Source organism: Streptomyces flavovariabilis (assembly GCF_000725785.1).
Taxonomy (GTDB): domain Bacteria; phylum Actinomycetota; class Actinomycetes; order Streptomycetales; family Streptomycetaceae; genus Streptomyces; species Streptomyces hawaiiensis.
In genome coordinates this window covers 286,483-344,153 of the sequence record NZ_JNXD01000005.1, presented here as the reverse complement: position 1 = coordinate 344,153, position 57,671 = coordinate 286,483, and the positions used below count along the sequence as shown (strand labels likewise).

Here is a 57,671-nt window from a genome sequence, read left to right as displayed (position 1 = left end):
ATGCAGGGCAGAGAATACGCAGTAGTAACTGGTACGCCGAGCGTGGTACCCGAGCACAGCAGTGACGGTCGACCCCTGCGGGAGGGACACAGTGGAGTCTGGCGCAGCGACGCGTGGCAAGAAAACGCGCGCGAAAGGCGGACAGTCCCCGATCAACCAGGGCAAGGTGCGCGGTGGCACGACCGAGGTGGACACGGCGGCCCTGAACCGGCTGATGGCGGCCCTGGTGTCGATGCGGGACGGGAATTTCCGCAAGCGGCTCACGGTGTCCGGGGACGGCGTGATGGCCGAGATCGCGGCGGTCTTCAACGAGGTGGCCGACCGCAATCTGCATCTGACGGGTGAGCTGTCGCGGGTGCGGAGGATGGTGGGCCGCGAGGGCAAGCTCACCGAGCGGCTGGAGACGGGTGCCTGTGAGGGCTCCTGGGCGACGGCGATCGACAACTCGAATGCCCTGGTGGACGACCTGGTGCGGCCGGTTTCCGAGGTCGGCCGGGTGCTGTCCGCGGTGGCGGAGGGTGATCTGTCGCCGCGGATGGAGCTGCGGACGCAGGTGCCGGACGGCAACAGCCAGCCGTTGCGGGGCGAGTTCCTGAAGGTCGGGCGGACCGTCAACAACCTGGTCGACCAGCTGTCGACGTTCACCGACGAGGTCACGCGTGTGGCCAGTGAGGTGGGCACCGAGGGCAAGCTGGGCGGGCAGGCCCGGGTGCGGGGCATGTCGGGTTCGTGGCGCGATCTGACGGACTCGGTCAACACGATGGCGTACCGGCTGACGGCCCAGGTGAGGGACATCGCGCTGGTGACGACGGCGGTCGCCAAGGGTGATCTGTCCCGCAAGGTCACGGTGCAGGTGGCCGGCGAGATGCTGGAGCTGAAGAACACCGTCAACACGATGGTGGACCAGCTGTCCGCGTTCTCCTCCGAGGTGACCCGGGTGGCCCGTGAGGTGGGCACCGAAGGCGCGCTGGGCGGTCAGGCGCAGGTGCCCGGGGTCGACGGCGTGTGGAAGGAACTCACCGATTCGGTGAACACCATGGCCGGGAACCTCACGGCCCAGGTGCGCGGGATCGCGGAGGTGACGACCGCGGTCGCCAACGGTGACCTGTCGCGGAAGGTGACGGTTCCGGCGCGGGGCGAGGTCGCGCAACTCGCTGAGACGATCAACCAGATGACCGAGACGCTGCGGATCTTCGCGGACGAGGTCACGCGGGTGGCCAACGAGGTCGGGGCCGAGGGACGTCTGGGCGGTCAGGCGAACGTGCCGGGTGCGGCGGGGACGTGGAAGGACCTCACCGATTCGGTGAACACGGTCTTCCGGAACCTGACCACTCAAGTGAGGGACATCGCCGCGGTGACGACGGCGGTGGCCAATGGTGATCTGTCGCAGAAGGTCACGGTGGACGTGGCCGGCGAGATGCTGGAGCTGAAGAACACCGTCAACACGATGGTGGACCAGCTGTCAGCCTTTGGTGCCGAAGTGACCCGTGTGGCGCGGGAGATCGGTGTCGAGGGTGAGCTGGGCGGCCAGGCACAGGTGCCGGGCGCGGCGGGGACGTGGAAGGACCTGACGGACTCCGTCAACACGGCGTTCCGGAACCTCACCGGACAGGTGAGGAACATCGCCCAGGTGACGACGGCGGTGGCCAACGGCGACCTCTCGCAGAAGGTCACCGTCGACGTCTCCGGCGAGATGCTGAAGCTGAAGAACACCGTGAACACGATGGTGGACCAGCTGTCGAGCTTCGCCGACCAGGTGACGCGGATGGCCCGGGACGTGGGCACGGAGGGCCGCCTCGGCGGTCAGGCGCGCGTCGACGGTGTGTCGGGCACGTGGAAGGAGCTCACCGACTCCGTCAACTCGATGGCCGGGAACCTCACTTCCCAGGTGCGCAACATCGCGCAGGTGACGACGGCCGTGGCCCGGGGCGACCTGTCGCAGAAGATCGACGTGGACGCGCGCGGGGAGATCCTCGAGCTGAAGAACACCATCAACACGATGGTCGACCAGCTCTCGGCCTTCGCCGACCAGGTGACCCGGGTCGCGCGTGAGGTGGGCACGGACGGCCGGCTGGGCGGTCAGGCACAGGTGCCCGGCGTGGCCGGTGTGTGGCGTGACCTGACGGACTCCGTGAACGGCATGGCGTCCAACCTGACCGGCCAGGTGCGCAATATCGCCCAGGTGGCCACGGCCGTGGCCCGGGGTGACCTGTCCCAGAAGATCACCGTGGACGCGCGCGGGGAGATCCTGGAGCTGAAGAACACCCTGAACACGATGGTGGACCAGCTGTCGTCCTTCGCCGAGGAGGTCACACGTGTGGCCCGTGAGGTGGGGACCGAGGGCATCCTGGGCGGCCAGGCCGAGGTGCAAGGTGTCTCCGGCACCTGGAAGGACCTCACGCAGTCCGTGAACGGCATGGCCAACAACCTGACCATCCAGGTGCGCAACATCGCCGAGGTCACGACGGCGGTGGCCCGGGGTGATCTGTCGAAGAAGATCACCGTCGATGCCAAGGGCGAGATCCTCGAACTGGTCACGACCGTCAACACGATGGTGGACCAGCTGTCGTCCTTCGCCGAGCAGGTGACCCGCGTGGCCCGTGAGGTGGGCACCGAGGGCATCCTGGGCGGCCAGGCGCACGTGCCGGGTGTCACGGGCATCTGGAAGGACCTGAGCGACAACGTCAACCTGATGGCGAAGAACCTCACCACTCAGGTGCGGAACATCTCCCAGGTCTCGGCGGCGGTCGCCAACGGTGACCTGACGCGGCAGGTCACCATCGAGGCGCGCGGAGAGGTCGCGCAGCTCGCCGACACCATCAACACGATGGTCAAGACGCTGAGTTCGTTCGCCGAGCAGGTCACCAAGGTGGCCCGTGAGGTGGGCACGGACGGCATCCTGGGCGGGCAGGCGCACGTACCCGGTGTGGCCGGCACGTGGAAGGACCTCACCGAGTCCGTGAACCAGATGGCGTCCAACCTGACCGGTCAGGTGCGCAACATCGCCATGGTGACCACGGCCATCGCCAAGGGTGACCTGACGAAGAAGATCGACATCGATGCGCGCGGCGAGATCCTGGAGCTGAAGACGACCATCAACACGATGGTCGACCAGCTGTCGTCCTTCGCGGAGGAGGTCACCCGGGTCGCCCGCGAGGTGGGCACGGAAGGGCAGCTCGGCGGCCAGGCACGCGTGCGTGACGTCGACGGCACCTGGCGGGACCTGACCGAGTCGGTGAACGAGATGGCCGGGAACCTGACCCGGCAGGTGCGTGCCATCGCGCGCGTGGCGACCGCGGTGACCCGCGGCGATCTGAACCTGAAGATCGACGTGGACGCGTCCGGGGAGATCCAGGAGCTCCAGGACTACATCAACAAGATGATCGCCAACCTGCGCGACACCACGATCGCCAACAAGGAGCAGGACTGGCTCAAGGGCAACCTGGCCCGGATCTCCGCGCTGATGCAGGGACGCCGCGACCTGGAGGACGTGGCCTCGCTGATCATGAGCGAGCTCACCCCGGTGGTCTCCGCGCAGCACGGCGCGTTCTTCGTGGCGATGCCGCTGGTCGACGGCGAGGACATGAACGCCGCTGACGACGACCAGTACGAGCTGCGCATGCTCGGCTCGTACGGCTACTCGATGGGCTCCATGCCGACGTCGTTCCAGCCGGGCGAGGCACTGGTCGGGACGGCCGCCGAGGAGAAGCGCACGATCCTGGTGGAGAACGCGCCGAGCGGCTATCTGAGGATCTCCTCGGGGCTCGGTGAGGCGCCGCCCGCGCAGGTGATCGTGCTGCCGGTGCTGTTCGAGGGCAGTGTGCTCGGGGTGATCGAGCTGGCGTCGTTCACGCCGTTCACGCAGATCCAGAAGGACTTCCTCAACCAGATCGCGGAGATGATCGCGACGAGCGTCAACACCATCTCCGTCAACACCAAGACCGAGTTGCTGCTGGCGCAGTCGCAGGAGCTGACCGAGCAGCTGCGTGAGCGGTCGGCGGAGTTGGAGCAGCGGCAGAAGGCCCTCCAGGCGTCCAACGCCGAACTGGAGGAGAAGGCCGAGCTGCTGGCCCAGCAGAACCGCGACATCGAGGTGAAGAACACCGAGATCGAGGAGGCGCGGCAGGTCCTGGAGGAGCGCGCCGAGCAGCTCGCGGTGTCGATGCGCTACAAGAGCGAGTTCCTGGCGAACATGTCGCACGAGCTGCGTACGCCGCTCAACTCGCTGTTGATCCTCGCGAAGCTGCTGGCCGACAACGCCGAGGGGAACCTCTCCCCGAAGCAGGTCGAGTTCGCCGAGACGATCCACGGGGCCGGTTCCGACCTGCTCCAGCTCATCAACGACATCCTCGACCTGTCGAAGGTCGAGGCGGGCAAGATGGACGTCTCCCCGACGCGGATCGCGCTCGTCCAGCTCGTGGACTACGTGGAGGCCACCTTCCGCCCGCTGACCGCGGAGAAGGGCCTGGATCTGTCGGTGCGGGTCTCGCCGGAGCTGCCCGCGACGCTGCACACCGACGAGCAGCGGCTGCTCCAGGTGCTGCGCAACCTGCTGTCGAACGCGGTGAAGTTCACCGACTCCGGGTCGGTGGAGCTGGTCATCAGGCCGGCACGGGACGACGTGCCGCAGAAGATCCGGGAGCAGTTGCTGGAGACCGGGTCGCTGACCGATCCGGACGCCGAGCTGATCGCGTTCTCCGTGACCGACACCGGGATCGGCATCGCGTCCAGCAAGATGCGGGTGATCTTCGAGGCGTTCAAGCAGGCCGACGGCACCACCAGCCGCAAGTACGGCGGTACGGGCCTCGGGCTGTCCATCTCGCGCGAGATCGCTCAGCTGCTCGGCGGTGAGATTTACGCGCAGAGCGAGCCGGGCCGTGGCTCGACGTTCACGCTGTATCTGCCGCTGCACCCCAGTGAACTGCCGCCGCAGGGCTACCAGCAGCAGCTGCCCGCCCTGGAGGCCGGCGACCTGGTGGCGTCGACGTCCGGCCCGTCCGAGCTGTCGGACGTGGAGGCCGAGCCGCCGGCCGAGGTGTCGTCGTACCGCGAGGCGCAGAACGGGCCGGCCGCCCTGTTCCGGCGGCGCCGCAGGATGCCCGAGCTGCCGCCGCGCTCCGCGCAGCTGGAGCGGTGGACCCCGTCCGAGCAGGAGCCGGCGCCGAGGCCGAACCGCGGCATCCGGTTCGGCGGCCAGAAGGTCCTGATCGTCGACGACGACATCCGTAACGTCTTCGCCCTGACCAGCGTCCTGGAGCAGCACGGCCTGTCCGTGCTGTACGCGGAGAACGGCCGTGAGGGCATCGAGGTCCTGGAACAGCACGACGACGTGGCGGTCGTGCTGATGGACATCATGATGCCCGAGATGGACGGTTATGCGACGACCACGGCGATCCGCAGGATGCCGCAGTTCGCCGGGCTGCCGATCATCGCGCTGACCGCGAAGGCGATGAAGGGCGACCGCGAGAAGGCGATCGAGTCGGGTGCTTCGGACTACGTGACGAAGCCGGTCGACCCCGATCACCTGCTGGCGGTGATGGATCAGTGGATGCGAGGGGAATGAGGGGAACGTCGGGCAGTTGCGCGACCATGACGGGAAGGTTCGGTGTTCACGCGCTGTCGCCGACTCGGTGTGCGCATAGTCGTGTAGAAGTACAAGATCTGGGGAACCTTCTGGTCTCCCGCTGCGTTTCTGCTACGTGCACAGTGACATCACGGTGACTGGGTGTGGTGACGGGCGGGGTGCGGCTACGATGACCGGCACAAGGACGGGCGACGCAAGGGAGTCGCCCCCTGGGGCGGCACCCACCGGTGCTGCCGCAGGTCCTGCGGACAGGGGAGGCCCCACGCCGGGGCGAGGAGGGCGGGCCATGGTGCAGAAGGCCAAGATCCTCCTGGTCGATGACCGGCCGGAGAATCTGCTGGCGCTGGAGGCGATCCTCTCTGCGCTCGATCAGACGCTGGTGCGGGCATCGTCCGGGGAGGAAGCGCTCAAAGCGCTGCTCACGGACGACTTCGCGGTCATCCTGCTGGACGTCCAGATGCCTGGCATGGACGGCTTCGAGACGGCCGCGCACATCAAGCGCCGCGAGCGGACCCGGGACATCCCGATCATCTTCCTCACGGCGATCAACCACGGGCCGCACCACACCTTCCGGGGCTACGCGGCGGGCGCGGTGGACTACATCTCCAAGCCGTTCGACCCGTGGGTGCTGCGCGCGAAGGTCTCCGTTTTCGTCGAGCTGTACATGAAGAACTGCCAGCTGCGGGAGCAGGCGTCGCTGCTGCGGCTCCAGTTGGAGGGCAACGGCAAGGACGCGGGCGGCGAGACCAAGGAGTCGGCCGGCCTGCTCGCGGAGCTCTCCGCGCGGCTCGCGGCCGTCGAGGAGCAGGCCGAAGCGCTGACCAAGCAGCTCAACGACGAGTCGACGGACGCGGCCGCGGTGGCCACGGCGGCTCATCTGGAGCGCAAGCTCACGGGGTTGCGGCGGGCGCTGGACGCGCTGGAGCCGGGCACCGGGAGCGCCTCCTCGGTGTCCTCACAGAACTGACGCGTGCGCAGGCCGGATTGGTCCGCCCGTGACCGCGCGTCAGTTTGGTGCCTCTCCCGGAGCGACACGAACGGGTGAAGCCGTAGACACACGTGTCCCTTGTCGTCTCCCCCGGTAACCTCACACCCATGGCCTCACGTCCCTCCGCAGCCAAGAAGCCGCCGCCCGCGAAGAAGGCGGCCTCGAAGGCTCCGGCGAAGAAGGCCGCCGCCAAGAAGGCTCCCGCGAAAAAGGTGCCCGCCAGGAAGGCCGCGGCCAAGAAGGTCGCGCCCAGACCGGCCCCCAGCCCCACCGGCGGCATCTACCGGCTCGTGCGCGCCGTGTGGCTCGGTGTGGCGCACGCCGTCGGCGCCGTGTTCCGCGGCCTAGGGCAGGGTGCCAAGAACCTCGACCCGGCCCACCGCAAGGACGGCGTCGCCCTGCTGCTGCTCGGCATCGCGCTGATCGTCGCCGCGGGTACCTGGGCCGATCTCAAGGGCCCCGTGGGCGATCTCGTCGAGATTTTGGTGACCGGCGCCTTCGGCCGGCTCGACCTGCTCGTGCCGATACTCCTCGCCGTCATCGCCGTGCGGTTCATCCGCCACCCGGAGAAGCCCGAGGCCAACGGACGCATCGTCATCGGCCTGTCCGCGCTCGTCATCGGCGTCCTCGGCCAGGTCCACATCGCGTGCGGCTCGCCCGCGCGCGGCGACGGCATGCAGGCCATAAGGGACGCCGGCGGTCTCATCGGCTGGGCCATGGCGACCCCGCTGTCGTACGCCATGGGTGACGTGCTCGCCGTGCCGCTGCTGGTGCTGCTGACCGTGTTCGGGCTGCTGGTCGTCACCGCCACCCCGGTCAACGCCATTCCGCAGCGGCTGCGGCTGCTCGGGGTGCGTCTCGGGATCGTCCGCGACCCGGCCGAGGACGAGTTCGGATTCGACGAGGACGACGAGCGCTACGAGGAACAGTGGCGCGAGGCGCTGCCCGCGCGCCCGCGCGGCCGGCGTGCGCCGGCGCCCGCGGCGTACGACCCGGACGGTGCCGAGCAGGAGGCCCTCACGCGGCGCCGGGGCCGTCCCCGCCGCTCGGCGGTGCCGCAGCCCGACATGGACCGGCCCAGGGACGCCGTGGACGTCGCCGCGGCGGCCGCCGCCGCGCTCGACGGTGCCGTGCTGCACGGTATGCCGCCCTCGCCGATCGTCGCCGACCTCACCCAGGGCGTGCGGGTGGGGGACCAGGAGGCGACCACGCCGACGCCCGTCCCGGCCGCACGCCCCCAGCAGGAGAAGCTCAAGCAGGACAAGCCCGAACAGGAAGAGCCCGAGCCGCAGAAGCCGAAGGCGGGCGTCCGCGACCTCACCAAGTCCCCGCCCGCCAAGCCTCGCGACCTGCCCCCGCGCGCCGAGCAGCTCCAGCTCTCCGGCGACATCACGTACTCCCTGCCGTCCCTCGACCTGCTGGAGCGTGGCGGCCCGGGCAAGGCCCGCAGCGCCGCCAACGACCTCATCGTCGAGTCACTGACCACTGTCTTCACCGAGTTCAAGGTGGACGCCAGTGTCACCGGCTTCACCCGCGGGCCGACGGTCACGCGCTACGAGGTCGAGCTCGGCCCCGCCGTGAAGGTCGAGCGGATCACCGCGCTGACCAAGAACATCGCCTACGCCGTCGCCTCCCCGGACGTGCGGATCATCAGCCCGATCCCCGGCAAGTCCGCGGTCGGCATCGAGATCCCCAACACCGACCGGGAGATGGTCAACCTCGGAGACGTCCTGAGGCTGGCGGAGTCCGCCGAGGACGACGACCCGATGCTGGTGGCGTTCGGCAAGGACGTCGAAGGCGGCTACGTCATGCACTCGCTGGCGAAGATGCCGCACATGCTGGTCGCGGGGGCCACCGGCTCCGGCAAGTCGTCCTGCATCAACTGCCTGATCACCTCGATCATGATGCGGGCGACCCCCGAGGACGTGCGGATGATTCTCGTCGACCCCAAGCGGGTCGAGCTGACCGCCTACGAGGGCATCCCGCACCTGATCACCCCGATCATCACCAATCCCAAGCGGGCCGCCGAGGCGCTCCAGTGGGTAGTGCGCGAGATGGACCTGCGCTACGACGACCTGGCGGCCTACGGCTACCGGCACATCGACGACTTCAACCGGGCCGTGCGCGAGGGCAAGGCCAAGCCGCCCGAGGGCAGCGAGCGCGAGCTCCAGCCGTATCCGTACCTGCTGGTCATCGTCGACGAGCTCGCCGACCTGATGATGGTGGCGCCGCGGGACGTCGAGGACGCGATCGTGCGCATCACGCAGCTCGCGCGCGCGGCCGGCATCCACCTGGTGCTCGCCACGCAGCGGCCGTCGGTGGACGTCGTCACCGGTCTGATCAAGGCGAACGTGCCGTCGCGGCTGGCGTTCGCCACGTCCTCGCTGGCCGACTCACGGGTCATCCTCGACCAGCCCGGCGCCGAGAAGCTCATCGGCAAGGGCGACGGGCTGTTCCTGCCGATGGGGGCCAACAAGCCCACCCGTATGCAGGGCGCCTTCGTCACCGAGGAGGAGATCGCGGGCGTCGTCCAGCACTGCAAGGACCAGATGACGCCGGTCTTCCGGGACGACGTCGTCGTGGGCACCAAGCAGAAGAAGGAGATCGACGAGGACATCGGCGACGACCTCGACCTGCTGTGCCAGGCGGCCGAACTGGTCGTCTCCACGCAGTTCGGGTCGACGTCCATGCTCCAGCGCAAGCTGCGCGTCGGCTTCGCCAAGGCCGGCCGGCTGATGGACCTGATGGAGTCCCGGAACATCGTCGGACCGAGCGAGGGTTCGAAGGCACGTGACGTTCTTGTGAAGCCTGATGAGCTGGATGGCGTGCTCGCCCTGATCCGGGGGGAGTCTGAAGGGTAGGGAAACGGGACACGGTGATCGCCACGCGGGGCGTTACGGCAATCGGGTGGCCGGATCGTGACACACCCGTAAGGGATCATCGAGCAACCGTTTCCCTTCGGCGTACGTCAAGTTGAGGGAAACGACAAGCAGTGAGCCCACCATCGGAATGTCGGGCCATTCCGATGGCGTACAAAGTGACACCGCCCGGTTGCCCCACCCTTTTGGTACCCCCCTAGACTGAACTTCCAGCACAGGCGGCTACACGCTCGAAAGGCGCCCCCGTGTCCATCGGCAACTCCCCTGAAGACGAGCGTCCGTTCGAAAACGAGCACGTCGAAGCAGACCGCGAGGAAGCCCGCCCCTCCATCGGCCATGTCCTGCAGCAGGCTCGTATCGCCGCCGGGCTGACCGTCGACGACGTCAGTAGCGCCACCCGGGTCCGCATGAACATCGTGCACGCGATCGAGGCGGACGACTTCTCCCCCTGCGGTGGGGACGTCTACGCCCGTGGGCACATCAGGACCCTGGCCAAGGCCGTCAACCTCGATCCCGCGCCGCTGCTCGCCCAGTACGGAGACGAGCACGGCGGACGTCCGGCACCGACCCCGGCAGCCCCTCTCTTCGAGGCGGAACGTATCCGTCCGGAGCGGCGGGGGCCCAACTGGACCGCGGCGATGGTCGCCGCGATCGTCGCCGTGATCGGCTTCGTCGGGTTCACCATGTTCCAGGGCGGGGACGACGGCGGCAACGAGGCGAACGTGGCCGAGGGCTCCACGCCCGGCGACTCCGCCTCCCCGACCACCAAGACCAAGAAGCCCGCCGACCCCAAGCCCGAGGCGTCCGACAGCGCCATCGCGGCCGCGCCGCAGGACAAGGTGACGGTCCAGGTGGCCGCCGCCGACGGGCGCAGCTGGATCGCCGCCAAGGACCACAACGGGCGGATGATCTTCGACGGTGTCCTCAAGCAGGGTGACTCCAAGACCTTCCAGGACAGCTCGAAGGTCCACCTCGTCCTCGGAGACGCCGGCGCGATCGACCTCTTCGTCAACGGCAAGAAGATCGAGGAGAACTTCCAGCCGGGCTCCGTCGAGCGCCTGACCTACACCAAGGGCGACCCCGAAGCCGGGTGATCAGACCGAAAGGTCCAGTTGATACGGGGTTGGCCGGGAAACGGCCAACCCCGTCGACGTGGGGTGTCAGCGGGACGAAGTAGTCTTGAGCCCATGCCTGAACGCCGTACCGTCGCACTCGTCACCCTTGGCTGCGCCCGTAACGAGGTGGACTCGGAGGAGCTCGCAGGCCGTTTGGAGGCGGACGGCTGGCAGCTCGTGGAGGAAGCCGAGAACGCGGACGTCGCTGTCGTGAACACCTGCGGCTTCGTCGAAGCCGCCAAGAAGGACTCCGTCGACGCCCTCCTCGAAGCCAACGACCTCAAGGGGCACGGCAGAACCCAGGCCGTCGTGGCCGTGGGCTGCATGGCCGAGCGGTACGGCAAGGAACTCGCCGAAGCCCTCCCCGAGGCCGACGGCGTGCTCGGCTTCGACGACTACTCGGACATCTCGGACCGCCTGCAGACCATTCTCAACGGCGGCATCCACGCCTCGCACACCCCGCGCGACCGGCGCAAGCTGCTGCCGATCAGCCCCGCGGAGCGCCAGGAGTCGGCCACCGGGGTCGCACTGCCCGGGCACGCCCCGGCCGACCTTCCGGAGGGACTGGCTCCGGCCTCCGGCCCCCGCGCGCCCCTGCGCCGCCGTCTGGACGGCTCCCCGGTCGCCTCCGTAAAGCTCGCCTCCGGCTGCGACCGGCGCTGCTCCTTCTGCGCCATCCCCTCCTTCCGCGGCTCCTTCATCTCCCGCCGCCCCAGCGACGTGCTGAACGAGACGCGGTGGCTGGCCGAGCAGGGCGTGAAGGAGATCATGCTGGTCTCCGAGAACAACACCTCCTACGGCAAGGACCTGGGCGACATCCGTCTGCTGGAGTCGCTGCTGCCCGAGCTCGCCGAGGTCGACGGCATCGAGCGCGTCCGCGTCAGCTACCTGCAGCCCGCCGAGATGCGGCCCGGCCTCATCGACGTGCTGACCTCGACCCCGAAGGTCGCGCCCTACTTCGACCTGTCCTTCCAGCACTCCGCGCCCGGCGTGCTGCGCGCGATGCGCCGCTTCGGCGACACCGACCGGTTCCTGGAGCTGCTCGACACCATCCGCAGCAAGGCACCCGAGGCCGGAGTGCGCTCCAACTTCATCGTCGGCTTCCCCGGCGAGAGCGAGGCCGACCTCGCCGAGCTGGAGCGGTTCCTGAACGGCGCGCGGCTGGACGCCATCGGCGTCTTCGGCTACTCCGACGAGGAGGGCACCGAGGCGGCGACCTACGACGACAAGCTCGACGAGGACGTCGTCGCCGAGCGGCTGGCCCACATCTCGCGACTGGCCGAGGAACTCGTCTCGCAGCGGGCGGAGGACCGCGTCGGCCAGACCGTGCGGGTCCTCGTCGAGTCCGTCGACGAGGACGGTGTGTACGGCCGTGCCGAGCACCAGGCGCCCGAGACGGACGGCCAGGTGCTGCTCACGAGCGGCGCGGGTCTGAGGACCGGCCGTATGGTCGAGGCGAAGGTGGTCGGTACGGAGGGTGTCGACCTGGTGGCCGAGCCGCTGCAGGGCTCGCTCACGTCGCCTGCGTGGAGTGAGGAGGCGGGCAGATGACCGGTGTCCCGGCATCCGCGGCGGGAGGCTCCTCCGGCGCGAGAAGGGCAGCGGCCGGAGCGGGCACTCCGGCGTCCGCGGCCCCAGTGGCCCCAGTGGCCCCGGGGGAGGTGGCCGGGCGGGTGGCCGCGCGGTCTTCCGATGGCGGGGCGCCCGGTGCGGAACCCGGTGCTTCGTCCGGGGTGGATCACGGCCGGGCTGCCGGGGCGGCACCCGGTGCGGGTGGGACTGTCCACGGCGAGGGCGTCGACGATGACGCCCAGGGCGACGGGAAGACCCCGCGCGGCGGGAAGATCGCTGCCGCGGCCGTCAACCAGGCCAGTGTCTGGAACATCGCCAACCTCCTGACCATGCTCCGGCTGGTCCTCGTACCGGCCTTCGTCGCGCTGATGCTCGCCGACGGCGGCTACGACCCGGTGTGGCGGTCCCTCGCCTGGGCCGCCTTCGCCGTCGCCATGATCACGGACCTGTTCGACGGTCACCTGGCGCGCACGTACAACCTGGTCACGGACTTCGGGAAGATCGCCGACCCCATCGCCGACAAGGCGATCATGGGGGCGGCGCTGGTCTGTCTGTCCTCGCTCGGCGATCTGCCCTGGTGGGTGACCGGCATCATCCTCGGCAGGGAACTCGGGATCACCCTGCTGCGTTTCCTGGTCATCCGGTACGGCGTCATCCCCGCCAGCCGCGGAGGCAAGCTGAAGACCCTCACCCAGGGCGTGGCCGTCGGCATGTATGTGCTGGTGCTGACGGGGTGGCTGGCCACCCTGAGGTGGTGGGTGATGGCCGCGGCGGTCGTGCTGACCGTGGTGACCGGGCTCGACTATGTGAAACAGGCCATTGTGCTGCGCAGGCAGGGAATCGCCGAGCGCAAGGCCGCGTTGGAGGAGAAGGAAGCGTGAGTTCCAGGGCCACCGACGTGGTGCGACTACTCACGGTGAAGGGCAGGACGCTCGCTGTCGCGGAGTCGCTGACCGGTGGTCTCGTTGCGGCGGAGATCACATCCGTCCCCGGGGCGTCCAAGGTCTTCCGGGGCTCCGTGACCGCCTACGCCACCGACCTGAAGCATGACCTGCTCGGTGTCGACGCCACCCTGCTGGCGGCGCGCGGAGCGGTGGATCCGCAGGTCGCGACCCAGATGGCGGCCGGCGTTCGCAAGGCGCTCGGCGCCGACTGGGGCATCGCGACCACCGGTGTCGCGGGTCCCGAGCCGCAGGACGGGCAGGCTGTCGGCACGGTTTTCGTCGCCGTGGACGGACCCGCCGGAGCCGGTTCCGGTTCTGCCGGCGGCGGAAAAGTGGAGGCTCTGCGGTTGAACGGCGGACGCGAGGAAATTCGTAGAGAGAGTGTACGGAGCGTACTCGCGCTGCTCCTGAAGGAGCTTGCGGGCGAACAGACCGGGAATGAGCGGGCACAGGATACGGAACGGAACGGGGGGTTTTGATGTTTGCAGCCCTGAGTGAACACGACATCGCTCCCCGCACGGCCGCGGCGCAAGGCGGTACGGTGGGGCGTAATGGATGCGGCTACGCGGTCCGAGGAGGGAGCCACCGATGATTCTGCTCCGTCGCCTGCTGGGTGACGTGCTGCGTCGGCAGCGCCAGCGCCAGGGCCGTACTCTGCGCGAAGTCTCCTCGTCCGCCCGAGTCTCACTCGGCTATCTCTCCGAGGTGGAGCGGGGGCAGAAGGAGGCTTCCTCCGAGCTGCTCTCCGCCATCTGCGACGCGCTGGACGTACGGATGTCCGAGCTCATGCGGGAAGTGAGCGACGAGCTCGCCCTCGCCGAGCTGGCCCAGTCTGCTGCGGCCACCCCCAGCGAGCCTGTACCCACGCCGGTTCGCTCGATGCTGGGTTCCGTATCGGTGGCCGGTGTGCCACCGGAACGGGTGACCATCAAGGCGCCTGCCGAAGCGGTGGACGTCGTCGCCGCGTGAGGTTCTTCGCTCACACGGCATGATCGAGGCCCCGGCCGGGCCTTTCCGGAAGATCCGGAGGGGTGCCGCCCGGGGTTTTCGCTTGCTGGGGGCAGGCTGACGCCATCATGTCGCCTCATGCCCCCCGTGTCTGATTTATGTGCGTTTGCCGGTGTGGCGTGCGGCGGTCATCGTTGAGGGGATGGCGGGGGGCAGTCCTCGGAGGTGCGGATGTACGTCGTGAAGAGCTCGTTGTCGGACGCGAACCTGAAGACCGTGTCCGAGGCGCTGCAAGGTGCCCTTGTCGATCTGGTGGACCTCGCCCTCGTGGCGAAGCAGATCCACTGGAACGTGGTGGGGCCGCGCTTCCGTTCCGTGCATCTTCAGCTCGACGAGGTCGTCGACACCGCGCGGAAGTACTCCGACACCGTGGCCGAGCGCGCCGCGGCCCTCGGGATCTCTCCTGACGGGCGTGCCGCGACGGTGGCCGTCGGCAGCGGGATCGGGGTGACCCCCGAAGGGTGGGTCGACGACGCGGCCGCCGTGGGCACGCTCGTCGAAGCGCTGGGCGCGGTGATCGCGCGGATGCGGCAACGCATCGAGACGACCGGTGAGCCGGATCCGGTGAGCCAGGACATCTTCATCGGGATCACGGCCGACCTGGAGAAGCATCACTGGATGTTCCAGGCCGAGAACGGGTGACGTGACGGGAGAGGGCGCGGGAGCGAGTGACGGGCCGGGCGCGGGTTTCGCGATCGCTCGGCGCGCGGGTCTGCGTGGCGTGGGCCGGGTGCGCGGGCGCGGCCTGAGCGGTGTGCGCGATGCGCCCGTGTGCCTGTGGTGCGCCCTGTCCGCCGGCCCGGGTGGCCGAATAGCGTCGGGCTGGAGGTGGCGGCCATGGCGGGGATAGCGCGCCGGGGGAGTCGGCGCTGGGGGATCCGCGGGGCCGCCCTCGGGCTGGGGGTGCTGTGGTGGTGGGCCGTGCTGCGGCTGGCGGCCGTGCCTGAGGCGGGGGTGCTGGAGGCGGCGGTCGCGGCCGGGGGATGGGGGCTGAGCGTGCTGCCCGTGCACTGCGTGCCCAAGCGGCGGGCGCGCGGGGTTGTGGGGGCCGGGCGGTGGCGGAGGGTTCTGAGGGCCTGGGGCGGGGGTGGGGGTGCGGCGCGGGTGAAGTCGGGGGGAGTGTAGGGGGCTGTTCTGGCTCTAGGGGTTGCTGCGTGAGGGGTGGTGGCCCGGGGCGTGCCGTGATCGGGGCGGTGGTTCGCGGCTTGGGCGGGAGCGGTGGCCCGGGGGGCGTGGTGATCGGTGGTGGGCCTGCGGGGGTCGACGGGCGGGGGCTTGTCCGGGCGGGTGCGAGTACTGGTCGGTGTCCTGGGCCGGTGAGGCTGGGCCCTGATGGGCAGGGGTGGGTCACCACGGCATCGCCACACCCCCGTTCGGACGGAGGATCTGACCTGTTGTGAAGGCTGAGGCGTCGGATGCCAGGTGGAGGATCGCGTGGGCGATGTCCTCGGGCTCGCCCACGCGGCCCAGGGGTGACATCCGGGCCATGACGGACTCCGTGTGCGCCTGCGACCCGCTGTCCTCGCGGTCGGTCATCGGCGTACGGATCCAGCCCGGGGCGACCGCGTTGACGCGGATGCCGTGCCGGCCGACCTCCGTCGCGAGTGTCTTCGTCAGCTGGACCACCGCCGCCTTGGCCGCGCCGTAACAGAGCAGTCCGGGGCCGCCCGTGTCCACGGCGCCCGAGGCCATGGTGACGATGCTGCCCCGGGTGCCGCCGGCGATCATCAGGCGGGCCGCCTCCTGGCAGGCGTACAGCACTCCCTTGAAGTTGACGTTCAGTACCCGGTCGAGGTCCTCGTCCCGGGTCTCCAGCACAGGACTGCGGTGCATGATCCCGGCGACCGCGGCCAGGGCGTCCAGGCGTTCACAGGAGGTGAGGGCCCGCCTCAGCAGGGCGCGGTCGGTGACGTCGAGGGCGTGGGTGTGGGCTGTGCCGCCGCCGCCCTTGATCAGGGCCGCCGTCTCGTGCAGGCCCTCGGCGTCCTGGTCCGCGCAGTGCACGGTCGCGCCCGCCTCGGCGAGCAGAAGTGCCGAGGCGCGGCCGATGCCGCTCGCGGCGCCGGTGACGAACGCGGTGCGGCCGGTGAGGTCGTACGCCGTGACGGGCATACAGGGACCGTACGAGCGTTTCTGACGGGTCGTCAATTGGTCTGGCTGCGGCGGGTCGGGGCGGGGGCAGGGCCGGGCTGGCAGGTGGGGCACCAGTAGGTGGGGCGTTCGCGGGAGCCGTCTCCCTGGTCGGCGACGCGGATCGAGGTGCGGCAGCGCAGGCAGGGCCGAGGAGCGCGGCCGTAGACGAAGAGGTCCTGGCCGCGCCGGCCCGTGGTGCTGCGGATGGGGCGGTCGCGGTTGGCCTCGAGCAGCTTCTTGGCGAGCGCGGGCAGCTTCGCGGCGCGGTCGGCGGGCAGGTCCCCGGCCGGGAGCCAGGGGGTGACGCCCAGGAGGAAGCAGAGCTCGCTCTTGTAGACATTGCCGATGCCGGCGAGGTTGCGCTGGTCGAGCAGGGCCTCGCCCAGTTCGCGGGCGGGGTCCTGGAGGACATTGGCGAGGGCCCGGTCGGGGTCCCAGTCGGGGCCGAGGAGGTCGGGGCCGACATGGCCGACCGCGCGCTGCTCGTCGGTGGTGCGCAGGAGTTCCAGGACGGGGAGGCGGTAGCCGACGGCCGTGCGGTCGGTGGTGCCGAGGATCGCGCGGATCTGGTGGCCGGGGCCACCGCTCCAGCGCTGGCCGTTTCCGTACACCTTCCAGGAGCCGTCCATCCGCAGATGGGAGTGGAGGGTCAGGCCGCCCTCGATGCGGGTGAGGAGGTGCTTGCCGCGTGCGGTGACGTCCAGGACAGCGCGGCCCGTGAGGTCGGCCGTGGCGAAGCGGGGCACCCTGAGGTCGCTGCGGGTCAGCACCTCGCCCGCGAGGGCGTCGTGCAACCGCCTCGCGGCCTGCCAGACCGTGTCGCCTTCGGGCATGGGTCAAGGGTGGCACGGCGGACGCCTGCTCGGACGGAGCGGCTGTGGGCGGGTGGCCGGCTCAGGCGCGCAGACGGAGTCCTCGGGGCGTCGCGATGAAGCCCGCTCCTTCCAGGAGGGTGCCGATGGGGGACGTCAGGGCCTGGGCGCCGTTGACGCGCTCCACCGTGACCGTGCCGAGCGAGCCCGCGCGGGCCGCCGCGGCGAGGGCCTCCGCGGCGCTGCGCAGGCGTGGGTCGTCGGAGGGGGCGCCCTCCTGGTCGGAGGCCCAAGCCAGCAGGGTCTTGCCGCCGCGCTCCATGTAGAGCGTCAGCTCACCGTCGACGAGCACCACCAAGGAGCCCGCTTTGCGGCCCGGCTTGTGTCCGGCGCCCGCCGGGGGCTCGGGCCAGGCCAGGGCGGCGCCGTACGCGTTCGCCGGGTCGGCGGCGGCGAGGACGACGGCCCGGGAAACGCCGTCAGAGCGGGTACGGCGGTCTGAAGGCCCTCGGTCGTACGCCGCGCGCCCGCCGTTCTGCCAGGGCGGGGCGGCCTGCGGGGCGTAGTCCCGGGGCGAGCCCCACTCGCCCGGGGACGGCCGGGGGGCGTCGTAGGAGGTGCCCAGGTCGGGGAAGCCGTAGGGGCCGGGGGCGTCGGTGTGGTCGTGGGAGGGGGCGGAGTCGTCCGGTCCGGCGAACTCGTGAGCGGGGAACGGGTCGGGTTCGAAGCCGGGAGGCGGGCCGGGCAGGTCCGCGCCGCGGTCGCGGGCGCTGGACACCGCGCGCAGACGGTCCACCGCACCGTCCATCGCGAACTGTGCGGCGCCGAGGCCCTCCACGACGTAACCCCGGCGGGCCTGGCCGCTCTCCTCGAAGACGGACAGGACCCGGTAGGTCGCCGAGAAGCCGCCCTCGACGCCCTCCGCCGCGACCGCGCCCCTGGTGACCACGCCGTGCCGGTCGAGGAGGGTGCGGGCGAGGGCGTGGGCACGCACGGTGGGGTCGGCTTCGTGGGCCGGGAGCAGGGACCAGCGGCCCGCGACCGTCGGCGGGCCGGAGCGGGACGCGGTGCGGGCCGCGGCCGTCAGGGAGCCGTAGCGGCCGCGCGGGACCGCGCGCTTGGCCCGGTGGGCCGTGGAGCCTGCGGTGCGGCCCGAGCCGAGCAGGGAGCGCATGGGGGTGAGCGTGTCGTTCGTCAGGCGGCCGGACCAGGCCAGGTCCCACAGGGCGTCGGCCAGGTGCGGGTCGGTGGCCTCGGGGTGGGTGGTGGCGCGGACCTGGTCGGCGATCTGGCGGAAGAACAGGCCGTAGCCGCCGGAGAGGGTGTCCAGGACGGACTGGTGCAGGGCGGTCAGCTCCAAGGGGTGCGGGGGCGGCAGGAGCAGGGGGGCCGCGTCCGCCAGGTAGAGGGAGACCCAGCCGTCCTTGCCGGGGAGGGAACCCGCCCCGGCCCAGATCACCTCACCGGCGGCGGTGAGCTCGTCCAGCATCGCCGGGGTGTAGTTCGCGACCCGGGAGGGCAGGACCAGTTTCTCCAGGGCGGACGCCGGTACGGACGCGCCCTGGACCTGCTCGATGGCGCGGACCAGCCCGTCGACGCCGCGCAGGGAGTGCCCCTTGCCGATGTGCTGCCACTGGGGGAGGAACTGGGCGAGCGCGGCCGGTGGCACCGGCTCCAGTTCGTGCCGCAGGGCGGCCAGGGAACGGCGGCGCAGCCGGCGCAGCACGGCAGCGTCGCACCACTCCTGGCCGATCCCGGCCGGGTGGAACTCGCCCTGGACGACCCGGCCCGCCGCCGTGAGCCGCTGGAGGGCGCCTTCGGTGACGGCGACGCCCAGGCCGAAGCGGGCCGCTGCCGTGGCAGAGGTGAACGGTCCGTGGGTGCGGGCGTGGCGCGCCAGGAGGTCGCCCAGCGGATCCTTGACGGGCTCCGTGAAGGCCTCCGGGACGCCGACCGGCAGGGCTGTGCCCAGCGCGTCGCGCAGGCGGCCCGCGTCCTCGATCGCCGCCCAGTGGTCCCTGCCCGCGATCCGGACCCGGATGGCGCGGCGGGTACCGGCGAGCTCCTGTGCCCACTGCGGTTCGGCGCCCCGCTCGGCCAGCTCCGCCTCCGTGAGCGGGCCCAGGAGGCGCAGGAGGTCCGCGACGCCCTCGGCGTCCTTGACACGGCGGTCCTCGGTGAGCCATTGGAGCTCCCGCTCCAGCTCGGTCAGCACCTCAGCGTCGAGCAGCTCGCGCAGCTCCGCCTGGCCCAGCAGCTCGGCCAGCAGCCGGGAGTCCAGCGACAGGGCGGCGGCGCGGCGCTCGGCGAGCGGGGAGTCACCCTCGTACAGGAACTGGGCGACGTAGCCGAAGAGGAGGGAGCGCGCGAAGGGGGACGGCTCGGGAGTGGTGACCTCGACCAGGCGGACCTTGCGGGCCTCCAGGTCGCCCATCAGCTCGACGAGCCCGGGGACGTCGAAGACGTCCTGGAGGCACTCGCGGACCGCCTCCAGGACGATCGGGAACGAGCCGAACTCGCTGGCCACCTGCAGCAGCTGGGAAGCGCGCTGGCGCTGCTGCCACAGCGGGGTGCGCTGGCCCGGGTTGCGGCGCGGCAGCAGCAGCGCGCGGGCGGCGCACTCACGGAAACGGGAGGCGAACAGGGCGGAACTGCCGACCTGATCGGTGACCACCTGGTCGACCTCGCCCTTGTCGAAGACGACGTCCGCCGCACCCACGGGGGCCTGCTCGGCGTCGTACTCCCGGCCCGTCTTCACCGGCTCCTGGTCCAGCAGGTCCAGGCTCATCAGGTCGGCGTCCGGCAGCCGCAGCACGATGCCGTCGTCGGCGTGCATGACCTGCGCGTCCATGCCGTACCGCTCGGACAGCTTCGCGCCGAGCGCGAGCGCCCACGGGGCGTGCACCTGGGCGCCGAAGGGGGAGTGCACGACCACGCGCCAGTCGCCGAGCTCGTCGCGGAAGCGCTCCACGACGATCGTCCGGTCGTCCGGGATGTGGCCGCAGGCCTCGCGCTGCTCGTCCAGGTACGACAGCACGTTCTCAGCGGCCCACGCGTCGAGGCCGGCGGCGAGGAGGCGGAGACGGGCGTCGTCCTTGGGCAGCGACCCGACCTCGCGCAGGAAGGCGCCCACCGCCCGGCCCAGTTCCAGCGGGCGCCCCAGCTGGTCGCCCTTCCAGAAGGGCAGCCGGCCCGGCACACCCGGGGCCGGGGAGACCAGGACGCGGTCGCGGGTGATGTCCTCGATGCGCCAGGAACTGGTGCCGAGCGTGAACACGTCGCCGACGCGGGACTCGTAGACCATCTCCTCGTCGAGCTCGCCGACCCGGCCGCCGCCCTTCTTGGGGTCGGCGCCCGCGAGGAAGACGCCGAAGAGGCCACGGTCGGGGATCGTGCCGCCGGAGGTGACGGCGAGGCGCTGTGCGCCGGGGCGGCCGGTGATCTCGCCGGTGACGCGGTCCCACACCACGCGCGGGCGCAGCTCCGCGAACGCGTCGGACGGGTAGCGGCCGGCCAGCATGTCGAGGACCGCCGTGAAGGCCGACTCGGGCAGTGAGGCGAACGGGGCGGCCCGGCGGACGGCGGCGAGAAGGTCGTCGAACTGCCACGTGTCCAGGGCCGTCATGGCGACCACCTGCTGTGCCAGGACGTCCAGGGGATTGGCGGGGACCTTCAGAGACTCGATGGAGCCGGTGCGCATGCGCTCGGTGACCACCGCCGCCTGGACCAGGTCGCCCCGGTACTTCGGGAAGACCACACCGGTGGAGACCGCGCCCACCTGGTGCCCCGCCCGGCCGACGCGCTGCAGGCCGGAGGCGACGGAGGGCGGCGACTCCACCTGCACGACCAGGTCCACCGCGCCCATGTCGATACCCAGTTCGAGACTGGACGTCGCCACCACCGCGGGCAGGCGCCCCGCCTTGAGGTCCTCCTCGACCAGGGCGCGCTGCTCCTTGGAGACCGAGCCGTGGTGGGCGCGGGCGATGACCTGGGGGGCGCCCTGGGCTGCCCCCGAGCCGCCCATGAGCTCGGCGGGGGAGTGGTGCTCGTCGAGCGTCTCGCCCGTGGCCCGCTCGTACGCGATCTCGTTCAGCCGGTTGCAGAGGCGCTCCGCGAGGCGGCGGGAGTTCGCGAAGACGATCGTCGAGCGGTGGGACTGGACGAGGTCGGCGATCCGCTCTTCCACATGCGGCCAGATGGACGGGCGCTCGGCGCCCTCCTGGCCGTCCGCCACCGGGGAGCCGCCCAGCTCGCCCAGATCCTCGACCGGGACCACCACGGACAGGTCGAACTCCTTGCCCGACTCCGGCTGGACGATCTCCACCTTGCGGCGCGGCGAGAGGTAACGGGCCACCTCGTCCACCGGGCGGACCGTCGCGGACAGACCGATGCGGCGGGCGGGCTTCGGGAGGAGGTCGTCCAGCCGCTCCAGGGAGAGCGCCAGATGGGCGCCGCGCTTGGTGCCGGCGACCGCGTGCACCTCGTCGAGGATCACCGTCTCCACGCCGGCCAGCGCGTCGCGTGTGGCCGACGTCAGCATCAGGAACAGGGATTCCGGGGTCGTGATCAGAATGTCCGGCGGGCGGGTCGACAGGGCGCGGCGCTCGGCGGCGGGGGTGTCGCCCGAGCGGATGCCCACCTTGACCTCGGGCTCGGGCATGCCGAGGCGCACGGACTCCTGGCGGATGCCGGTCAGCGGGCTGCGCAGGTTGCGCTCGACGTCCACCGCCAGGGCCTTCAGGGGCGAGACGTACAGCACGCGGCAGCGCTTCTTGGGGTCGGCGGGGGGAGGCGACGAGGCCAGCTGGTCCAGAGCGGCCAGGAAGGCCGCGAGGGTCTTGCCGGAGCCGGTGGGGGCGACGACCAGCACGTCCGAGCCCTCGTGGATGGCCTGCCACGCACCGGCCTGGGCCGAGGTGGGCGCGGAGAAGGCACCCGTGAACCAGGCGCGGGTCGCGGGGGAGAAGCCGTCCAGGGCTCGGTGCGCATTGCTGGGCATGCGTCCATCGTGCACCTCGGCACTGACAACGGGGCCACGCCGCCTCGTGGCCTGCCGCTCGCCGCGGGTGCCGGCCGGGGCGCATCGCGTCGCCCGCGCCGCGGACAATGGTCGTATGAACGAGCGCGCACGGCACTGGCAGTACGACGAGCTGCCCGGGGTCGACCTGCTGCGAGCCAGGTATGTGCACAAGACGTTCGTGCGGCACACGCACGAGAACTTCGTGATCGCCGCCATCGCCGACGGGGTGGAGGTCTTCCACCACGGCGGGGGCGACCAGTACGCGGGAGCCGGGGCTCTCGCACTGGTGAATCCCGACACGCCGCACACCGGGCGGGCCGGGGTGCCCGAAGGGTGGCGGTACGGGGCCGTGTACCCCCCGGTCGACGTGGTTCAGGAGATCGCGGCCGAGACGACTTCACTGCGCGGGACGCCGGGGTTCGTCAGCCCGGTGGTGGACGATCCCTACGCCGTGGGTCTGGTGCACCAGGTGCTGCGGGCCGCCGACGAGGGCAACGCGCTGGCCGCTGACACGCTGCTGCGGGTCGCCGTGACCAGACTGCTGCGGTTGAACGGCGGGCCCCTGCCACGGCGCCAGGTACGGACGGCGGGAGCCCGGATCGCGGCACGCGCGCGTGGTGTGCTGGAAGAGCGGATGGCACGTCCGCCGACCCTGGAGCACCTGGCGGCCGACCTCGGGACCAGCCCGTTCGCCCTGCTGCGGGCCTTCCGGGACGCCTACGGGATGCCGCCGCACGCATGGCTCACGGACGCGCGGGTTAGGCGGGCGCGGCGGTTGCTGGACGCGGGGACGGCGCCCTCCGAGGTCGCCCTGGCCGTCGGGTTCACCGACCAGCCGCATCTCAACCGGCACTTCAGCCGGATGGTCGGCGTGCCACCGGGGGCCTACCAGCGGGAGCGCAAGAACGTACAAGATCTGCGCTAGCCGCTGGTCGTAGCGTGCGGGTCGTGGCAGATCAAACAACTCTCGAAGATGCGGACATCGGTGGGAAGGCGAACCGGGCCGTCGTACGCGACGCCCTGGGTGTCGGGGTGGCCGTCGGGCTGTCCGGGTTCGCCTTCGGAGTGACATCGGCAGGCAGCGGACTTACGCTGCTCCAGACGTGCGCACTCAGTCTCCTGGTGTTCACCGGTGCGTCCCAGTTCGCCCTGGTGGGGGCCCTCGCGGCCGGGGGCAGCCCGGTCACCGCCGCCGCCGGGGCCTTCTTGCTGGGCGTGCGGAACGCCTTCTACGGCTTGCGTCTGTCGCAGCTGCTGGCCCTCCCGCGCGCGGTGCGGCCGTTCGCCGCCCAGTGGGTGATCGACGAGACGGCCGCCGTCGCGCTCGCCCAGCCCACACGGCGCGCCGCACGGCTCGGTTTCGTCGTGACCGGGCTGAGCCTGTACCTCCTGTGGAACCTCACCACGCTGCTCGGTGCCCTGGGCGCAGAAGCGATCGGAGACACCGAGGCGTGGGGCCTGGACGCCGCCGGCCCCGCGGTGTTCCTGGCGCTGCTCGCGCCGATGCTGAAGACCGGCACCGAACGGGCCGCCGCCGCGCTCGCCGTGCTGCTCGGGCTCGGACTGCTGCCCGTCCTGCCCGCCGGGGTGCCGGTGCTGCTGGCCGCGCTGGCGGCGCCGGCCGTGCTGTGGGCGGACGGCCGGCGCAGGGGACAGGGGGACGCGCGGTGAACGTGTGGATCGCGATCGGTGTGACCGTCCTCGGGTGCTACGCCGTCAAGCTGGCCGGGCTCCTGGTGCCCGAAGGGGTTCTGGAGCGGCCTGTCGTCAAACGCCTCGCCGCGCTGCTGCCCGTCGCGCTGCTCGCCGCCCTCACCGCCCAGCAGACCTTCGCCGACGGGCAGACGCCGGTGCTGGACGCGCGAGCCGCCGGACTCGCCGCCGCGGCCCTCGCGCTGGTGCTGCGCGCCCCGTTCCTGCTCGTCGTCGCCGCGGCCGTGGGGGTGACCGCGGGGGTACGGGCCATGGGGGCGGGATGATCAGTCGATGGCACGGCCGTACGCGCTGAGCACGCGCAGGGCCTCGATCGTCACGAGCGGGCGCGCCTCCAGGGCGGGGGCCGGGGCCCAGCGGCGCCACCGGACGGGCCAGCCGCCGTCCTCCTGCTGCTGGGCCGCGAGATGGTCCAGGGACCGGGCCATCTCCTCGTCCGTGAACCACGCGCGCGCGAGCGAGCGCGGTGTCCGCGCGTAGTCGTACGGGAAGTGGTGCTCCCCAGGGGCATAACCGGGGGACACCGGATACGCGTCCAGGTCGCCGGGGTCCAACACCGCGAGACGGTGTTCGCGGACCAGGCGGCCGAGACGGTCGGCGGCCGCCTCCGCGCGCCGGCGGTCGGGGGCGGCATCCAGGAAGGCCACGGCGGCCTCGATCTCGTACGGGTGCGACGTCTCCAGGCACTCGACCGCCTGCCAGCAGAAGTCCGTGGCCCGGAACAGCCAGGCGTGCCACACCTCGTTGCGGTGCAGCAGCCCCACCACCGGCCCGGTGGCCAGGAGATCGCTGGGCGGATCGTCCACCACCGTCACGAAGGGGGCCGTCGGGTAGCCGCGCTGGCTGGGGTGGATCGCCGGGAGGGCGCCGTCCGCCGTGGAGACCGACGTCAGGTAGCGGCAGATGCGTTCCACGCGCTGGCCGGCGCAGCGTCCGACCGCGTCCAGGACCCGCAGGGCGTGCGCGGTGTGCAGCGGCTGGCTGACCGGGCCGCGCAGGTCGGGCTCCAGCGCGTGGCCGTACCCGCCGTCCTCGTTGCGGTAGGCGTCCAGGGCGGTCTCCACCGGGTCGGCGGCGGCGCCCCGGAAGTGATGGGCGAAGCGGTGCTGCTCGAGCACGCGCGCGGTGAGCCGGACGAAACGCTCCGCGCGCGTGACGGGGCTGTGCGGCGGGGGCGTCGGGGGGACTTCGGTAGCTCCTGATGCGGCCATGGGTCAGACCGTAGGGCGCGAGACGGCGCCGGCAGGCGGTCACGGCTCAGGCCCACCCCCAGGGGCGGGATACTGAAGTCATGCGGTTGACGGTCTTCTGGCAGCGAATGGCGGAGCACTTCGGTCCTGGCTACGCCGAAACCTTCGCACGCGACCACGTGATGTCCGAGCTCGGCGGGCGCACGGTGCACGAGGCGCTCGCGGCCGGCTGGGGCGCCAAAGAGGTCTGGCAGGTCGTCTGCTCGGTGATGGACGTGCCCCGGGAGAGGCACTGACCGTCGCCGACGAGCCCCGGACACCGCCGGCGGGCAGGGTTCGCCGGCCTCGGAGACCACTCGCCGCATCGGCCGGCCGGTCCCGGACGTCGCCGGCCGGTCACGAAGATCGCAGGCGGGTACACGGCTGTCGGTGGTGTGGGCGAGACTTGGACCGTGGCACCCACTGACGAGACCGGGCAGGCAGCTCAGCAGTCATCGGCTTCCGGTACGACGCCGCCCGCCCGGGCCCCGGTCGGCGGGGCCGGGGCGAACGGCCGCATGCCGCGCTGGCTGCCCCGCGCCATGGTGCTCGCGCTCACCCTCGTCGCCGTGTTCCAGCTGGGCAGCTGGGCCTTCCACCAGCTCACCAACCTGCTGATCAACATCCTCATCGCGTTCTTCCTGGCGCTCGCCATAGAGCCCGCGGTCAGCTGGATGGCCTCGCGCGGCATGCGCAGAGGGCTCGCCACGTTCGTCGTCTTCATCGGCGTGGTGATCGTGTCGGCCGGCTTCGTCACCCTGCTCGGTTCCGTCCTCGCGGACCAGATCATCAAGCTGATCGAGGGCTTCCCCGATTACCTCGACTCCGTCATCAACTGGATCAACACGCACTTCAGGACCGACCTGAAGCGCGTCGACATCCAGGAGGGCGTGCTCCGCTCCGACTGGCTGCGCAACTACGTCCAGAACAGCGCCACCGGCGTCCTGGACGTGTCCGCCCAGGTCATCGGGGGCCTCTTCCAGCTGCTCACGATCGCCCTGTTCTCGTTCTACTTCGCCGCCGACGGCCCGCGACTGCGCCGCGCGATCTGCTCGGTCCTGCCGCCCGCCCGCCAGGCCGAGGTGCTGCGCGCGTGGGAGATCGCCGTCAACAAGACCGGCGGCTACATCTACTCCCGCGGCCTGATGGCGCTGATCTCCGGCGTGGCGCACTTCGTCCTGCTGCAGGTCCTGGACGTGCCCTACGCGCCCGTGCTCGCCGTGTGGGTGGGCCTGGTGTCGCAGTTCATCCCCACCATCGGCACCTATCTCGCGGGCGCCCTGCCCATGCTGATCGCGTTCACGGTGGACCCCTGGTACGCGCTGTGGGTGCTGGTCTTCGTCGTCATCTACCAGCAGTTCGAGAACTACGTGCTGCAACCCGAGCTGACCTCCAAGACCGTCGACATCCACCCCGCCGTCGCCTTCGGCTCGGTCATCGCCGGCACCGCCCTCCTCGGCGCCGTCGGCGCGCTGATCGCCATCCCCGCGATCGCCACGCTCCAGGCCTTCCTGGGGGCCTATGTGAAGCGCTACGACGTCACGGACGACCCCCGGGTGCACGGCCACCGCCGGCGCGGAGAAGAGCCGGGCCTGCTCACGCGCGCGAGAGGGGTGTGGACGCGGCGGCCGGGGGCGGAGCGGCCCGGACACGGGGGCTCCGGGGAGAGCTCCTCCTGAGCGGCCCGAGCCGCCCGGCTCCTACGGCATCGCGGCCTTCAGGAGGCTCGCCCGCTCGTCGGGCGGGATGAGCCCGTCCGGCAGCGTCCGGTCGTCCAGCAGACCGCGCACCAGTTCGGCATGCTCGGAGAACACGGCTCGGCACCGTGCGCGTTCCGGGTGGTCGCGATCGCTGCCCAAGAACCGGATCGCCTGCTCACTGCCTCCGTCGACGGAATGCGAGAGCTCCGCGACGACGAGCAGGACCTCGACCAGCTCGGTCCGCACCGGCACCGCCGGATCGGCGGCGAGGCGGAGCAGGAACGGCAGAGCCGCCGGCACGGCCGGGCCCAACGTGAAGACACCGTCCATCAGGACGTTGCAGAGCACCCGCTCAGCCTCGGAAGCCGCGTCCGGATCGAGCAGACTGCCCAGGAGGGCCGGGACCCCGGCGGAGCACCCGGGGAAGTCTGCCCAGGTGACGTCGTCGCAGCCGCGGAGCGCGGGGTGGCCCCGGCCGGACCGCAGTGCCTGGGGGAATTCCTGAAGGAACCGTGCGACGGCGGCTTCCTTGCCCGCCGCGGTGATCCGGCACACCGGCCTCTCCCCCTTGAGTTAGCGCCTTGCCGTGCAGGGCGCACGGTACTCCGGCACGCGCACACCTCGGCACGGAGCATGGTGCGGGTGCCCGCGTGGTGCGCTTGACACGAAAATCGAACATCCATTCTTATGGAAGCACCGGCGAGGCTCAACGAAGGGCATTTCGACGTACTTTGGGTAGAGAAGTGCCCGAGTTATCCACAGGCCGGACGTGCGTCGGGGCGCATTGTCAGTGGCAGGCGTTAGCGTCTTTGACGTGAAGCGATCGACTCAAGCAAATCGGGTGGAACCCATGGCAGGAACCGACCGCGAGAAGGCCCTGGATGCCGCTCTCGCACAGATTGAACGGCAGTTCGGCAAGGGCGCGGTCATGCGCATGGGTGACCGGGTCAACGAGCCCATCGAGGTCATTCCGACCGGGTCCACCGCCCTCGACGTGGCCCTCGGCGTGGGCGGCCTGCCGCGCGGCCGCGTCGTCGAGGTCTACGGACCGGAGTCCTCCGGTAAGACCACCCTGACCCTGCACGCGGTGGCGAACGCGCAGAAGGCCGGCGGCCAGGTCGCCTTCGTGGACGCGGAGCACGCACTCGACCCCGAGTACGCGAAGAAGCTCGGCGTCGACATCGACAACCTCATCCTCTCCCAGCCGGACAACGGCGAGCAGGCCCTGGAGATCGTGGACATGCTGGTCCGCTCCGGCGCCCTCGACCTCATCGTCATCGACTCCGTCGCCGCGCTCGTCCCGCGTGCGGAGATCGAGGGCGAGATGGGCGACAGCCACGTCGGTCTGCAGGCCCGACTGATGAGCCAGGCCCTGCGGAAGATCACCAGCGCGCTCAACCAGTCCAAGACCACCGCGATCTTCATCAACCAGCTCCGCGAGAAGATCGGCGTGATGTTCGGCTCCCCGGAGACCACGACCGGTGGCCGGGCGCTGAAGTTCTACGCCTCGGTGCGTATCGACATCCGCCGCATCGAGACCCTGAAGGACGGCACGGACGCGGTCGGCAACCGCACCCGCTGCAAGGTCGTCAAGAACAAGGTCGCGCCGCCCTTCAAGCAGGCCGAGTTCGACATCCTCTACGGCCACGGCATCAGCCGTGAGGGCGGCCTGATCGACATGGGCGTGGAGCACGGCTTCGTCCGCAAGGCCGGCGCCTGGTACACGTACGAGGGCGACCAGCTCGGCCAGGGCAAGGAGAACGCGCGCAACTTCCTGAAGGACAACCCCGACCTGGCCAACGAGATCGAGAAGAAGATCAAGGAGAAGCTGGGCGTCGGTGTGCGTCCCGAGGAGCCGGCCGCCGAGCCGGGCACGGATGCCGCGGTCTCGGCACCGGCCGACGCGGCACCCGCTGTCCCCGCCCCTGCCCCGGCGCCGGCCAAGACCGCCAAGTCCAAGGCCGCCGCAGCCAAGAGCTGACCCGTGACACGGCGAACCGACTGGGCGGAGTACGAGTACGACGCCTCCGGTGCCCCACGGGGGAGGGGCGCCGGAGGCGACGCGGGATCAGCCGTGGCCGGGGGAGCCGGCCCCGAGGACACACCGCACGGGGGCGACCGGCTGTACGGGGGCGGGGACGACACCGGGCCGCGCGAAGGCGGCTCACCCAGAGGCGGCTCGCGTGACGGCGGGCCGCGCGGCAGGCGTGGTCGTCGTCGGCGTGGTTTCGGCGAGGCGGCGGCTGATGCCGAGGACGGAGGTGTCCTCTCCTCGTCGAGGGCCGAGCAGGAGGCACCTCCGGGGGACCCGGTCGAGCAGGCTCGGGCGATCTGCCTGCGCCTGCTCACCGGGACCCCACGGACCCGTAAGCAACTCGCCGATGCCCTGCGCAGGCGGCAGATCCCGGACGATGCCGCCGAGGAGGTGCTGTCGCGGTTCGAAGAGGTGGGCCTCATCAACGACGGGGCCTTCGCAGACGCATGGGTCGAGTCCCGGCACCACGGCAGAGGGCTGGCCCGGCGGGCGCTCGCCCGGGAGCTGCGGACCAAGGGCGTGGAGTCCACAGTGATCGACGAGGCCGTCTCCCAGCTCGACTCCGAGCAGGAGGAGGCGACCGCGCGTGAGCTCGTCGCCCGCAAGCTCCGCTCCACCCGTGGCCTCGACCGCGACAAACGCCTCCGCCGCCTCGCGGGCATGCTCGCTCGCAAGGGCTACCCCGAGGGCATGGCCCTGCGGGTCGTCCGGCAGGCCCTGGAGGAGGAGGGTGAGGACACGGAGTTTCTCGGCGACGACGGGTTCTGAGCGGGCCGTACCGGTGACGCGGGTCTGAAACGGGGTCCGGGGGAGGGCCCCGAGTGGGGGCTCGAGACCGGTTCTCGCTGCCGATGCGAGAACCGCCGGAACCGGCTCAGGCGACTCCACAGATGGTTACACCACCGGCAGCCCGGCTCCCCGCCAAGCCTGGAACCCCCCGACCAGATCCGTGGCCCGGTGCAGTCCCAGCTGGTGCAAGGACTGGACCGCCAGACTCGATGCGTAGCCCTCGTTGCAGATCACGACGATGCGCAGGGCGTGGCTCGTGGCCTCGGGGAGGCGGTGTCTGCCCTGGGGGTCGAGGCGCCATTCCAGTTCGTTGCGCTCGACGACGTGGGCGCCGGGGATGAGACCGTCCCGTTCGCGCAGGGCGGCGTAGCGGATGTCGACCAGGAGCGCGTCGCCGGCCCGGGCGGCCTCGTACGCCTCCCGCGGTTCGATCCGCTCGTAGCCCGCCCTGACCCGCTCCAGCAACTCGTCGATGCCGAGGGGAGGTTGGGGGCCGCGGCCCGTCGGCCCGGGTGCGGTGCTCACTGCCAGTCCTCCGGACGCTCGACCTGCTCGAGGCGCAGGATCGGACCGCTGCGGCTGTAGCGGCGGATCTGTGGCAGCGGCGGGTAGTAGGCGTGGACGGAGATCGCGTGCCGGTCGGGGGACTCGTTGAGCACCTCGTGGACGTGGTGCCGGCCGAAGGCGCGACCCTGACCGGCCCGCAGCCGGCGTTCCCGGTCCACGTCGTCGGTGAGCTCCAGGGTCTTCCAGCCGTCGGTGGGCAGCCGCGCGGCGAGCGAGTTCTCCTTGAGTTCGCCCGACGCGGTCAGAAAGGCGCCGACCGAATCGGCGTGGTCGTGCCAGCCGGTGCCCGTGCCGGGCGGCCAGCCGATCAGCCAGGCCTCGCTGCCGCCGGGCCCGTCGAGCCGCACCCACGTACGGCCCTCAGGGTCGAGCGGCAAGGAGTCGATCAGCTCGCTGTCGGCGGCCGTGCGCCGGACGAAGTCGTAGAGGTCGGCCTGCGTGGGAGCCGAACCGGCGGACGAGACAGAAGGGGTCGCGGAAGGGGATACAGACACGGGTGCCGTCCTGAGGGTCCTGATGAGGTGTTCGCGAAGGAGGCGCGGCAGCAGACGCAGACAGAGCGCGGCGCGCACAGGGAGGAGGAGTGCGAAGTCAGCAGGACGGGCGACACACGCAGCCCGCAAAGCGGAGGAGGTCCATATGGACCCTCCGCCACAGGCGCACACAGGTGTCGGTCACGCAGGGGAGTACACCATGGCCGCCTGGACAGGTCAACTCACTGTCACCATGCGGACGCATCGTGACAGTGAGCACATCACCCCGGGCCCGACGTCAGCGCGAGCCGGCCGAAGCACCGGCCTCTGCCTGCGCTTTCACCGGTCCGCCCACCACGGCCTCCGCCGCCGCGTACAGATCGGCCGGGCGTACTCCGCTCAGCGCCGTGACGAGGTGCCCGTCGGGGCGCACCAGGAGCACCGTGTGCGCGGCCGCTCCCGGATACCTCTCGGCGACGAGCAGCTCGGCGGGGTGCGGCAGTGCCGTGACCGCCGCCGCGAGCTGCGGCATGATGCCCGCGCTGACCCAGTGCTTGCGCTCCCAGACGCCCGTGCCCGGCGCGATCAGCACCACGAGCAGCGCGCCGCGGCCGAGCCGGTCCCGCAGCCGTACGAAGGTGCCGTCCTCCGCGGTGACCCGTACGTCGGTGACCGGTGCTCCGAGCGGTGTGTCGACCGGGGTCTGTCCTTCGAGGTGTCGGGGTGCGAGCGGCGAATCGGCGTACGCCCCCGGGGCGCCGAGCTGGCCGTGCCCCAAGTGACCCTCCGTGAGCAGAGCGTCGTGGCCCCGGGACGAGCCGGGGACGACGGCGCGCAGCCCCCCACCGCCGCGCAGCAGCGGCAGCGCCTGGTCGGCGGCGCGGAGCCGGGCGGCGACAACCGCCCGGCGTTCCGTCTGGTAGCTGTCGAGAAGCGCCTCATGAGGCCCGTGGTGCCAGGCCAGGGCCAGTTTCCAAGCGAGGTTGTCGGCGTCCCGCAGGCCCTCGTCCAGCCCGTGCGTACCCAGCGCGCCGAGCAGGTGGGCCGCGTCCCCGGCGAGGAACACGCGGTCGGCGCGCCAGCGTCGGGCCAGCCGGTGGTGGACGGTGTGGACACCGGTGTCCAGCAGCTCGTACGGCGGTGTCGTGCCGCCCGCCCAGCCGGCCAGCGTCTCCCGGATACGGGTGAGCAGCAGTTCGGGTGTGACCAGGTCCTTGCCGGGCGGCAGGAGCCAATCCAGGCGCCAGACGCCGTCCGGCAGCGGTCGCGCGGTGACTTCGCCGGCCGAGGGGCCGGACATGCGCCAGGGCGGCATGCGGTGCAGCAACGCCTCGTCGTCCCAGGGCAGTTCCGTACGGAGCGCGGCGACGGCGTGACGTTCCACCGCCGTACGGCCGGGGAAGCGGATGTCCTGGATCTTGCGCACGGTCGAGCGGGGACCGTCGCAGCCGACCAGATAACTGCCGCGCCACCATGTGCCCTTGGGGCCGCGGGTGTGGGCCGTGACGCCCGAGGACTCCTGTTCGACACCGTCGAGCCGGCTCTCCACCGCGACTTTGACGAGCCGTTCGTCCGCGAGGGCCGCGCGCAGGGCCCCGGTCAGCACGTGCTGGGCGATGTGCAGCGGAGCGGGCTCGCTGCCATCGAAGACGATCTCGCGCATCACCTGCTTGCGCCGCATCGACCGCCATCCGGCCCAGTGCGCACCGGCGCGGGCGAGGGGCATGCCGGTCAGCCGTTCCACGAGGGCGGCGGTGTCCTCGCGCAGGACGACGGTGCGTGCCGCACGGGGTTCGTCCTTGCCCGGGCCCTCGTCGAGGACGACGCACGGCACCTCCTGACGCGCCAGCGCCAGGGCGAGCGTGAGCCCCACGGGCCCCGCTCCGACGATGATCACCGGGTCCACGGCGCGGCGCCCCCTGCCCGCGGTGGTGTCCTGAGAGACGTGGGTGAACAAAAAGTTGGAGCAGGGTGCACGATCACAGAACGTATGCAACCCATTGCCGGTGCTTGCGTCAAGTGACCAGGGGCAGTGGCGATCATGCCCTGCATCAAGGGTAGTGGGGCGTCCCGCTCGTCACTTGACTGGGTGTGAGGGCGATCGGAGTCAGCTGGCCCAGGAGCCCGCACGAGTGTGGCCCGCCGGATCCCCCGGCGGGCCACACAGGCACTAGTTCTCGGGCCGTCAGATGGAACCGCCGGCACCGGTGCCGTAGGTGCCGCCCACCTCGGCCGCGTTCACGTCGTCGACCTTATCGGCACCGAGAACAGCACCCGTGCTCCGCTTGCTGCGGCGCAGCCTGCGCTCCAGCCAGGAGGCGAAGGACGTAAGGATGAAGTTCAGGACGATGAAGATGACCGCCACCACGATGAAGCTGGGGATGACGTTCGCGTAGTTGGCTGCGAGGGTGCTGCGGGTGTTGAGCAGCTCGGTGAACCCGAGCATCACGCCGCCCAGCGCGGTGTCCTTCACGATGACGACCAACTGGCTGACGATGGCCGGCAGCATGGCGGTGACGGCCTGCGGCAGCAGGATGCTGCTCATCGTCTGCCCCTTGCGCAGGCCGATCGCCATCGCCGCTTCCGACTGCCCCTTGGGCAGGGAGAGGATGCCCGCGCGGACGATCTCGGCGAGGACCGACGCGTTGTACAGGACGAGGCCGGTGACGACCGCGTAGAGGGGCCGCTCGTCGCTGGGGATTCCCGTGGAGCGGACGTAGAACTCGTTGGCGAACAGCATCAGCAGCAGTACGGGGATCGCCCGGAAGAATTCGACCACCGCACCGGCCGGGATGCGCACCCAGCGGTGGTCGGACATGCGTGCGATGCCGAGGACGGCGCCCAGCGGAAGGGCGATGACCATGGAGAGGGCCGCAGCCTTCAGGGTGTCAGCCAGGCCCGGCAGCAGGTACGTCGTCCACGCTTCGGACGTGGTGAACGGCTTCCACAGGGACCACTCCAGCTGGCCCTTTTCGTCCATCGTCTGCCAGACCCACCACAGCAGCAGGGCGAGCAGGACGAAGAAGACCACAGAGAAGAGCACGTTGCGCCGCTTGGCCCGGGGGCCGGGGACGTCGTAGAGGACGGACGTCATCGCTTCACCGCCAGTCGCTTGCTCAGCCAGCCGAGGATCAGGCCGGTGGGCAGGGTCAGTACCACGAAACCGAAGGCGAAGATCGCGCCGATGAGCACCGTCTGTGCCTCGTTCTCGATCATTTCCTTCATCAGGAGGGCGGCCTCGGCCACGCCGATCGCGGCTGCCACTGTCGTGTTCTTGGTCAGCGCGATCAGCACATTGGCCAACGGCCCGATGACCGAGCGGAACGCCTGCGGCAACACGATGAGCCGCAGGATCTGGCTGAAGCTCAGCCCGATGGCACGGGCCGCCTCCGCCTGTCCGACAGGCACGGTGTTGATGCCGGAGCGGATCGCCTCGCAGACGAAGGCCGCGGTGTAGGCGACGAGGCCGAGGACCGCCAAGCGGAACGCCTTGGCTTCGAAGTCGTCGGGTGCGCCCATCGTCACGCCGAAGATGTTGGCGAGGCCGAGCGAGGTGAAGACGATGATGACGGTGAGTGGGATGTTCCGGACGATGTTCACATAGGCGGTGCCGAACCCGCGCATCAGCGGAACCGGGCTGACCCGCATGGCCGCCAGCAGGGTGCCCCAGATCAGGGATCCGACGGCCGAGAGGACGGTGAGCTGCACCGTGACCCAGAAGGCACCCAGCAGGGTCGGGTCGTCATAGTCAGATAGAAAGTCGAACACGATCTCCCGCGCTTCCGGGTGTGTGGCTTGGGCGGCGGACGTGCCGCGCCGCCGCCGGAGGAGCGAGAGGCGGCGGCGCGCCTGCGGATCCCCGCTGTGATGGCGGGGATCCTGCGTCGGCGGAGTCCCGCGTTACTGGACGATCTGGCCGATCTTCGGGGCCGGCTCGTTCTTGTAGTTCGCCGGCCCGAAGTTGTCCTTGACGGCCTTGTCCCAGGCGCCGTCGCTGACCATCTTCTCCAGCGCGTCGTTGATCTTGTTCACGGTCGCGGTGTCGCCCTTCTTCACACCGATGCCGTAGTTCTCGTTGCTCAGCTTGAGCCCGGTGAGCTTGAACTGCCCCTTGTACTGGTCCTGCGCCGCGAAGCCGGCGAGGATCGCGTCGTCCGTGGTCAGGGCGTCGAGCTGGTCGCTCTGCAGACCCGCGATGCATTCCGAGTAGCCACCGAGCTGCTGGAGCTGGGCCTTCGGTGCGATCTTGTCCTTGACGTTCTGAGCCGAGGTCGAACCGGTCACCGAGCACAGCTTCTTGCCGTTGAGGTCGGTGCCCTCCTTGATGTCCGAGTCCGCCTTCACCAGCAGGTCCTGGTGTGCCAGCAGGTACGGACCGGCGAAGTCGACCTTCTGCTTGCGCTCGTCGGTGATCGAGTACGTGGCCGCGATCATCTTCACGTCACCGCGGGCCAACGCGTTCTCACGGTCGGCGCTCTTGGTCTCGACCCACTCGATCTGGTCGGGCTTGTAGCCCAGTTCCTTGGCCACGTACGTCGCCACGTCCACGTCGAAGCCGGAGAAGGAACCGTCGGGCTCCTTCAGGCCGAGACCCGGCTGGTCGTACTTGATGCCAATCTTGATCTTGTCGCCGCCGCCGGAGCCCGAATCGCCTGAATCGCTGTCGCCACCGCAAGCGGTTGCCGTGAGGGCGATGACGAGGGCCGTGGCGGACGCCGCGGTGACCTTGCGGAGCTTCATGGTGAACATCCTTTGCCGTGAAGAGAAAAGCCGTCGTTGCGGGTGACGCGGAGCGTCGCGGGCGCGACCCGCGCCGTCAGTGGTGCAGGATCTTCGACAGGAAGTCCTTGGCACGATCGCTGCGCGGATTGCTGAAGAACTGGTCGGGCGCAGCCTCCTCGACGATTCGGCCGTCCGCCATGAACACCACGCGGTTTGCGGCCGATCGTGCGAAACCCATCTCATGGGTGACGACGATCATCGTCATGCCGTCGCGGGCGAGCTGCTGCATGACCTCCAGCACCTCGTTGATCATTTCGGGGTCGAGCGCGGAGGTCGGCTCGTCGAAGAGCATCACCTTCGGCTCCATGGCCAGCGCCCGTGCGATGGCGACGCGCTGCTGCTGGCCGCCGGAGAGCTGCGCCGGGTACTTCTCGGCCTGCGCGGCCACGCCGACCCGGTCGAGCAGGGCCCGGGCCCGCTCCTCGGCCGCCTTCTTGTCCTTCTTGCGGACCTTGATCTGGCCGAGCATCACGTTCTCGAGCACGGTCTTGTGCGCGAAGAGGTTGAAGGACTGGAAGACCATTCCGACATCGGCGCGCAGCTTCGCGAGCGCCTTGCCCTCGGCGGGCAGCGGCTTGCCGTCGATCGTGATCGTGCCGGAGTCGGTCGTCTCCAGGCGGTTGATGGTGCGGCACAGGGTGGACTTGCCGGACCCGGAGGGCCCGATGACCACGACGACTTCACCGCGGGCGATCGTCAGGTCGATGTCCTGGAGTACGTGCAACGCGCCGAAGTGCTTGTTGACGCTCTTCAGGACGACCAGTTCTCCGGTCGCGGCCACATCTTCCTTGGCCACCGATACTTCGGTCATCGCTCTCAGGCTCCGTCCTCCTCGGTTTCGGAGGACAGTAGTAACCCTCTACGACCTGCGTCATTACATCTGAGGGGAATCTGAGCATCACGATCCGATAGCAATCGGACACGTGTCGTAGCACTTGGGAGCAGCGCTCATATCGGGCGGGTAACGGAAGCTCTCCGCAACCGGAACCCTCTTGACGCCGTCCTCATCCATCAGCGTGACTGCACAAGGTGCACGCGCGCGCGTGCACGCGTTTTTGTACACGTCTAGATCGTACGGCCAGTGAACCGAAGGGGGCCCGGGTGAGACTGCTGCTCGTCGAGGACGACAACCACGTCGCCGCCGCCCTCTCGGCGGTTCTGGCACGGCACGGCTTCGATGTCACGCATGCGCGCAGCGGTGAGGAGGCCCTCCAGGCACTCGTTCCCGAGGGCGACTGCTTCGGTGTCGTCCTCCTCGACCTCGGCCTGCCCGACCAGGACGGATACGAGGTCTGCGGCAAGATCCGCAAACGCACCAGCACTCCGGTGATCATGGTCACCGCCCGCTCCGACGTGCGCTCCCGCATCCACGGCCTCAACCTCGGCGCCGACGATTACGTGGTGAAGCCCTACGACACGGGGGAGCTCCTCGCCCGCATCCATGCCGTGAGCCGGCGCACCTCGCACGAGGACACGTCCAGCGGCATCGAGACCGAGCTGCGACTCGGCCCCGTGCACATCGAGCTGCCCACGCGCCGGGTCAGCGTGGACGGGGCGGTGGTCCAGCTGACCCGCAAGGAGTTCGACCTGCTGGCCCTGCTCGCGCAGCGGCCCGGCGTGGTCTTCCGCCGGGAGCAGATCATCAGCGAGGTGTGGCGGACCAGCTGGGAAGGGACCGGCCGCACCCTGGAGGTGCACGTCGCGTCCCTGCGCGCCAAGCTGCGGATGCCGGCCCTCATCGAGACCGTACGCGGAGTCGGCTACCGGCTCGTCGCGCCCGCCGGATAGCGGGGCCGGGTGCGCACTCGTCTGCTCCCGCTGCTCATCGTCCTGATGGCGGCCGTGCTCCTCGCGCTCGGCATCCCGCTCGCGGTCAGCCTCGCGGGAGCGCACCAGCAGAAGGTCGTGGTCGACCGGATCGACGACACGGCGCGCTTCGCGGCCCTCGCGCAGTTCGTCACCGATTCACCCGACGGGACCACCGGCGCGTTCGAGAACGAGCGGCTGGCCACCCTCAGCAGCGAGCTCCGCAGCTACTACGAGGTCTACGGCATCCGAGCCGGTGTCTTCTACCGCACCGGCAGGCCCATGGCCCACGCCCCGGAAGAGTGGTCCCTGCCCCAGGAGGGCGAGGTCAGGGACGCCTTCGACGAGGCGAAGCTCAGCCGCCGCAGTCACGATCCGAAGCAGGTGTGGCCCTGGCAGCGCCGCAACCTCGTGGTGGCCTCGCCGGTCATCCGGGACGGCGACGTCGTCGCGGTCGTCGTCACCGACTCGCCGACCGGGCAGATGCGCTCGCGTACGCTGCACGGCTGGCTGGTCATCGGCGCGGGTGAGTTCGCCGCGATGCTGCTGGCCGTCGGTGCCGCCCTGCGGCTGACCGGCTGGGTGCTCAAACCCGTACGGGTCCTGGACGCCACCACCCACGACATCGCCACCGGGCGGCTCAAGTCCCGGGTCGCGGCTGCCGGCGGACCGCCGGAACTCCAGCGCCTGGCCCGCTCGTTCAACGAGATGGCCGACAACGTCGAGGACGTGCTGGAGCAGCAGCGCGCCTTCGTCGCCGACGCCTCGCACCAGCTGCGCAACCCCCTCGCGGCACTGCTGCTGCGCATCGAGCTGCTCTCCTTCGAACTGCCCGAGGGCAACAAGGAGATCGCCTCGGTCCAGGCCGAGGGCAAGCGTCTCGCACAGGTCCTGGACGACCTGCTCGATCTGGCGCTGGCCGAGCACACCGAGACGGATCTGAAGATCACCGACATCGGGGAGCTCGCCGCCGAACGCCTCGCGGCCTGGGCGCCGACCGCCGAGGCCAAGGGTGTACGCCTGGTGGGGGACTGCCCGCCGACGACGGCATGGGCCGACCCGGTCGCGCTGTCCAGCGCCCTGGACGCGGTCATCGACAACGCGGTGAAGTTCACGCCCGGGGACCAGACCGTCGCGGTGACCGTCGCCTCCTACGGCGACACCTCCACCGTCGTCGTCACCGACCATGGCCCCGGCCTCACCGACGAGGAGCTGGCCCGCGTCGGCGACCGCTTCTGGCGCAGCGGCCGGCATCAGAACATCAAGGGCTCGGGGCTGGGGCTGTCCATCTCGCGGGCGCTGCTCGCGGCGGGCGGCGGTTCGATCGCCTTCGACCGTCACGAGCCGCACGGGCTGAAGGTGACGGTGGCGGTGCCGAGGTCGGCGCCCACGGCATGACGGACGGCGGCGGCAGAGGGTCCGGGAGCGGCGGCATGACGGACGGCGGCAGCGGCGTGTCCGGGCGCTACGGTTTGACCGACTGGTAGTAGCGCTGGGCGCCGACGTGCAGTTGCAGCGGGTCGGTGTAGATCGCCGTGCGGACGTCGACCAGCTGGGCGGAGTGGACGGTCGCGCCGATGAGGTCCCGGCTGTCGAGCACCGTACGGGTCAGCCACTCGGTGAGCCGGGGATCCATGTCGCTGCGCGTGAGCAGCACGTTGGACACCGCCAGGGTCGGCACCGGATGGCCGCGCTGGATGGCGGGGTAGGCCGACTCCGGCATCTTGGTGGCGCGGTAGTAGCGCGTGGCACCGCCCTGGTCGTGCAGTTTGGCCACGAGCGTGGCGTCGATGGGCACGAAGCGGAAGGCCGATGCCGATTTCTTGGCCAGGCGGCTGAGACCGTCCGTGGGCAGCCCGCCCGACCAGAAGAACGCGTCGAGGCCGTGCCCCAGGCGCTTGGGCCCGGTGTCGATGCCGTCCGAGGAGGGCTTGATGTCCTTCTCCGGGTCGATGCCGGCCGCCTTGAGCACCCCATTGGCTATCAGCCGTACGCCGGAGTCGGGCAGCCCTATGGCCACGCGCTTGCCCCGCAGGTCTGCGACGGAGCGGATGTCCGAGTCGGGCGGTACGACGAGCTGGACGTAGTCGTCGTACAGGCGGGCGAGGCCGCGCAGCCGGTCGGCACCCGGGCCGTTGTCGAGTTCGTACGTCGCGGCCGCGTCGGCGGCGGCGATGGCGAAGTCGGCCTTGCCGGTCGCCACGTCGGCGACGTTCTCCTGCGAGCCGGCGCTGGTCAGCAGCCGCACCTTCAGGTCGGGCATGTCCTTGTCGATCTCGTTGCGCAGGAGCTCCCCGTACTCGTGGTAGACCCCCGCGCGGGTGCCCGTGCTGAACGTGATGGTCCCGCTCGGCGGCTCCTCGGCCCAGGGGCGCAGCCACCACAGCAGCAGGCCGAGGACCACGAGGGAGGCGGTGCCGCCCTGCAGGGCCCGGCGCCTGCCGATTCGGGGGAGCGTTCTGGACATGCGGGCGATCCTGCCAGCCGGAGTGCCCCCTGACCAGGGCAAGGGTCACAGGGCGAGGGCGGGGGAGTGTCAGTGGCCGCCGCTACAGTCGCCTCCATGAGCTCCTCGCCCGCTGACCTGGTCCGTGAATTCCACCGCGCCTTCGGCCTGGATTCCCGCAGTACGCCGACGGAGGTCTCCCCGGAACTCGCGGCCCACCGCGGCGAACTTCTCGCCGAGGAGGCCGCGGAGGTCGCCGAGGTGTCGGTGCGGGGCCCGCTCGACCGGCTCGCGCACGAACTGGCGGACGTGGTCTACGTCGCGTACGGCACCGCGCTCGTGCACGGCATCGACCTCGACGCGGTGCTCGCCGAGATCCACCGCTCCAACATGACGAAGGTCGGCCCCGACGGCTCGGTCTCCCGGCGGGAGGACGGCAAGGTCCTCAAGGGGGAGCACTACGAAGCGCCGGACGTGCCGGGGGTGCTGCGCAGGCAGGGGTGGGTGCCGGGCGGGGGCGCCTGACCCGGGGGTCACACTCCGGGCCATCCGCACCCGGGCCGCCCGGCCCACCCCTGCTCAGTCGGGCGACTGGTGCAGCGGCCGGCGGCCCCGGCCGCCCGGCCCACTTCTCCTCAGCCGCCGACCGACCCCTCTGCCAGGGCCGCCCGGCCCACCCCTCGTCAGTCGGCGACTGGTGCCCCGGCCTTGGCCGCCCGGGCCCCCCTCGTCAGTCGGCGACCGGCGCCTCCGCCTCGGCCGCCCGGGGTGCGGGCTCGGGGCGGCGGGGCTCGCGGCGCCGGGCCCACCAGGTCGCCACCGGCTCGGTGTAGCGCGCGGTGAGCGGGCCCAGAACGACCAGGATCAGCACGTAGGCCGTGGCCAGCGGGCCGAGGGACGGTTCGACACCGGCCGCGACCGCGAGGCCCGCGATGACGATCGAGAACTCGCCGCGGGCCACCAGCGCGCCGCCCGCCCGCCAGCGGCCCTTGACGGAGATCCCGGCCCGCCGGGCCGCCCAGTACCCGGTGGCGATCTTCGTCAGCGCGGTGACGACGGCCAGTCCGAGGGCGGGCAGCAGGACGGGCGGGATGCTCGACGGGTCGGTGTGCAGCCCGAAGAAGACGAAGAAGACCGCCGCGAACAGGTCGCGCAGAGGGCTCAGCAGCGTGTGCGCACCCTCCGCGACCTCCCCCGACAGTGCGATGCCCACCAGGAAGGCCCCCACCGCCGCCGACACCTGGAGCTGCTGCGCGACCCCCGCGACCAGGATCGTCAGGCCCAGCACGACCAGCAGCAGCTTCTCCGGGTCGTCGCTGGAGACGAACCGGGAGATGAGCCTGCCGTAGCGCAAGGCCAGGAACAGCACCAGACCGGCCGCGCCCAGCGCGATCGCCAGGGTCACGCTGCCGGCCATCAGCCCGACTCCCGCCACCAGCGCCGTGACGATGGGCAGATACACCGCCATCGCCAGGTCCTCGAGCACCAGCACGCTGAGGATCACCGGCGTCTCCCGGTTGCCGACCCGGCCCAGATCGCCCAGCACCTTCGCGATCACGCCGGACGACGAGATCCAGGTGACACCGGCCAGCACGACGGCGGCCACCGGACCCCAGCCGAGCAGCAGCGCCACGGCTGCTCCGGGCAGCGCGTTGAGGGCGCAGTCGACCAGACCGGACGGGTAGTGGGTCTTGAGGTTGGAGACCAGGTCGCTCGCCGTGTACTCAAGGCCCAGCATCAGCAGCAGCAGGATGACGCCGATCTCCGCGCCCGTGGCGACGAACTCCTCGCTCGCGCCCAGCGGCAGCAGACCGCCCTCGCCGAAGGCCAGGCCGGCCAGGAGGTACAGGGGTATCGGGGAGAGCCGGAACCGGGCGGCGAACCGGCCGAGCAGGCCGAGGCCGAGAATGATGGAACCGAACTCGATGAGCAGAACCGCGGAGTGCAACGGCTCACTCCCGCCCGAGTATGGCCGCGGCCGCGTCGACGCCCTCGCGGGTCCCGACGACGATCAGCGTGTCACCGCCGGCCAGCCGGAAGTTCGGCGCGGGCGACGGGATGGCCTCGGCCCGGCGCAGCACGGCCACCACCGACGCGCCCGTCTCCGTCCGCATCCGCATGTCCCCCAGCACCCGCCCGTTCCAGCGCGAGGTCGCGGCCACCTCGATCCGCTCGGCGACCAGCCCGAGGTCCGTGGTGTACAGCAGGCTCGGGCTGTGGTGGGACGGCTTCAGCGCGTCGATCAGCGATCCCGCCTCCGAGCTGGTCAGCTTCAGGGACTGGGCGCAGGAGTCGGGATCGTCGGACCGGTACACGTTCACCGTGCGGGTGCCGTCGCGGTGCGCCACCACCGACAGATGGCGGTGTTCCCGGGTCTCCAGGTCGTACTGGACCCCGATGCCCGGTAGTGGCGTCGCCCTCAGGCGCGGAGCTGACACGATGCTTCCCCTTGTTCATCTCGTTTGTCGTATTTTGTCGGCCTGGTGAGCGGTGTCGATCATCGGACGGCTCAAGTCCGCATGGTCCCATCCGGCCGTACGGTGACGACATGGGTGTCGTGACGGATATACGCAGTGGCCGGTCGCCGGAGAGGGTGGAGGGGGCGGTGCACCGCGCGAAGACGGGAAGGAGCGGGTCCGGAAGCGTGTCGTTGTTCTGGCGGATCTTCTCGCTCAACGCCGCCGGCCTGGTCGTGGCCACGGCGTTGCTGCTCGGCCCGGTCACCGTGTCCACCCCCGTCCTCGCGGGCGAGGCCCTCGTCCTGCTCGCCGGCCTGGTGCTGCTGCTCGCCGGCAACGCGCTCGTGCTGCGGTTCGGCCTGGTGCCCCTGCAGCGGCTGGACCGGGCCATGGCCACCGCGGACCTGCTGCGTCCGGGCTCCCGGCCGGTGGTCGCGGGACCGGCGGAGACGGCCGGGCTGATCACGACGTACAACACGATGCTCGACCGGCTGGAGGCCGAACGGGCCACGGGCGCCGCCCGGGCGCTGTCCGCACAGGAGGGCGAACGGCACCGGATCGCGCGGGAACTGCACGACGAGGTCGGGCAGACCCTGACCGCCGTCCTCCTCCAGCTCAAGCGCGTCGCCGACCGGGCGCCCGAGGACCTTCGCGAGGAGGTGGGCCAGGCGCAGGAGGCGACCCGGGCCGGCCTGGACGAGATCCGCCGGATCGCCCGCCGGCTGCGCCCCGGGGTCCTGGAGGAACTCGGCCTGGCGAGCGCGCTGCGTTCGCTCGCCGGCGAGTTCACGACCCACGGGCTGACCGTGCGCCATCACGTCAACGGCGACCTGCCCGCTCTGACCCAGGAAGCGGAACTCGTCGTCTACCGGGTCGCCCAGGAGGGCCTGACCAACACGGCCCGGCACGCCGCCGCCGACCGCGCCGAACTCCGCCTCCAGCCGGCCCCCGGCGGCGTCGAACTCCTCGTACGCGACAACGGCACGGGCCTGGGCGGCACCCCCGAGGGCGCCGGCATCACGGGCATGCGCGAACGCGCCCTGCTGATCGGTGCCGCCCTGGCGCTGGAACCGGCTCCGGGCGGTGGCACCGACGTACGGCTGCGCATACCGGTGGCCGTACGCGCACCAGTGACTGAAGGACCCCGCTGATGTCCCCACCGATCCGCGTCCTGCTCGCCGACGACCACACCCTCGTGCGCCGGGGAGTGCGGCTCATCCTGGACGGGGAGCCCGACCTCACGGTCGTGGCCGAGGCCGGGGACGGCGCCGAAGCCGTCGCCAAGGCCCGGGAAACCCCCGTCGACCTGGCTGTCCTGGACGTGGCCATGCCCCGGATGACCGGCCTCCAGGCCGCCCGGGAGCTCTCCCGCCGACTGCCCGGCCTGCACATCCTGATCCTGACGATGTACGACAACGAGGAGTACTTCTTCGAGGCGCTCAGGGCCGGGGCCAGCGGCTACGTCCTCAAGTCGGTCGCCGATCGCGACCTGGTCGAGGCCTGCCGGGCTGCGGTGCGTGAGGAGCCGTTCATCTACCCGGGTGCCGAACGCGCCCTCGTCCGCTCCTACCTGGAGCGGCTGCACCGGGGCGACGGCCTGCCGGAAAGGGCCATCACCGAACGCGAGGAGGAGATCCTCAAGCTGGTAGCCGAGGGTCACACCTCGAAGGAGATCGGCGAACTCCTGTTCATCAGCGCCAAGACCGTCGAACGCCACCGCGCCAACCTCCTGCAGAAGCTCGGCATGCGCGACCGCCTGGAGCTGACCCGGTACGCGATCCGGGCCGGACTCATCGAGCCCTGAGCCCGGTGCGGGGTTGTCCGCAGGCGGCCGAGACACTTTCGCCGACCGCCTACCCTTGTCCCATGAGCAGCATCGACCGGAGCCAGTCAGTGGGCGGCACGCGCACATACGAGGTACGCACCTACGGGTGCCAGATGAACGTCCACGACTCCGAGCGGTTGTCCGGACTGCTGGAGGACGCGGGCTACGTCCGCGCCCCCGAGGGCGCCGACGAGGCGGACGTCGTCGTCTTCAACACCTGCGCGGTGCGTGAGAACGCCGACAACAAGCTGTACGGCAACCTCGGCCACCTCGCCCCGAAGAAGGCGAGGTGGCCCGGCATGCAGATCGCGGTCGGCGGCTGCCTCGCGCAGAAGGACCGCGACACCATCGTGAAGAGGGCGCCCTGGGTGGACGTCGTCTTCGGCACCCACAACATCGGCAAGCTGCCCGTCCTGCTGGAGCGCGCCCGCGTGCAGGACGAGGCGCAGGTCGAGATCGCCGAGTCGCTCGAGGCGTTCCCCTCGACGCTGCCCACCCGCCGCGAGAGTGCCTACGCTGCCTGGGTCTCCATCTCCGTCGGCTGCAACAACACCTGCACCTTCTGCATCGTCCCGGCCCTGCGCGGCAAGGAGAAGGACCGCCGCCCCGGCGACATCCTCGCCGAGATCGAGGCCCTGGTCGCCGAAGGCGTCTCCGAGATCACTCTGCTCGGACAGAACGTCAACGCCTACGGCTCCGACATCGGCGACCGCGAGGCCTTCAGCAAGCTGCTGCGCGCCTGCGGGAGGATCGAGGGGCTGGAGCGCGTCCGCTTCACCTCCCCGCACCCGCGGGACTTCACCGACGACGTCATCGCCGCCATGGCCGAGACGCCGAACGTGATGCCGCAGCTGCACATGCCGCTCCAGTCCGGATCGGACCCGGTCCTGAAGGCGATGCGACGCTCCTACCGCCAGGAGCGCTTCCTGGGAATCATCGAGAAGGTCCGCGCCGCCATCCCGCACGCCGCGATCAGCACGGACATCATCGTGGGCTTCCCCGGCGAGACCGAGGAGGACTTCGAGCAGACGCTGCACGTGGTGCGCGAGGCCCGCTTCGCCCAGGCCTTCACCTTCCAGTACTCCAAGCGCCCCGGCACCCCGGCCGCCGAGATGGACGGCCAGATCCCCAAGAAGGTCGTCCAGGAGCGCTACGAGCGGCTCGTCGCCCTCCAGGAGGAGATCTCCTGGGAGGAGAACAAGAAGCAGGTCGGCCGCACCCTGGAGCTGATGGTCGCCGAGGGCGAGGGCCGCAAGGACGACACCACCCATCGCCTCTCCGGCCGCGCCCCCGACAACCGCCTCGTCCACTTCACCAAGCCGGACCAGGAGGTCCGCCCCGGCGACGTGGTCACGGTCGAGATCACCTACGCCGCCCCGCATCACCTCCTCGCCGAGGGCCCGGTGCTGGACGTGCGCCGCACGCGCGCGGGCGACGCCTGGGAGAAGCGGAACGCCACCGAGAAGGCCAAGTCCGTCGGCGTGATGCTGGGCCTGCCGAAGATCGGCGCTCCCGAGCCACTGCCGGCCGTGGCGAGCGGGTGCGGCTGCGACTGAACCGGGCCGCTGCCGCCCTGTGCCGTGGCAGCGGCTTCTGAGAGTTACCCTGCCGATCATGCTTGTCGCCGCCGCTGTCTGCCCCTGCCCGCCCCTTCTGGTACCCGACGTCGCCGCGGGCGCCGCTCCGGAACTGGACGCCGCCCGGGCCGCCTGCACGGACGCGCTGGGTGTGCTCGCCGCCGCCCGGCCCGGCCGGCTGGTGGTCGTCGGCCCGGTGGACGGCGCCGGGACCGAGACCTACCCGGAGGGAACAGCGGGGTCCTTCCGCGGTTTCGGCGTCGATCTGGACGTACGGCTGGGAGCGGCCGACGTCGCGGCCACGGAACCGCGGCTGCCGTACGCACTGGCGGTGGCCGCCTGGCTGCTGGAGCGGACCGGGTGGTCCGACGCACCGGTCGAGGGACTGGGAGTGGGGGAGTCGTACCCGCCCGAGCAGTGCGCGCGAACGGGGAGGGACATCGCCGACGGGGACGAGCGCGTGGCCCTGCTGGTGATGGGTGATGCCAGCGCGTGCCGGACGCTCAAGGCCCCGGGCTATCTGGACGAACGGGCGGCGCCCTTCGACGCGGAGGTCGCGCGGGCGCTCGGCGCGGCGGACGTGGCCGCACTCACCACGCTCGACACCGGGCTGGCGCACGAGCTGCAGGCGTCCGGCCGGGCCCCCTGGCAGGTCCTGGCGGGCGCGGCCGAGGGTGCGGGCCTCGGTGGATCGCTGCTGTACGAGGACGCGCCGTACGGCGTGGGATACGTCGTCGCCGCCTGGTCGTAACCCGGGCGGCGGGGCGCGTGACACGGTGGACGGCCGGGAGCCCTTGTGCCCCGCGGCCGTCCGCCGATGTGTCCTTCAGAGTGACGATGTCCGTGTCAGGAAGCAGGCGGTGGTGCGTCGTCCGGCGGCGTGGGGCCACCCGGATCCCGCGGCGGTACCGTGCGGCCGGCCTCCGGCGGCATGGTCCCCGTGGCCGGCGGCGGTGTGCCAGCCCCGTCCGGTCCGCTCTCGCCCTGGTGCGCGAGTCGTCCCATGGCCCCCTTGGCCCGCCCCGTGCCCGACTGGATCCTGTCGCTGTACTTGCCCTTGGTCCTCTTGTCGACGGCCTGCGCGGCCTTGTCGAGACCATGGTGGATCTTGCCCTCGTGCCGCTGTGCGAGGTCCGAGACCTTGCCCTTGGCCGGGCCCAGCTTGGCTTTCACGTTGTCCAGGAGACCCATGGCTCACCTTCCCTCGCGCGGGGCGGTCACGTACGGGCGCCCTCGCCGGCCTCGTTGTCGGCCGCCTTCTCGGTGGACTGCTGCTTGGGGATGTCGACGCCCTCGGACTCGACGCCCTCGGACTCGGTGACCTCGGCGGCGGCCTCGCCGGCCGGCTCCGCCGCTTCCTCGGCTCCCTCGATGCCCTTCGTCTCAGCGGCCTCGGCCGCCTGCGCCTCGGGCCCGGCCTTCGCCGTGTCGGTCTGAGCCTCGGCTGCAGGCGTCTCCGCCGTGGCCTTCGACCGCCGGAGAAGTCGTGCAAAAACGCCCATATCCACTCCATACGTTACTCGTGCGGGCGAAATCCCGCGTTGCCCGGTGCGTCAATTTGCGCGGCCCGGGCCACCGCCTCTGTGATCCGGCGGCAGGAACCTCGCAACGGGCAACGACCCCGCGGCCGTGGCGTCACGTAACTCGTTCGAGACCAGGGCGGGAGGTTTGCGAGACTGGGGCGGTGAGCAGTGCACCCCCCGCCCCCCGCGTCATCGCCGTTGTCGGACCAACTGCGGCCGGAAAGTCCGATCTGGGCGTCTTCCTGGCCCAACGCCTCGGCGGCGAGGTCGTCAACGCCGACTCCATGCAGCTCTACCGAGGGATGGACATCGGCACCGCCAAGCTGACGCCCGAAGAGCGTGACGGCGTCCCCCATCACCTGCTGGACATCTGGGACGTGACCGTCACGGCGTCCGTCGCCGAGTACCAGCGCCTGGCCCGGGAGCGGATCGAGGCCCTGCTCGCCGAGGGCCGCTGGCCGATCCTGGTCGGCGGCTCCGGACTCTATGTACGCGGCGCCGTCGACAACCTGGAGTTCCCCGGCACCGACCCCGAGGTCCGAGCCCGCCTGGAGGAGGAACTCACGCTGCGCGGCTCCGGCGCGCTGCACGCCCGCCTGGCCGCCGCCGACCCCGAGGCCGCTCGCGCGATCCTGCCGAGCAACGGCCGCCGGGTCGTCCGCGCCCTGGAGGTGATCGAGATCACCGGCAGGCCCTTCACGGCCAACCTCCCCGGCCACGACTCGGTCTACGACACCCTCCAGATCGGCGTCGACGTGGCCCGCCCCGAACTCGACGAGCGCATCGCGCGCCGGGTCGACCGGATGTGGGACGCCGGCCTGGTGGACGAGGTGCGCGCACTCCAGGCGCAGGGGTTGCGTGAAGGGCGTACGGCCTCGCGCGCGCTCGGCTACCAGCAGGTGCTCGCGGCGCTCGCCGGGGAGTGCACCCTCGAGGAAGCGCGGACCGAGACCGTCCGTGCCACCAAGCGCTTCGCGCGCCGCCAGGATTCATGGTTCAGGCGCGATCCGCGGGTGCACTGGTTGAGTGGGGCCGCGGCCGATCTCACGGAACTTCCGCAGCTCGCGCTGTCCTTGGTCGAACGACCGGTTACAGCCTGATCACGTCATGGCATCGGGACGCCCAGGCCGTCATCCGGTTCTTCGGCGGCGTGCCATCATCGAGCTTCGATCGACCGAGTTGAGTCCTAGTTGGGAGGGCGCGTGGCGATGGAGGCCGGCCCTCGCGACACCGCACGAAGCACCGATCACATCACCGCCGAGCGGGATGAGACGGGGCGCGAGGATGCGCCGGAGCAGGAGACGGACCACCTCAGCTCCGACGGTCCCGACGAGACACAGGGTGTGACGGACGACGGTCCCGAGCCCGACGAGATGTTCGCCGACGAGGTCGAGGTCGAGCTGCGCCCGCAGCGCCGGCTCCGCATCTGGCAACTGGCCCCCATCGTGAGCCTCGCGGCACTGGGCTCCCTGATGTTCGCGTTCCCGCTCGCCTTCGACTTCGGTGACAGCGGGGCCGTCATCGCCATGCTGGGCCTGCTGATCTGCTCGTGCGCGGCCGGCTGGGGCATGATGGCCGCCCGCCGGGTCGGCTACACCTGGCCGGGCCTGCCGGCCCGCGGCTCCGGCCGCAGACCCGACTGGCGGGTCGCCCTCGGGTACGCACTGGTGGTGGCCGTCGTGGTGGTCCTCGCCGTGTGGCGTGTGGCGCGGCTGCGCTGACCGCCGTAAGGGAGCGCGGGCACGCGGGGGCGCTGTCGTAGGCACCCCTTACGATCGAGGCATGAGCACGCGGATCGCCTTCCTCAAGGGTCACGGCACCGAGAACGACTTCGTGATCGTCCCGGACCCCGAGAACGCCATGGACCTGCCCCCGGCCGCCGTCGCAGCCCTGTGCGACCGGCGCGCGGGCATCGGTGGTGACGGGCTGCTGCACGTCGTGCGCTCCGCCGCGCACCCGGAGGCGAAGGGCATGGCGGCCGAGGCGGAGTGGTTCATGGACTACCGCAACGGCGACGGCTCGATCGCGGAGATGTGCGGCAACGGCGTGCGGGTGTTCGCGCGCTACCTCCAGCGCGCCGGTCACGTGACCGAGGGAGACCTCGCGATCGCCACGCGCGGGGGCGTGAAGACCGTGCACATCGCCAAGGACGGTGACGTGACCGTGGGCATGGGCAAGGCGGTGCTCCCCGACGGTGACGTCACGGTGAGCGTCGGTGAGCGCAGCTGGCCCGCGTGGAACGTCAACATGGGCAATCCGCACGCGGTCGCCTTCGTGGACGACCTGGCACACGCCGGTGACCTGTACTCCCCGCCCCCCTTCAGCCCGGCCGCCGCCTACCCGGACGGTGTGAACGTCGAGTTCGTGGTCGACCGTGCGCCCGGGCACGTCGCGATGCGCGTGCACGAGCGCGGCGCCGGTGAGACCCGCTCGTGCGGCACGGGCGCGTGCGCGGTCGCCGTGGCCGCCGCCCGCCGCGACGGCGCCGACCCGACGGCCACGGGCGCCCCCGCGACGTACACCGTGGACGTCCCCGGCGGCACCCTGGTGATCACCGAGCGGCCCGGCGGCGAGATCGAGATGACCGGCCCGGCCGTGATCGTGGCCGAGGGCGAGATCGACGCGGACTGGCTGGAATCCGCCACGCCCGTCTGAGCCGGAACCGGTCGTCCTGAAACACCCGCGTATCTTCGGCCGCCCGGCCCGAATCCACCGTTGGTTACCGGCCACTTGGCGGGAATCACACCATGCAGGACGCGGCGAGCAGGGGTACAAACCTCACATTCGTCCCTCGAATGGGTGATCAGTTTCACGCTCGGCGAGAGGCGGTCAGTCGGGCGTGGTGGGCTCGGTAGCATCAAGCACCGGCCCGGACGGGGGACCGAAGCCGCTCCCTGAGCCGTGTCCGCTCTGGGGCACCCCGTCCGCCGGTTGACGCAGCCGGAGGTGCCCATGAGTGCGGAGGCCACGAATTCCGTGACCCCAGGCCCGATGCCGGGCGCGGTGTCAGGACCGATGACGCCGACAGCCCCCCGCAGAAAGGCCCGCCCCCGGATCGACCTGCGCCGCCTCGGCCGCGCGGCCCTGCTCGGCCCCACCGCCCGAGGCCGGCTGCCCGACGCCATCAGCCACGTCGTCGAAGCCCACCGCGCCCACCACCCCGACGCGGACCTGGAACCCCTGCGCCACGCCTACGTCCTGGCCGAGTCATCACACCGCGGCCAGATGCGCAAGAGCGGCGAGCCGTACATCACGCACCCGCTCGCCGTGACCCTGATCCTCGCCGAACTCGGCGCCGAGACCACGACGTTGACCGCGTCACTGCTGCACGACACCGTCGAGGACACGGACGTGACGCTCGACCAGGTCCGCGACCAGTTCGGCGAGGAGGTCCGCTACCTCGTCGACGGCGTCACCAAACTCGAGAAGGTCGACTACGGCGCCGCCGCCGAACCCGAGACCTTCCGCAAGATGCTCGTCGCCACCGGCAACGACGTCCGCGTCATGTCGATCAAACTCGCCGACCGGCTGCACAACATGCGCACCCTCGGCGTCATGCGCCCCGAGAAACAGGAGCGCATCGCCAAGGTGACACGTGACGTGCTCATCCCGCTCGCCGAACGGCTCGGTGTCCAGGCGCTCAAGACCGAACTGGAAGACCTGGTCTTCGCGATCCTGCATCCCGAGGAGTACGCGCACACCAGGGAGCTGATCGTCCGCAACGCGGCCCGCGCGGACGACCCGCTCGCCGAGGTCGCCGACGAGGTGCGCGGTGTACTGCGCGAGGCGGACATCCAGGCCGAAGTCCTCATTCGGCCCCGCCACTTCGTCTCGGTGCACCGCGTCTCCCGCAAGCGCGGCCGGCTCCGCGGCTCCGACTTCGGCCGCGTCCTGGTCCTGGTGAACGAGGACGCCGACTGCTACGCCGTCCTGGGCGAACTGCACACCTGTATGAAGCCGGTGGTCTCGGAGTTCAAGGACTTCATCGCCGTACCGAAGTTCAACCTCTACCAGTCGCTGCACACGGCCGTGGCGCGCGAGGACGGCCAGGTCGTCGAGGTCCTCATCCGCACGCACCAGATGCACAAGGTCGCCGAGGCCGGGGTCGTCGCCCTCGGCAACCCGTACGCACCGGCCCCCGACGACCCGGCCGACGGCGAACGCATCGACCCCACTCGCCCCGGCTGGCTCTCCCGGCTCCTCGACTGGCAGGAGGCGGCACCCGACCCCGACCACTTCTGGTCGACCCTGCGCGAGGACCTCGCCCAGGACCGCGAGATCACCGTCTTCCGGCCCGACGGCGGCACACTCGGCCTGCCCGAGGGCGCGACCTGCGTGGACGCCGCGTACGCGCAGTACGGCGAGGACGCGCACGCCTGCATCGGCGCCAGGGTGAACGGTCGCCTGGCGACGCTGAGCACCGTCCTGAAGGACGGCGACACCGTCCAGCTGCTCATGGGCCAGGACCCGGCGTCGGAGCCCTCCCGGGAGTGGCTGGAGCACGCCCACACACCCGCGGCCCGGATCGCCATCCAGCGGTGGCTGACCGCCCATCCGGCGCAGGCTGAGTCCCAGCAGAGCGAGGCGCGGATCGCCGAGGACCGGCCGGCCCTCAGGCCCGCCGACGCACCCGACCCGGACACGCCCCCCGAGCAGTCCGCCGACCGCCCCGTCACCGGCCACGTCCTCGCCGACCTGCCCGGAGCGACCGTCCGGCTCGCCCGCTGCTGCACGCCCGTACCGCCCGACGAGATCACCGGCTTCGCCGTACGCGGGGGAGCGGTCACCGTGCACCGCGTGGAGTGCTCCGCCGTGGCGCGTATGAAGGACGGGGGGCGTACGGAGGTCGGCGTGAGCTGGGGAGAGGCCGCCGAGTGCCGGGTCACGCTGGTCGCCGAATCGTTCGTCCGCCCTCATCTGCTGGCCGACCTCACCGAGGCCATGGCCGCCGAGGGAGCCGAGATCGTCTCGGCTACCGTCGAGCCCCCGGCCCAGCAGCAGGTCCGGCACACGTACACCGTGCAGCTTCCGGACGCCGGCCACCTGCCCGCCCTGATGCGCGCGATGCGCAATGTGGCCGGGGTGTACGACGTCAGCCGGGCGCAGCCACAGCCGCAGGGAGGCTGAGCCTGTCCGGGGCCCCGAGGGCTCCGGGCCGTCCCGCGGCCGCGTCGGTCCGGCCGCGGGACGGCCCGGCGGACGGGAAGCGGCTGAGTCGGTCCGGCGGCCTCCGGGGGCGGCCGGGGGCGGCCGGGGCGGCACCCGGCGCAGGCCCCGGTCCCCGGTTCGGGTGGGACGGAAGCGCGCCGTCCCCGCCGCGCACGCGCGCGCTGATAGCCGTGGGGCATGCTCCTGACCCCCCACAGCCAGTCCACCACCCCCACCCGCCGTCGCCGCACCGCCGCCGCCCTGCTCGCCTCGGCGATCTCCGTTTGCCTCGTCGCCGCCGCCGCGCCCGTCGTCCCGCTCGGCATCGGCGACCGCCTCTTCCCGCACCTCGGCAACCCCGGCTACGACGTGGCGTCGTACGACCTCTCCTTCACCTATCCGGGCAACAACAGCGAACCGCTGCGGGCCGTCACCACCATCGACGCCTGGACGACCGCCGACCTGGACCGCGTCAACCTGGACTTCGCCCACGGCACGGTCCAGGCGGTCGAGGTCGACGGCGAGCCCGCGCAGTACCGCACCGCCGGCGAGGACCTGGTGATCACGCCCGAGGACTCGGTGTCGGACGGCAACTGGATGCGGATCACCGTGCGGCACACCAGTGACCCCGGGCCGGCCAAGGGCCGCGAGGGCGGCTGGGTGCGCACCGCGGACGGACTCGCCATGGCCAACCAGGCCGACGCCGCGCACCTGGTGTTCCCGTGCAACGACCACCCCTCCGACAAAGCCATGTTCACCATCCGGGTCACCGCGCCCGACGGTCACACGGCCGTCGCCAACGGCCTGCCCGCCCCAGTGGAGAAGTCCGGCGGGTCGACGACCTGGACCTACCGCACCAAGCACCCCATGGCCACCGAGCTGACCCAGGTCTCCATCGGCCGCTCCACGGTCCTGCACCGCACCGGCCCACACGGGCTGCCCGTACGGGACGTCGTCCCGACCGAGCACCGCAAGACCCTCGAACCCTGGCTGGCGAAGACCGCCGGCCAGATCGCCTGGATGGAGAGCAAGGTCGGCCGCTACCCCTTCGAGACGTACGGCCTGCTCGTGGCCGACGTCTCCACCGGCTTCCAACTGGAGACCCAGACACTCTCCCTCTTCGAGCGGGAACTGTTCACCGAACCCGTCTACCCCTCGTGGTACGTGGAGTCGATCATGGTCCACGAGCTGGCCCACCAGTGGTTCGGCAACAGCGTCAGCCCCCGCACCTGGTCCGACCTGTGGCTCAGCGAGGGGCACGCCACCTGGTACGAGGCGCTGTATGCCGAGGAGGAGGCCGGTAAACCGATCCGGGACCGGATGAAGGCCGCCTACGGCGCCTCCGACCGCTGGCGCGCCGCCGGCGGACCGCCCGCCGCGCCCAAGGCACCCGACCCCGGCCGCAAGACCGACCTTTTCCGGCCCAACGTCTACGACGGGGCCGCGCTCGTCCTGTACGCCCTGCGCCAGGAGATCGGCCGCCCGGCCTTCGAACGCCTGGAACGCGCCTGGGTCGGCCGCCACCAGGACAACACCGCCACGACGGCGGACTTCGTCCGGCTCGCCGCCGAGATCTCCCGGCGCGACCTGGACGGCTTCTTCCAGGGCTGGCTGTACGGCGAGAAGACCCCGCCGATGCCCGGGCACCCGGACTGGAAGCCACAGGCGCCCGCGAAGCCGCAGGCCCCGGCCGAGCAGGCCAGGCCGGCTCAGGCAGGCGCCCGGTAAACACGGTGACGAGACGCCCCGTACCGTGCGAACATCTTCAGGTCGGCGCGGTACGGGGTGCCGGGAATCTCCCGGACCGCCCATGCGTTGCAGACAATGAACGGCTTCCCATCTACGTAAGGATCCAATGACCTCCTCTTCTTCCTTTTCCCAGGACTCCAAGCGCTTCGCGCACAGCCACCCCGAGGGTTTTCGGGCCGATGCCCTGATGGAAGAGGACGTCGCCTGGAGCCACGAGATCGACGGAGAGCGGGACGGCGACCAGTTCGACCGCTCCGAGCGCGCGGCACTGCGCCGCGTGGCGGGCCTCTCCACCGAGCTCGAGGACGTCACCGAGGTCGAGTACCGCCAGCTCCGGCTGGAGCGGGTCGTCCTCGTCGGCGTGTGGACCTCGGGAACCGTGCAGGACGCGGACAACTCCCTCGCGGAGCTCGCCGCCCTCGCCGAGACGGCCGGTGCGCTGGTGCTCGACGGCGTCACCCAGCGCCGTGACAAGCCCGACGCGGCCACCTACATCGGCTCCGGCAAGGCCGAGGAACTGCGCGACCTCGTCCTCGAGACGGGCGCGGACACCGTCATCTGCGACGGTGAGCTCAGCCCGGGCCAGCTCATCCACCTCGAGGACGTCGTCAAGGTCAAGGTCATCGACCGGACGGCCCTGATCCTGGACATCTTCGCCCAGCACGCCAAGTCCCGAGAGGGCAAGGCACAGGTCGCTCTCGCGCAGATGCAGTACATGCTGCCGCGACTGCGCGGCTGGGGTCAGTCGCTGTCCCGGCAGATGGGCGGCGGCAAGGGCGGCGGCCTCGCCACCCGTGGCCCCGGTGAGACCAAGATCGAGACGGACCGGCGACGGATCCGCGAGAAGATGGCGAAGATGCGCCGGGAGATCGCGGAGATGAAGACCGGCCGCGAGATCAAACGCCAGGAGCGCAAGCGCCACAAGGTGCCGTCCGTGGCCATCGCGGGCTACACCAACGCCGGCAAGTCCTCGCTGCTCAACCGCCTCACGGGCGCGGGCGTGCTGGTCGAGAACGCCCTGTTCGCGACCCTCGACCCGACCGTGCGCCGGGCCGAGACCCCCAGCGGACGGCTGTACACGCTGGCCGACACGGTCGGCTTTGTGCGCCACCTGCCCCACCACCTGGTCGAGGCGTTCCGCTCCACGATGGAGGAGGTCGGCGAGTCCGACCTGATCGTGCACGTGGTGGACGGCTCGCACCCGGTCCCGGAGGAGCAGCTGGCCGCCGTACGCGAGGTGATCAGGGAGGTCGGAGCCACCGACGTGCCCGAGATCGTCGTGATCAACAAGGCCGACGCGGCCGACCCGCTCACCCTGCAGCGGCTGCTGCGCGTCGAGAAGCGCTCCATCGCCGTCTCGGCCCGCACCGGCCAGGGCATCGAGGAACTGCTCGCGCTCATCGACAACGAGCTGCCGCGCCCGTCGGTCGAGATCGAGGCGCTCGTGCCGTACACGCGCGGCAAGCTGGTCGCCCGTGCCCATGACGAGGGCGAGGTGATCTCCGAGGAGCACACCCCGGAGGGCACCCTGCTCAAGGTGCGGGTGCACGAGGAACTGGCGGCGGAGCTCACGCCGTTCGTTCCGGCGCCGGCGCTCTGACCCCGGCCTGAGCGCGCCTCGCGTCGAACGCGAGAAGGCCCGCCCCCTGTCGCCAGGGAGCGGGCCTTCAGCATGTGCGGGTCACTGACCGCCGTACGTTTTGCTCATGTTCTGGTAGAGCGCCTCGGCGTCGCGGCCCAGCTGCGGGCCGGCCAGCCAGGTGTTGTCGGCCGGGCCGATCGAGGTGTTGGAGACCAGCACCGACTTGCCGTTCAGGACCCGGAACCAGCCGCCACCGGACGAACCGCCGGTCATGTCGCAGCCGATGCGGTACATCGTCGGCAGAGACGCGCTGAGCGAGAACCGGCCGGGCACGTCGACGCACTTGAACATCTTCTCGCCGTTGTAGGGCGGCGCCGCCGGGTAGCCCCAGGCGCCCATCTTGGCGGCCTCGGCCGTGGACGGGGCGGAGAAGTCCACGTCCAGCGCGGCTCCGACCGTCTCCTCGAGGGACTTGGCGCCCTGCTCCGGCTTCACGTGCAGCACGGCATAGTCGTACGCGGCTCCGTCACCGCCGGTCTCGGAACCGCCCTGGATCCACTGGTTCGAGGTCGAGGCCCAGTTCGCCCACCAGTTGCCGTACGGGGCGACCTCGCTCGGGCTGGCGTCGGTCAGCTCCGCCTCGGATTTGCCGAGGTCGTTGTAGGCCGGGACGAAGACGATGTTGCGGTACCAGCCGCCGTTGCCGCCGGCGTGCACGCAGTGGCCCGCCGTCCACACCAGATTGGACTTGCCCGGGTGGTTGACGTCCTTGACGACCGTGCCGGAGCAGACGGCCGGGCCGTCGGGGGAGTCGAAGAAGACCTTGCCGACCGGTGCCGCGTTGCGGTGGTACGGAGTCTTCTCGGCCTGCGCACGGACAGGTGCCGGATCCGGATCGCTGACGCCCTGGCCGGCCGGCGCGTCCTTCGTCGTGACCTTCTTGTCGGCCTCCTCGGCGGACCGCATCCGCTCCGGCTTCCAGAGGCCCTCGATCACCGGGTTGACGAAGTCCTTGGCGTCACTGAGCCACTTGTCCTTGTCCCAGTCCTTCCAGCCGCCGTCCTTCCAGCGGTCGACGTCGATCCCGTGCTCCTTGAGCTTGCCCGCGAGATCGGCCGGGATCTTGACCTGGCCGCCGCCGCTGCCGTCCGCGGCGGCCTGCGAGGAGGTGGCGTCGGGCTTGTCGCTCGCCGAATCGGCCGAACCGCCGCAGGCGGTCGCGGTGAGCGCCAGGGCGGCGACGAGCCCGGCGGCGAGGACGGTGCGACGCCCGCGCCTCCGCGCGGGCGTACGTGTGGAACGCATGGTGCGATGACCCCCGTTGTGCGTACGAATGTGGTGCTGGTGCTGGTGTCGGCACATGCCGCGTGTGCAGGTCATGGGCGCGCGGGCGCCGGTGCCCCGGCGCGACACCCCACTATGCCCGTGCAGTTGAGGGCGTACCGGGATGGGGCGGTGAAGGTTTCCGCGGGGTGCACCACCCCACCGACGGCGTGGTTCAGCCGGCCGTCACCGACCGGCGAACTTCTTGCTCACCGAGTCGTACACGCCCTTGGCCACGCCGCCCAGGCGCGGTCCGGCCAGCCAGCCCGACGTCACCGGGCCGATCGAGGTGTTGGACACCAGCGCCGGCTTGCCGTCCGAGCCGGCCGCGACCCAGCCGCCGCCGGACGAACCGCCGGTCATGGTGCAGCCGATGCGGTACATCGTCGGATCCGACGCGGTGACCGAGAGCCGCCCGGGCCGGTCCTGGCACCGGTACAGCTTCTGCCCGTCGTAGGGCGGCGCGGCCGGGTAGCCGATCGCCGTGACGCTCTTCACCTGCGGCACCGCGGGCGCCTTGAAGTCGACCGGCAGCGCCGAACCGACCATCTCCTCCAGCGACTTGCCGCCGCTGCCCTTCTCCGGCGTCACATGGATGACCGCGAAGTCGTACGGCGCGCCGTCGCCGCCCGTCGAACCGCCCTGTTCGATCCACTGGTCCGAGGTCTGCGCCCAGTCGCCCCACCAGACACCGTAGGGAGCGACGTCCTCACGGGTGGCGTTCTCCAGCGCCGCCACCGGCTTGCCGTCGTCGTTGTACGAGGGCACGAACGCGATGTTGCGGTACCAGCCGCCCTTCTTGCCCGCGTGCACGCAGTGGCCGGCCGTCCACACCAGATTGGACTTGCCCGGGTGCGCCGGGTCCTTCACCACGGTCGCCGAACAGACGG

Annotated in this window: 49 protein-coding genes and 1 pseudogene (1 of these 50 running past the window's edge); 30 read left to right on the top strand and 20 right to left on the bottom strand. The window is 71.0% G+C overall.

Annotated features, from left to right (window positions below; all coding sequences use genetic code 11):
- Positions 1–91: 91 nt before the first annotated feature.
- From IO24_RS0112220 to IO24_RS40580, 10 genes are all read left to right on the top strand, one after another.
- Positions 92–5,563 (top strand): HAMP domain-containing protein, encoded by a 5,472-nt coding sequence (locus tag IO24_RS0112220; RefSeq protein ID WP_078899217.1) that lies wholly within the window; start codon positions 92–94, stop codon positions 5,561–5,563.
- Between the two features lie 307 nt (positions 5,564–5,870).
- Positions 5,871–6,551, top strand: coding sequence for a response regulator (locus tag IO24_RS0112215; protein WP_031134913.1), 681 nt, complete (start codon positions 5,871–5,873; stop codon positions 6,549–6,551).
- 128 nt (positions 6,552–6,679) lie between these two features.
- A complete protein-coding gene (locus IO24_RS0112210) occupies positions 6,680–9,433 on the top strand; it encodes a DNA translocase FtsK (RefSeq protein WP_031134911.1) in 2,754 nt (917 codons plus the stop codon).
- A gap of 263 nt (positions 9,434–9,696) precedes the next feature.
- Complete coding sequence (locus tag IO24_RS0112205) at positions 9,697–10,545, top strand: helix-turn-helix domain-containing protein (protein ID WP_031134909.1); 849 nt, start codon at positions 9,697–9,699, stop codon at positions 10,543–10,545.
- A gap of 93 nt (positions 10,546–10,638) precedes the next feature.
- Entirely contained in the window at positions 10,639–12,117 is a 1,479-nt protein-coding gene (gene rimO / locus IO24_RS0112200) for a 30S ribosomal protein S12 methylthiotransferase RimO (RefSeq protein ID WP_078899215.1), read from the top strand.
- The gene (gene pgsA / locus IO24_RS0112195) at positions 12,114–13,019 is read left to right on the top strand and encodes a CDP-diacylglycerol--glycerol-3-phosphate 3-phosphatidyltransferase (RefSeq protein ID WP_031134905.1); all 906 of its coding nucleotides are present in this window, start codon (positions 12,114–12,116) and stop codon (positions 13,017–13,019) included. Before rimO ends, pgsA begins: the two co-directional genes overlap by 4 nt.
- Positions 13,016–13,561, top strand: coding sequence for a CinA family protein (locus IO24_RS0112190; protein ID WP_031134903.1), 546 nt, complete (start codon positions 13,016–13,018; stop codon positions 13,559–13,561). Before pgsA ends, IO24_RS0112190 begins: the two co-directional genes overlap by 4 nt.
- A 109-nt stretch (positions 13,562–13,670) precedes the next feature.
- The gene (locus tag IO24_RS0112185) at positions 13,671–14,051 is read left to right on the top strand and encodes a helix-turn-helix domain-containing protein (protein WP_031134902.1); all 381 of its coding nucleotides are present in this window, start codon (positions 13,671–13,673) and stop codon (positions 14,049–14,051) included.
- Between the two features lie 210 nt (positions 14,052–14,261).
- The gene (locus IO24_RS0112180) at positions 14,262–14,732 is read left to right on the top strand and encodes a Dps family protein (protein ID WP_031134901.1); all 471 of its coding nucleotides are present in this window, start codon (positions 14,262–14,264) and stop codon (positions 14,730–14,732) included.
- Positions 14,733–14,927: 195 nt separating this feature from the next.
- Entirely contained in the window at positions 14,928–15,215 is a 288-nt protein-coding gene (locus IO24_RS40580) for a hypothetical protein (protein WP_031134899.1), read from the top strand.
- A gap of 222 nt (positions 15,216–15,437) precedes the next feature.
- Here the strand turns inward: IO24_RS40580 and IO24_RS0112170 are convergent, their stop codons facing one another.
- The 3 genes from IO24_RS0112170 to IO24_RS0112160 all read right to left on the bottom strand — a co-directional run bounded on the left by IO24_RS0112170 (position 15,438) and on the right by IO24_RS0112160 (position 22,034).
- Positions 15,438–16,202, bottom strand: a complete 765-nt coding sequence (locus IO24_RS0112170) for an SDR family NAD(P)-dependent oxidoreductase (RefSeq protein ID WP_031134897.1) — start codon at positions 16,200–16,202, stop codon at positions 15,438–15,440.
- A 32-nt stretch (positions 16,203–16,234) separates the two neighbouring features.
- A complete protein-coding gene (locus IO24_RS0112165) occupies positions 16,235–17,056 on the bottom strand; it encodes an Fpg/Nei family DNA glycosylase (protein WP_031134895.1) in 822 nt (273 codons plus the stop codon).
- Positions 17,057–17,117: 61 nt separating this feature from the next.
- Positions 17,118–22,034, bottom strand: a complete 4,917-nt coding sequence (locus IO24_RS0112160) for an ATP-dependent helicase (protein ID WP_031134893.1) — start codon at positions 22,032–22,034, stop codon at positions 17,118–17,120.
- A 115-nt stretch (positions 22,035–22,149) separates the two neighbouring features.
- Between IO24_RS0112160 and IO24_RS0112155 the strand changes: the two are divergent.
- The 3 genes and pseudogenes from IO24_RS0112155 to IO24_RS0112145 form a co-directional block, all read left to right on the top strand.
- Positions 22,150–22,977: pseudogene (locus tag IO24_RS0112155) on the top strand (AraC family transcriptional regulator); the annotation flags it as partial.
- Between the two features lie 26 nt (positions 22,978–23,003).
- Positions 23,004–23,726, top strand: coding sequence for an AzlC family ABC transporter permease (locus tag IO24_RS0112150; protein ID WP_031134889.1), 723 nt, complete (start codon positions 23,004–23,006; stop codon positions 23,724–23,726).
- Entirely contained in the window at positions 23,723–24,034 is a 312-nt protein-coding gene (locus IO24_RS0112145; RefSeq protein WP_031134887.1) for an AzlD domain-containing protein, read from the top strand. Before IO24_RS0112150 ends, IO24_RS0112145 begins: the two co-directional genes overlap by 4 nt.
- Here IO24_RS0112145 and IO24_RS0112140 read toward each other — a convergent pair whose 3' ends face one another.
- Entirely contained in the window at positions 24,035–24,979 is a 945-nt protein-coding gene (locus IO24_RS0112140) for a hypothetical protein (RefSeq protein WP_031134886.1), read from the bottom strand. It lies immediately after the preceding gene.
- 80 nt (positions 24,980–25,059) lie between these two features.
- Between IO24_RS0112140 and IO24_RS0112135 the strand changes: the two genes are divergently transcribed.
- Positions 25,060–25,254 (top strand): DUF3046 domain-containing protein, encoded by a 195-nt coding sequence (locus IO24_RS0112135; protein WP_031134884.1) that lies wholly within the window; start codon positions 25,060–25,062, stop codon positions 25,252–25,254.
- A 156-nt stretch (positions 25,255–25,410) separates the two neighbouring features.
- Positions 25,411–26,676: an AI-2E family transporter gene (locus IO24_RS0112130; protein WP_078899234.1), complete on the top strand. Its 1,266-nt coding sequence runs from the start codon at positions 25,411–25,413 to the stop codon at positions 26,674–26,676.
- Positions 26,677–26,697: 21 nt separating this feature from the next.
- Here IO24_RS0112130 and IO24_RS0112125 read toward each other — a convergent pair whose 3' ends face one another.
- Positions 26,698–27,252 (bottom strand): hypothetical protein, encoded by a 555-nt coding sequence (locus IO24_RS0112125; RefSeq protein WP_031134880.1) that lies wholly within the window; start codon positions 27,250–27,252, stop codon positions 26,698–26,700.
- A gap of 295 nt (positions 27,253–27,547) precedes the next feature.
- Between IO24_RS0112125 and recA the strand changes: the two genes are divergently transcribed.
- Both recA and recX read left to right on the top strand, forming a co-directional pair.
- On the top strand, positions 27,548–28,678 hold the full coding sequence (gene recA / locus IO24_RS0112120) for a recombinase RecA (RefSeq protein WP_031134878.1): 1,131 nt from the start codon (positions 27,548–27,550) through the stop codon (positions 28,676–28,678).
- A gap of 3 nt (positions 28,679–28,681) precedes the next feature.
- Positions 28,682–29,500, top strand: a complete 819-nt coding sequence (gene recX, locus IO24_RS42855) for a recombination regulator RecX (protein WP_031134876.1) — start codon at positions 28,682–28,684, stop codon at positions 29,498–29,500.
- Between the two features lie 126 nt (positions 29,501–29,626).
- On the opposite strand, the gene IO24_RS0112110 is transcribed toward recX, so the two are convergent.
- The 8 genes from IO24_RS0112110 to IO24_RS0112080 form a co-directional block, all read right to left on the bottom strand.
- A complete protein-coding gene (locus tag IO24_RS0112110) occupies positions 29,627–30,046 on the bottom strand; it encodes a rhodanese-like domain-containing protein (RefSeq protein WP_031134874.1) in 420 nt (139 codons plus the stop codon).
- The gene (locus IO24_RS0112105; protein ID WP_031134872.1) at positions 30,043–30,582 is read right to left on the bottom strand and encodes a cupin domain-containing protein; all 540 of its coding nucleotides are present in this window, start codon (positions 30,580–30,582) and stop codon (positions 30,043–30,045) included. The genes IO24_RS0112110 and IO24_RS0112105 overlap by 4 nt, the downstream gene beginning before the upstream one ends.
- 97 nt (positions 30,583–30,679) lie before the next feature.
- The gene (locus IO24_RS47345) at positions 30,680–30,826 is read right to left on the bottom strand and encodes a putative leader peptide (protein ID WP_338055568.1); all 147 of its coding nucleotides are present in this window, start codon (positions 30,824–30,826) and stop codon (positions 30,680–30,682) included.
- 33 nt (positions 30,827–30,859) lie between these two features.
- Positions 30,860–32,467 carry an FAD-dependent monooxygenase gene (locus IO24_RS0112100; RefSeq protein WP_031134871.1) on the bottom strand — a complete coding sequence of 536 codons (1,608 nt, stop codon included), beginning with the start codon at positions 32,465–32,467 and terminating at the stop codon, positions 30,860–30,862.
- A gap of 279 nt (positions 32,468–32,746) precedes the next feature.
- Positions 32,747–33,655, bottom strand: a complete 909-nt coding sequence (locus IO24_RS0112095) for an amino acid ABC transporter permease (protein WP_031134870.1) — start codon at positions 33,653–33,655, stop codon at positions 32,747–32,749.
- Positions 33,652–34,329 (bottom strand): amino acid ABC transporter permease, encoded by a 678-nt coding sequence (locus IO24_RS0112090; RefSeq protein WP_031134869.1) that lies wholly within the window; start codon positions 34,327–34,329, stop codon positions 33,652–33,654. Before IO24_RS0112090 ends, IO24_RS0112095 begins: the two co-directional genes overlap by 4 nt.
- 132 nt (positions 34,330–34,461) lie before the next feature.
- Complete coding sequence (locus IO24_RS0112085) at positions 34,462–35,301, bottom strand: glutamate ABC transporter substrate-binding protein (protein ID WP_031134867.1); 840 nt, start codon at positions 35,299–35,301, stop codon at positions 34,462–34,464.
- Positions 35,302–35,377: 76 nt separating this feature from the next.
- On the bottom strand, positions 35,378–36,154 hold the full coding sequence (locus IO24_RS0112080; RefSeq protein ID WP_031134866.1) for an amino acid ABC transporter ATP-binding protein: 777 nt from the start codon (positions 36,152–36,154) through the stop codon (positions 35,378–35,380).
- Positions 36,155–36,444: 290 nt separating this feature from the next.
- On the opposite strand from IO24_RS0112080, the gene IO24_RS0112075 reads away from it, so the two are divergent.
- Together IO24_RS0112075 and IO24_RS0112070 are read left to right on the top strand one after the other, a co-directional pair.
- Positions 36,445–37,131, top strand: coding sequence for a response regulator transcription factor (locus IO24_RS0112075; RefSeq protein WP_031134864.1), 687 nt, complete (start codon positions 36,445–36,447; stop codon positions 37,129–37,131).
- A 9-nt stretch (positions 37,132–37,140) separates the two neighbouring features.
- Positions 37,141–38,547 (top strand): sensor histidine kinase, encoded by a 1,407-nt coding sequence (locus IO24_RS0112070; RefSeq protein WP_031134862.1) that lies wholly within the window; start codon positions 37,141–37,143, stop codon positions 38,545–38,547.
- A gap of 67 nt (positions 38,548–38,614) precedes the next feature.
- On the opposite strand, the gene IO24_RS0112065 is transcribed toward IO24_RS0112070, so the two are convergent.
- Positions 38,615–39,616 (bottom strand): TAXI family TRAP transporter solute-binding subunit, encoded by a 1,002-nt coding sequence (locus IO24_RS0112065; protein WP_031134860.1) that lies wholly within the window; start codon positions 39,614–39,616, stop codon positions 38,615–38,617.
- A gap of 96 nt (positions 39,617–39,712) precedes the next feature.
- On the opposite strand from IO24_RS0112065, the gene IO24_RS0112060 reads away from it, so the two are divergent.
- Positions 39,713–40,120, top strand: a complete 408-nt coding sequence (locus IO24_RS0112060) for a pyrophosphohydrolase domain-containing protein (protein ID WP_031134857.1) — start codon at positions 39,713–39,715, stop codon at positions 40,118–40,120.
- 205 nt (positions 40,121–40,325) lie between these two features.
- On the opposite strand, the gene IO24_RS0112055 is transcribed toward IO24_RS0112060, so the two are convergent.
- Together IO24_RS0112055 and IO24_RS0112050 are read right to left on the bottom strand one after the other, a co-directional pair.
- Positions 40,326–41,543, bottom strand: coding sequence for a cation:proton antiporter (locus IO24_RS0112055; RefSeq protein WP_031134856.1), 1,218 nt, complete (start codon positions 41,541–41,543; stop codon positions 40,326–40,328).
- Between the two features lie 4 nt (positions 41,544–41,547).
- Positions 41,548–42,033, bottom strand: coding sequence for a cation:proton antiporter regulatory subunit (locus IO24_RS0112050; RefSeq protein ID WP_031134854.1), 486 nt, complete (start codon positions 42,031–42,033; stop codon positions 41,548–41,550).
- Between the two features lie 206 nt (positions 42,034–42,239).
- On the opposite strand from IO24_RS0112050, the gene IO24_RS0112045 reads away from it, so the two are divergent.
- From IO24_RS0112045 to IO24_RS0112030, 4 genes are all read left to right on the top strand, one after another.
- Positions 42,240–43,205, top strand: a complete 966-nt coding sequence (locus tag IO24_RS0112045; RefSeq protein ID WP_234335201.1) for a sensor histidine kinase — start codon at positions 42,240–42,242, stop codon at positions 43,203–43,205.
- Positions 43,205–43,858, top strand: coding sequence for a response regulator (locus IO24_RS0112040; RefSeq protein WP_031134851.1), 654 nt, complete (start codon positions 43,205–43,207; stop codon positions 43,856–43,858). Before IO24_RS0112045 ends, IO24_RS0112040 begins: the two co-directional genes overlap by 1 nt.
- A 62-nt stretch (positions 43,859–43,920) precedes the next feature.
- Positions 43,921–45,435, top strand: a complete 1,515-nt coding sequence (gene miaB, locus IO24_RS0112035; protein ID WP_031134850.1) for a tRNA (N6-isopentenyl adenosine(37)-C2)-methylthiotransferase MiaB — start codon at positions 43,921–43,923, stop codon at positions 45,433–45,435.
- 58 nt (positions 45,436–45,493) lie between these two features.
- The gene (locus tag IO24_RS0112030; protein ID WP_031134847.1) at positions 45,494–46,207 is read left to right on the top strand and encodes a class III extradiol dioxygenase subunit B-like domain-containing protein; all 714 of its coding nucleotides are present in this window, start codon (positions 45,494–45,496) and stop codon (positions 46,205–46,207) included.
- Between the two features lie 95 nt (positions 46,208–46,302).
- Here the strand turns inward: IO24_RS0112030 and IO24_RS0112025 are convergent, their stop codons facing one another.
- Both IO24_RS0112025 and IO24_RS0112020 read right to left on the bottom strand, forming a co-directional pair.
- Positions 46,303–46,647 (bottom strand): antitoxin, encoded by a 345-nt coding sequence (locus tag IO24_RS0112025; RefSeq protein ID WP_031134845.1) that lies wholly within the window; start codon positions 46,645–46,647, stop codon positions 46,303–46,305.
- 26 nt (positions 46,648–46,673) lie between these two features.
- A complete protein-coding gene (locus IO24_RS0112020) occupies positions 46,674–46,958 on the bottom strand; it encodes a hypothetical protein (RefSeq protein WP_031134843.1) in 285 nt (94 codons plus the stop codon).
- Between the two features lie 182 nt (positions 46,959–47,140).
- Here IO24_RS0112020 and miaA point away from each other — a divergent pair, with 182 nt between their 5' ends.
- The 6 genes from miaA to hflX all read left to right on the top strand — a co-directional run bounded on the left by miaA (position 47,141) and on the right by hflX (position 55,476).
- The gene (gene miaA / locus IO24_RS0112015; protein WP_031134841.1) at positions 47,141–48,079 is read left to right on the top strand and encodes a tRNA (adenosine(37)-N6)-dimethylallyltransferase MiaA; all 939 of its coding nucleotides are present in this window, start codon (positions 47,141–47,143) and stop codon (positions 48,077–48,079) included.
- A gap of 108 nt (positions 48,080–48,187) precedes the next feature.
- Complete coding sequence (locus tag IO24_RS0112010; protein ID WP_031134839.1) at positions 48,188–48,700, top strand: hypothetical protein; 513 nt, start codon at positions 48,188–48,190, stop codon at positions 48,698–48,700.
- A gap of 61 nt (positions 48,701–48,761) precedes the next feature.
- On the top strand, positions 48,762–49,634 hold the full coding sequence (gene dapF / locus IO24_RS0112005; RefSeq protein WP_031134838.1) for a diaminopimelate epimerase: 873 nt from the start codon (positions 48,762–48,764) through the stop codon (positions 49,632–49,634).
- Positions 49,635–49,931: 297 nt separating this feature from the next.
- A complete protein-coding gene (locus IO24_RS0112000) occupies positions 49,932–52,106 on the top strand; it encodes a RelA/SpoT family protein (RefSeq protein ID WP_031134836.1) in 2,175 nt (724 codons plus the stop codon).
- A 219-nt stretch (positions 52,107–52,325) separates the two neighbouring features.
- The gene (locus IO24_RS0111995) at positions 52,326–53,855 is read left to right on the top strand and encodes a M1 family metallopeptidase (RefSeq protein ID WP_031134834.1); all 1,530 of its coding nucleotides are present in this window, start codon (positions 52,326–52,328) and stop codon (positions 53,853–53,855) included.
- A gap of 127 nt (positions 53,856–53,982) precedes the next feature.
- Positions 53,983–55,476: a GTPase HflX gene (hflX, locus tag IO24_RS0111990; protein WP_031134832.1), complete on the top strand. Its 1,494-nt coding sequence runs from the start codon at positions 53,983–53,985 to the stop codon at positions 55,474–55,476.
- Between the two features lie 81 nt (positions 55,477–55,557).
- On the opposite strand, the gene IO24_RS0111985 is transcribed toward hflX, so the two are convergent.
- Together IO24_RS0111985 and IO24_RS0111980 are read right to left on the bottom strand one after the other, a co-directional pair.
- Entirely contained in the window at positions 55,558–56,763 is a 1,206-nt protein-coding gene (locus IO24_RS0111985; protein ID WP_031134829.1) for a trypsin-like serine peptidase, read from the bottom strand.
- Between the two features lie 204 nt (positions 56,764–56,967).
- Positions 56,968–57,671 carry the 3' portion of a trypsin-like serine peptidase gene (locus IO24_RS0111980; RefSeq protein ID WP_031134827.1) on the bottom strand. Its footprint extends 520 nt past the window's final position, so the window shows 704 of its 1,224 coding nt (coding positions 521–1,224); its start codon lies off the right edge, out of view; its stop codon occupies positions 56,968–56,970.

Excerpts from the sequence above, each read along its gene's own strand:
- IO24_RS0111985 (WP_031134829.1), bottom strand. The coding sequence starts at position 56,763 with ATGCGTTCCACACGTACGCCCGCGCGGAGGCGCGGGCGTCGCACCGTC.
- hflX (WP_031134832.1), top strand. The coding sequence starts at position 53,983 with ATGACCTCCTCTTCTTCCTTTTCCCAGGACTCCAAGCGCTTCGCGCAC.
- rimO (WP_078899215.1), top strand. The coding sequence starts at position 10,639 with ATGCCTGAACGCCGTACCGTCGCACTCGTCACCCTTGGCTGCGCCCGT.
- IO24_RS0112095 (WP_031134870.1), bottom strand. The coding sequence starts at position 33,655 with ATGACGTCCGTCCTCTACGACGTCCCCGGCCCCCGGGCCAAGCGGCGC.
- IO24_RS0112040 (WP_031134851.1), top strand. The coding sequence starts at position 43,205 with ATGTCCCCACCGATCCGCGTCCTGCTCGCCGACGACCACACCCTCGTG.
- IO24_RS0112020 (WP_031134843.1), bottom strand. The coding sequence starts at position 46,958 with ATGGGCGTTTTTGCACGACTTCTCCGGCGGTCGAAGGCCACGGCGGAG.
- IO24_RS0112000 (WP_031134836.1), top strand. The coding sequence starts at position 49,932 with ATGAGTGCGGAGGCCACGAATTCCGTGACCCCAGGCCCGATGCCGGGC.
- IO24_RS0112025 (WP_031134845.1), bottom strand. The coding sequence starts at position 46,647 with ATGGGTCTCCTGGACAACGTGAAAGCCAAGCTGGGCCCGGCCAAGGGC.
- IO24_RS0112160 (WP_031134893.1), bottom strand. The coding sequence starts at position 22,034 with ATGCCCAGCAATGCGCACCGAGCCCTGGACGGCTTCTCCCCCGCGACC.
- IO24_RS0112085 (WP_031134867.1), bottom strand. The coding sequence starts at position 35,301 with ATGAAGCTCCGCAAGGTCACCGCGGCGTCCGCCACGGCCCTCGTCATC.
- IO24_RS0111995 (WP_031134834.1), top strand. The coding sequence starts at position 52,326 with ATGCTCCTGACCCCCCACAGCCAGTCCACCACCCCCACCCGCCGTCGC.
- IO24_RS0112080 (WP_031134866.1), bottom strand. The coding sequence starts at position 36,154 with ATGACCGAAGTATCGGTGGCCAAGGAAGATGTGGCCGCGACCGGAGAA.
- IO24_RS0112030 (WP_031134847.1), top strand. The coding sequence starts at position 45,494 with ATGCTTGTCGCCGCCGCTGTCTGCCCCTGCCCGCCCCTTCTGGTACCC.
- IO24_RS0112165 (WP_031134895.1), bottom strand. The coding sequence starts at position 17,056 with ATGCCCGAAGGCGACACGGTCTGGCAGGCCGCGAGGCGGTTGCACGAC.
- IO24_RS0112060 (WP_031134857.1), top strand. The coding sequence starts at position 39,713 with ATGAGCTCCTCGCCCGCTGACCTGGTCCGTGAATTCCACCGCGCCTTC.
- IO24_RS0112180 (WP_031134901.1), top strand. The coding sequence starts at position 14,262 with ATGTACGTCGTGAAGAGCTCGTTGTCGGACGCGAACCTGAAGACCGTG.
- IO24_RS0112135 (WP_031134884.1), top strand. The coding sequence starts at position 25,060 with ATGCGGTTGACGGTCTTCTGGCAGCGAATGGCGGAGCACTTCGGTCCT.
- IO24_RS0112185 (WP_031134902.1), top strand. The coding sequence starts at position 13,671 with ATGATTCTGCTCCGTCGCCTGCTGGGTGACGTGCTGCGTCGGCAGCGC.
- IO24_RS0112140 (WP_031134886.1), bottom strand. The coding sequence starts at position 24,979 with ATGGCCGCATCAGGAGCTACCGAAGTCCCCCCGACGCCCCCGCCGCAC.
- IO24_RS0112170 (WP_031134897.1), bottom strand. The coding sequence starts at position 16,202 with ATGCCCGTCACGGCGTACGACCTCACCGGCCGCACCGCGTTCGTCACC.
- IO24_RS40580 (WP_031134899.1), top strand. The coding sequence starts at position 14,928 with ATGGCGGGGATAGCGCGCCGGGGGAGTCGGCGCTGGGGGATCCGCGGG.
- dapF (WP_031134838.1), top strand. The coding sequence starts at position 48,762 with ATGAGCACGCGGATCGCCTTCCTCAAGGGTCACGGCACCGAGAACGAC.
- pgsA (WP_031134905.1), top strand. The coding sequence starts at position 12,114 with ATGACCGGTGTCCCGGCATCCGCGGCGGGAGGCTCCTCCGGCGCGAGA.
- miaB (WP_031134850.1), top strand. The coding sequence starts at position 43,921 with ATGAGCAGCATCGACCGGAGCCAGTCAGTGGGCGGCACGCGCACATAC.
- IO24_RS0112065 (WP_031134860.1), bottom strand. The coding sequence starts at position 39,616 with ATGTCCAGAACGCTCCCCCGAATCGGCAGGCGCCGGGCCCTGCAGGGC.
- IO24_RS47345 (WP_338055568.1), bottom strand. The coding sequence starts at position 30,826 with ATGCGTCCGCATGGTGACAGTGAGTTGACCTGTCCAGGCGGCCATGGT.
- IO24_RS0112210 (WP_031134911.1), top strand. The coding sequence starts at position 6,680 with ATGGCCTCACGTCCCTCCGCAGCCAAGAAGCCGCCGCCCGCGAAGAAG.
- recA (WP_031134878.1), top strand. The coding sequence starts at position 27,548 with ATGGCAGGAACCGACCGCGAGAAGGCCCTGGATGCCGCTCTCGCACAG.
- IO24_RS0112010 (WP_031134839.1), top strand. The coding sequence starts at position 48,188 with ATGGAGGCCGGCCCTCGCGACACCGCACGAAGCACCGATCACATCACC.
- IO24_RS0112215 (WP_031134913.1), top strand. The coding sequence starts at position 5,871 with ATGGTGCAGAAGGCCAAGATCCTCCTGGTCGATGACCGGCCGGAGAAT.